This is a genomic window from Pseudomonas sp. NPDC089396 (genome assembly GCF_044749545.1).
GTDB lineage: Bacteria > Pseudomonadota > Gammaproteobacteria > Pseudomonadales > Pseudomonadaceae > Aquipseudomonas.
The window spans coordinates 1-56,345 of the sequence record NZ_JBIVIC010000013.1; the positions used below are offsets into that span (position 1 = coordinate 1).

Here is a 56,345-nt window from a genome sequence, read left to right on the forward strand (position 1 = left end):
AGATCTTTCGCCGGATTCGTTCCCGCTTCAAAAGCTGGAAAAAGCTCTCGGCCACGGCGTTGTCATGGCAGTTTCCTCGGCGACTCATGCTGCTAATCACGTTGTTGGCCTTCAAGAAACTTTGCCAATCTGAGCTACTGAACTGGCTGCCTTGATCTGAGTGAATCATCACTTGCTGCTGTGGCTTGCGTCGCCACACGGCCATCAGCATGGCGTCGATGGCCAGGTCGCTGCACATCCTGGGCTTCATTGACCAACCGATGACTTGGCGAGAGAACAGATCCAGCACAACCGCCAGATACAGCCAACCTTCATACGTACGGATGTAGGTGATGTCGGTCACCCAGACCTTATTCGGCTCACTGACTTTGAACTGCCGCGCGAGATGGTTGGGCGAGGCCACTGTTGGTTTTCCACCGTAAAACCCCGGACGCCGCCGATAGCCAGTTTGCGAACGCAGTCCCTCTACCTGCATCAAACGACCGACTCGATTCCGTCCACAGATCTCTCCTAGCTCTCGTAGGTCATCGTGAATTTTGCGATAGCCATACACGCCTCCGCTTTCTAACCAGGCATGCTTGATCAAGCCAAGCAGGCGTTGATCTTCTTTGGCTCGGGCAGATTGAGGCTCGGCCAGCCAAGCGTAGTAGCCGCTGGGATGCACCTTGAGGGTTTGGCAAAGGCGGCGCACTGGGTAATCCGTCGAGTGCTTCTTGATGAAGGCGTACTTCAGCCGCACTCCTTGGCAAAGTACGCGGCGGCCTTCTTTAAGATGTCTCGCTCCTCCGTCACCCGCTTGAGTTCAGCGCGCAGCTTGCGCAGTTCGGCCTGCTGATCATCGTCTTGCTGACGCTGCTCTTGGGGCTTGCTGTAGATCTTGATCCACGCGTAAAGGCTGTGCACGGACATGCCCAAGCGCTGAGCGACATCAGCGACAGGTTTGCCTTTCTCGGTCACTTGCTTGACCGCTTCGATTTTGAATTCTTCGGGGTAACGCTGACGACTCATGGCACCTCCTGTTTGGGCCTCATTATGAGGCTTGGAGGTGTCTACGAAACCAGGGGCGATTCAGTCTATGAGTAGATTACTGTAGGGCTCATAGCTCCCATCAACAACCTGGTGCCAGGAGTTTACTATATAAGCTCCCAGGTAACCCCCTCTCCAAGCCTCAGTAATAAAGCGTTTTTTCTGCTCATCGCTCCAATCAGGCCTTGATTGCCATTCCACGAAAGGGTGACCCATCGCAAAGCTACTGGCCCACGGATAATCCGCCTGATAGATCAACTCAGATGTCGAATAGTTTTGATAATTTCTAGATAAATGATCTATGTCATGCAGATGCACAGTGGTATGCATCACATTGATCGGCATGGCAATCTGAAAGGCTGATCTGATTTCTGGATCTTGAGGCTGAGAAGAGTTTTTTGATTGCACGGAAGTCACTTTTTCGTTGAGTTAACGATGCGTTGATAGGGTTTCAAGATGACGTGACTTTAGCACATAAAATCAAGAAAAAAACGCGTCGATATTGGTTTCTTGGCAAGTGAGCCGGATTTCGCGTCGTAAATAAACCATCAGTATAGTTTGGCATCAACCGTTAGTATATTTTTCGACGGTGTATGGATGTGCTGTGATCCGCTCGTTCTGAAGCCCTCATGAAATTTTTTTTCATACCCCCCTTGAAATGATTTTTCAAAAACGGAGCTCTATTATTTTGTTAGCAAAAAAAAGCAGAGATCTCTTATTTTGCAGATTTTTGATGCCATTTTGAGATCGTAAATTCTGCTGTTTTAGGTGGATGTTGATAGCTCAGGTCTGCATGCCACCCTTGCCTCGCCCCTTTGCTCGCTACTTCACCTCACGCGCATGCGCGTGAGCGTGGCTTGCTTTTGAGCGCCGTAGGCGCATCGCTTTTTTCAGCGCCGTAGGCGCTGGCTTGATTTTGACCTCAAACAAAAAAGTGCAATTTTTTAAAGAAAGTACGCGGAAAACATACCGTTAAATTATTGGGTTTCTAGTGCTTTGGCGCTTACCCGTAGAGGTCGCGAACATTCGGGGGGTAGCTAATGCTGGTAAAGGCGGCGTCGCTGTATTTGCTTCATACAGATGGTGTGCGGTTGAAAGTTTTTATCGTAGAGTCGGCGCGGGGTGATCCATTGCGGCGATGATCAATCCTCGAGTACCCAGCCCCCCGCAGCTCTCGTTCACCGTTCAGTGGGTTTTCAATTATCTCTATAAAGGTATGCGTCTGGCATACCCATCTGTGTTTGCTAGGGTTTCAGGCCAGTCAGTGAGTATGCTGCTGACACACCCATTTGAAAATGTGTCTCTCGTGCCTTGACGACTGGCTGCGCAAACATTTAGCTTTAATTGACACCAAGGGAGGGATACTCCGGTGGAAGCGTATATTTGAGAGGTTTTTATGATCGCGGCTGATAAATTGACTAAAGAGTTTCTCGATGTGCATGAGACTGCTGACGCGCTTGGTGTGTCAAAAGAAACCTTGAGGTTCTGGCGATATACTAATAAACACGCGACAGAAATTCCTGCGTTAAAGCATGTCTCTCGTCGTATTTATTACCGCACGCAAGATGTTGTGGCTTTTTCCAAAACTATGTATTGCCCGTCTGGTTGCTGAGCGCTACCGAACCGCGAGCATGATGCTCATACAGGCCTTGGCACGATGCTCAGGCTAGCAAGAAGCCCAGATCGATCTGGGTTTTTTTGTGCCTGCAGGGCGGGTTTGGTAGCCGATATGATGGTGGAAAATATTTTAGAAAATATGAGATTTTTCGAGGAGGAGGCGTTTTGGGCTTACGAGAGCTGAGGAAAGCTTACGAGAGCTGAGCTTAATTTTGAGTGCCGGCTACCAAATGGCTACCAAGCTCTCAAAAAGACCAAAGATAATGAAGGATATAGAGGGGAATGGGAAACGCTAGAAGCTTTGTGGTACGTGGCCTATAGCTGTTTAGGTCGCTGCAATGGCATGACAGAAAAGGTGTTGACAGTCAGCAGATTTTAAGTCTGCTGTGTATACCAATTCCACCACACTCGCACGCTTGAAAGGGTCGTGAAGACCGGCGCGCTTCTAGCAGAAGGGCCTGACAATCAAGCGCGCTTTATAACCCATTGTTATAGTTGAGTCAACCGTAGCGCCTATGATCAAAGGAGGGAAGGCGTCACACAGAGGCATAATTGACACCATAGGTGTCATTACGCCACTGTTGCCGCTTCTTTTGGATCCAATGAGTGTGTAGCCATGCCGCCGGCTTCCCGTCCCACTGACACCGGACGTCTCGTTCGCCCCCGCTGGTACTGGCGGGTGCTATTCGCCCATGTCTTGTTGCTGGGAGCCTTTCTTTACATCAGCCTGGCCTCGCTGGGGGGCTACCTGTTGATGCTCGGGTTTGCCGACGAGCACCCACAGCCTCAACGGCTGATGGCCCTGGGTGGCGGCGGGGTGATCGTGCTGGTGTGCCTTTGGCTGCTGAAAGTGGCGATGCCGCGGCGGGTCAGTCCGGTGCTGGTCGAACGTGAGCCTGGCTAAGCCTGCGCCGCACGCGCTGACCTCGGCGTGTATCTTTGGCTAAGCTCATTCTTTCCCTCCTGCTGTGCCTGTGGAGTTTGCATGGTTCCAGCTGACCGCCCCGACCACCCTGTCATGCTTGCCAACAGCTATGAGCGGTTGGTGCAGTCAGTGGTGGACTACGCCATCTACATGCTCGATACCACAGGCCTCGTGGTCTCCTGGAACGCCGGTGCCGAGCGCATCAAGGGCTACCGCGCCGAGGAAGTGGTCGGCAAGCATTTCTCGTTGTTCTTCACCCATGAGGATTGCCTCGATGGTCGCCCCCAGCGCCTGCTCAAGCAAGCCCTCGAACAGGGGGTGGCGCAGGACGAGGGCTGGCGCGTACGCAAGGATGGCACCCGGTTCTGGGCGTTGGCGGCACTGGATGTCATCCGCGATGAGCAAGGTCAGGTCATCGGCCTGGCCAAGGTCACCCGCGACATCACTGACCGGCGCGAATCCGCCTTGCAGCTGGATGCCGTTCGCGCCCAGCTGTTCCAGGCGCAGAAGCTCGAGGCACTGGGGCAGCTGACCGGTGGGCTGGCCCACGACTTCAACAACTTGCTGACCATCATCATCAATTCGGCGCGGATGGCGAAGGAAAGCAAAGACCCGGTGCGCCTGCGACGCCTGATGGAGCACATCCTCGATGCGGGCCAGCGGGGCACCGAGCTGACCAAGCAGCTGCTGACATTCGCCCGTCATCGGCAGCTTGAAGTCACCCAGATCGCTCCCGCCGAACTGCTCGGGGCAACCCGGGGTTTGCTGGAGCATGCATTGCCCCGTGAGATCGTGCTGGAAGAGCACCTGCAGCCTGACTTGCCGCTGATCGAGGTGGATGTCGGGCAACTGCAGATGGTTTTGCTCAACCTGTTGTTCAATGCCCGAGATGCCATCGAAGGCCAGGGTACGATCCGCTTGGCGGTCAGCGCCGTCGAGCTCGCGGGCGAAGTAGAAGGTCTGTGCGGGGCTTACGTGTGCTTCGAGGTGGGCGACAGCGGCCCCGGCATCGAAGTGAAGGTGCTGCCGCGTATCTTCGAACCGTTCTTCACCACCAAACCCTTTGGCAAGGGTACGGGCCTTGGGCTGAGCCAAGCCTACGGCTTTGCCAAGCAAAGCAATGGCGCCATCAATGTCCAAAGCGAAATGGGCAAGGGTACGTGCATGCGCCTGTACCTGCCGGTCTGCCGGCACAATTCGGATGGTCAACTCGACGGGTAGCCACCATGGCACAAGTACTCAAGCGGCTGGTGACGGGGATAGCGGGGCTCGATGCACTGCTCAAGGGCGGTCTGGTTGCGGGTGCTTCCTACATCATTCAAGGGCCACCTGGCGCCGGCAAGACCATTCTCGCCAACCAGTTGGCCTGTGGCCACGTGCGCCAAGGCGGCCGGGTGCTGGTGGCGACTTTGCTCAGCGAGTCCCACGAGCGGCTGTTCCAGTACCTGGCGACCCTGGAGTTCTTCGACCCGGCGTTGGTCGGCGACCAGATCCAGTTCGTCAGCGCCTTCGATACCCTCGAACAGGAGGGGCTGGATGCGGTGGTCAAGCTGCTGCGCCAGGAAATCGCCCGTCAGCAGGCCAGCTTGCTGATCGTCGACGGTGTGCTCAATGCCCGCGTGCGTGCGGAAACCTCGTTGGACACCAAGAAGTTCGTCTCGGAGCTGCAAGGCCATGCGGCCTTTGCCGGGTGCACCTTGTTGCTGCTGACCAGCGCCCGGCTGGATGAGGGCAGCCCCGAACACACCATGGTCGATGGGGTGATCGAACTGGGCGAGCAGTTGATCGGCAGCCGCGCCGTGCGCCATATCCAGCTGCGCAAGACGCGCGGCAGCGGGGCGCTGTCGGGGCGCCACGAATGCTTGATCGACGAGGCCGGGATGCATGTCTATCCGCGTCTGGAAGCGCTCTACAGCCACCCCAGCCAACCAGGTTGCGCGAGCTTGAACCGGGTGACCACAGGCATCGACACACTCGATGAAATGCTTGGTGGCGGATTGGCCCGCAGCTCGACCAGTCTGTTGATGGGCCCTTCGGGGGTCGGCAAGACGTCTTTGGGCCTGGCCTTTCTGAGCGCCTCCAGTGCCGAGGCACCAGGCCTGCATTTCGGCTTTTACGAAACGCCCGATCGATTGCGCCTGAAGGCGACATCGCTGGGTTACGACTTCGCGGATCTGGAGCGACAGGGCGCCTTGCAGCTGTGCTGGCAACCGACCACCGAAGGCTTGCTCGACCAGGTCGGTGCGCGCTTGCTGGAGCAGGTCGATCGATTAGGCAGCAAGCGTGTGTTTATCGATAGCCTCGGGGCGTTCAGTCGCCTTGCGGCGGACCCGGCACGGCTCAATGCCTTCTTCAGGGCACTGACGGGAGAGCTGCGGGCGAGGGATGTCAGCGTCATGCTCACGTGGGAAATGCGCGACATCTTCGGTTCGGAAATCACCGCGCCAGCGCCGGATCTGTCGAGCATCGTCGACAACCTGATGCTCATGCGCTTTGTTGAACTGGACTCGCAACTGCAGCGCATGTTGTCGATCCTCAAGGTGCGCGACAGCCACCATGACCCGGCGCTGCACGCGTTGCATTTCAGCGCGCAGGGCATCAGCCTGCGCAAAGCGTTCGAGGGTGCCTGCGGCGTGCTCTCGGGTACCCCGGTGCCGCAAGGGAGTGGATGACGGGGCCGGCCGATGAATACCATCCTGATCGTCGATGACGAATACCTGATCGCCGATATCCTCGGCTTTGCCCTGGAAGACGAAGGCTTTCTGGTCGAGAAGGCGAGCAACGGGCGCAAGGCCCTGGAAGCGCTCAAGGAGAAGCGCGTGGAGCTGGTCATCACCGACTACATGATGCCCGTGCTCAATGGCGAGGAGCTGGTGTTGGCTATTCGCGAGGAGCTGGCGTTGTGCGACTTGCCAGTGATCCTCATGAGCGGCGCCCAGGCCAGCCAAGGACGTCCGGAGCTGTTCGCCGCGGTATTCGACAAGCCGTTCGACATGGACAAGATGATCGCCAAGGTGCGCGAATTGCTGGATACCTGACGCTCAGGTGATGAGCAATATCAGCCTTTCGGTACGATCAAGCGCGTCCGTGCGACTTGTAGTTGGCAGGTCAGTGCTGGTCGTCGTGCTTCTCGGGTGCTGGGTTGCCAGCCTGGATCCGTTTGAAGATTTCCTCACGGTGCACCTGAACATCCTTAGGTGCATCGATACCAATCCTCACCTGCATCCCTTTGACGCCCAGAATGGTGACTTTGATGTCATCGTTGATGACGATGCTTTCGCCAACCTTACGGGTGAGTATCAGCATGTAGTTCTCCTTGGTGATGTAGAAATCCGCCTGGCCAGTGCCGCAGCGGTGGGAGCCTGTCCCTCTTCCTTCTCATTAAAGACGCTTTCGGCGGATAGTAATTCCCCGAAATAGAAAATCTGTCGTGTGTCTTTAGTCGCAGGTGTCGATTCAGTGAGCTTTTGGTGCCTCGACGAAGGTGCTCGACGGCAAGGATAGGGGGGTTCGGCGCGTATGGGAAATTTCTCTGCATCATCGTTGAGATAGACGCGTTCAATCATTGCCTGAATCCTCCAGGGCTTGCAGAAACAGCAGCAAGGCGACCTCTTCGGGGTCCAGGCCTTTGCGCACTCGCCGGCTGGGCAAAGCTGACAGGCGCCCTTGAGCGTAATGCTCCAGCACCGCGGGATGGATGTAGCAGCGCCGGCATACCGCCGGCGTGTTGCCCAGCCGTGCGGCGACCTCCTTGACGATGTTGCTGACCTGGCGCTTGGCTTCGCTTTCCGGCTCCCAGGCCAGCGGCTTGAGCAGGCTCAGGGCCAGGCTGCTGCCGGCCCAGGTGCGGTAGTCCTTGGCGGTGAAGTCGGCGCCGGTCAGTTGCTGCAGGAACTGGTTGATCTCGCTGGAGCCAATGCTATGGCGCTGACCGTCTTCGTCCAGGTACTGGAACAGGGCTTGCCCTGGCAGTTCCATGCAGCGTTTGAGCAGGTTCGCCAGGCGCCGGTCGCGCAGCGTGACATTGTGCTCCACGCCGCGCTTGCCGCGGAACTGGAACCGAATGGTGCTGCCCTCTACCTTGACGTGGCGATTGCGCAGCGTCGTCAGGCCGTATGACTTGTTGTCGCGCAGGTAGCGCTGGTTGCCGATGCGGATCAGCGTGTGATCCAGCAGGCTGACCACCAGCGCCATGACTTTTTCCCGGTCCAGCCCTGGGCGGGCCAGGTGCAGTTCCAGTTGCGCGCGAAGCTTGGGCAGGGCCTGGGCGAAGGCCAGCATGCGCCCGTACTTGTGCTGGTCGCGCAGTTCGCGCCACTGCGCGTGATAGCGATACTGCTTGCGCCCTCGGGCATCGAGGCCGGTGGCCTGCAGATGGCCTTGCGGGTCGGCGCAGATCCACACATCGGTATAGGCCGGCGGAATCACCAGGGCGGCGATGCGCGCCAGAGTCTCGCTGTCGCGCACACGCTGGCCTTGCGCGTCGAGGTAGATGAAGCGCTCGCGCCAGCGGCGGCGGCTGAGGCCGGGCTGGTTGTCGTCCACGTAATGCAGGCTGGGTGGCAAGGGGCAGTCGAGCATCGGCGGCAAGCCTCGATCAGGTCACTGATCAATGGACAACAGCCGTGCGACCGATGCTCAGCCCAGCAGTGCCACCGACTTTATCTGCGCGTACAAGGCCTGGCCCGGATGCAGGCCAAGTTGGTCGGCCGAGAAGCGCGTGATGCGCGCCAGCAGGGCGTTGCCACCGGCGTCCAGGCTCACCAGCACATGGGCTGGGTTGTCTGCCGGGCGGGCTTCGCGCACCCGTACCGGCAAGCGGTTGAGGATGCTTGAGGTGCTGTCGGCCGCCAGCGCAAGGCTCACGTCGCGGGCCTGGACCTTGACGCGCAGGGTGCTGCCCATGCTGTGGGCCGGATGGGCGATGCGCAGTACAGGCGCGGCGCTGCCGGGCAGGCGCAGGTCGAGCAGGTCGTAGTGCGGGTCGTGTCCGACCACCATCCCCTCGAACACCACGCCGGCGTCCTCGCCTTGGGCCAGCGACAGGTCGAGGCGCGCCAGGGTTTCGCCGATCGGCCCGCTGGCCATCGCCTGACCTTGCTCCAGCAACACCAGGTGGTCGGCCAGCCGCGCCACTTCGTCCTGGGCGTGGCTGACATACACCAGCGGGATGTCCAGCTCGTCGTGCAGGCGTTCCAGATAGGGCAGGATCTCGCGTTTGCGTGGCCCGTCGAGCGCGGCCAAGGGCTCGTCCATCAATAGCAGGCGCGGGCTGCTGAGCAGCGCGCGAGCGATGCCCACGCGCTGCGCCTCGCCCCCGGACAAGGTCGCTGGCCGGCGTTCGAGCAGGTGGCCGATGCCGAGCAGTTGGCAGGCCTGGTCGAGACCGACCTTGCGCTCGCGGGCGGCGATGCGGCGCCAGCCGAATTCCAGGTTGCCGCGCACCGACAGGTGCGGGAACAGGCTGGCTTCCTGGAACACATAGCCCACGGGGCGCAGGTGGGGCGCCTGGAAGTAGCCGCGGGCGCTGTCTTCCCAGACCTCGCCATTGACTTCGATATAGGCCTTGGCCGCCCGTTCCAGCCCGGCCAGGCAGCGCAACACCGAGGTCTTGCCGGAGCCTGAGTGGCCAAACAGTGCGCTGATGCCGCGACCGGGCAGTTGCAGGTCGACATCCAGGGTGAAGTCGTCGCGCGCCAGTTGCAGGCGCGCCACAATGGATCCGCTCATTTCAGCTCCAGCCAGCCTTGCCGCGGCGTCCAGCGTACAGCAGGAGCAGCACCAGGAACGAGAACACCAGCATGGCACCGGCCAGCCAGTGGGCTTGTGAATACTCCATGGCTTCGACGTGATCGAAGATCTGCACCGAAACCACGCGGGTCTTGTCGGGGATATTGCCACCGATCATCAGCACCACCCCGAACTCGCCCACGGTGTGGGCAAAGCCAAGGATGCTGGCCGTGACGAAGCCGGGGCGGGCCAGCGGCAACACCACATGGACGAAGGTGTCCCAGGGGCTGGCGCGCAGCGTCGCGGCCACTTCCAGCGGCCGTTGGCCGATGGCGGTGAAGGCGTTTTGCAAGGGTTGCACCACGAACGGCATGGAATACACCGTCGAGCCAATCACCAGGCCGCTGAAGCTGAATACCACGCTGCCCAGGCCCAGCGCCTGGGTAGCCTGGCCAATCCAGCCATGCGGGCCGAGGGCGAGCAGCAGGTAGAAGCCGATCACCGTCGGCGGCAGCACCAGCGGCAGGGCTACCACCGCGCCCACCGGCCCGCGCAGCCAGGAGCGCGTGCGCGCCAGCCACCAGGCGATGGGCGTGCCGACGAGCAGCAGGATCAGGGTGGTCAGGCTGGCCAGTTTGAGGGTCAGCCAGACCGCGCCCAGGTCACTGGCGTCGAGTGGCATCAGAGCTCATAACCGTAGGATTTGATAACCGCAGCGGCTTTCGGGCCTTTCAGGTAATCCACCAGCGCCTTGGCAGCCGGGTTGTCCTTGCCTTTGTTGAGGATGACCGCGTCCTGGCGAATCGGCTCGTGCATGTCAGCCGGTACGATCCAGGCCGAACCGCTCTCGACCTTGCCGTCCTTGTAGATCTGCGACAGGGCGACGAAGCCCAGTTCGGCGTTGCCGGTGGAGACGAACTGGAAGGCTTGGGTGATGTTCTGGCCTTCGACGATCTTGCCTTTGGTGGCCTCGGTCAGTTTCAGCTTGTCCAGCACCTGGGTGGCGGCCAGGCCGTAGGGCGCGGCTTTGGGGTTGGCGATGGACAGGTGCTGGAAGTCGTTCTTCTTCAATACCTCGCCTTTGCTGTCGACGTAGCCCGGTTTGGGCGACCACAGCGCCAGGGTGCCAATGGCGTAGGTGAAGCGCGAGCCAGGGACGATTTCCTTTTCCTGCTCCAGTTTTGCCGGAGTGCTGTCGTCGGCGGCGAGGAACACTTCGAACGGTGCGCCGTTCTTGATCTGGGCGTAGAACTGCCCGGTAGCGCCATAGGCGGCGACCAGCTTGTGACCGGTGTCTTTCTCGAAGTCCTTGGCAATGGCCTGGATCGGCGCGGTGAAGTTCGCAGCGACCGCGACCTGGACCTCGTCGGCCCAGGCGCTGTTGAGGGTGATCAGGCTGGCAAGGGCAGTGGTGGCCAGGTGGGACAGGCGGATGCGCATGAACAACTCCTAGGGATGGTTATCGTTATGGTGTGAACTATATAGCGATAGGCCATTTGTCGGGAAGGGGTTGAAGAAGAGGGGGCGTGCCGATGACAGCGGCTTGCCGAATCGAGCGCCGCCACAGGCCAGAGGCTTTACCGCTTGAGCAGCGCCAGTGCGTGCTCGGCAATCGCTCGGGTCAGCTGTTCGGCGGACATCGCTTTGCCCAGGCGCAGCGCCTGTCCGGACCAAAGGTTGCTGAAGTCGCTATTGCCTTGCGGGTCGGTGATCGCCCGTAGCGGCATCAGCGCGCCACCGGCCAATGGAAAACTCGGTGCCAGGTCACTCATCGGCCCCAGCTCGCGCATGATGCGGTTGTTGATGCCCCGTGCCGGGCGCCCGGTGAACAGGTTGGTCAGCGCCGTGTCGCTGGCCGGTGCGCTGTCCAGCGCGCGGCGGTGGGCGGCAGAAATCTTGGCTTCCGGGCAGAACAGGTAGGCGGTGCCGAGCTGCACCGCGCTGGCGCCCAGGGCCAGGGCTGCGACCAGGCCGCGATGATCGCCTATGCCGCCTGCAGCGATCACTGGCAGGCGCACTGCATCGGCGATCTGCGGCACCAGCGCGAAGGTGCCGATCTGGCTGGTGATGTCGTCGCTGAGGAACATGCCGCGATGCCCCCCGGCTTCGTAACCCATGGCGATGATCGCATCGCAGCCATGGGCTTCGAGCCAGACCGCTTCTTCCACCGTGGTGGCGCTGGACAGCACCTTGGCGCCCGCTGCCTTGACGCGCTGCAGCAGCGTGGGCTCAGGCAAGCCGAAGTGGAAGCTCACCACTTCCGGGCGCAGCTGCTCCACCAGCTGGCAGCTTTGCTCATCGAAGGGTGCACGGTTGGAGACCGGGGTGGGCGCCTCGAAGTCGGCACCGACTTCCTGGTAGTAAGGCTTGAGCACCTGCTTCCAGCGCGCGGCGCGTTCAGGGTCTGGAGCCGGCGGCTGGTGGCAGAAGAAGTTGAGGTTCAGCGGCCGCCCCGGGCAGGCGGCGCGAAAGGCTTCGATCTCGTCGCGTATCTGCTCGCCGGTGAGCATGGCGCAGGGCAGGGCGCCCAGCCCGCCGGCGTTGGCCACCGCGATCGCCATGGCCGGGCCGCTGGCACCGGCCATGGGCGCTTGCAGCATGGGCAACTCGATGCCCAACAGATCGAGGATACGACGGTCGGGCCAGTTGCTCATGCGGATCTCCTTGCGCGCAGTGGGGGTTACAGGGCCTTGCTGACCTGGATGTCGCTGATCTTGTCGGCGTCCTCGCCGTGGATCTTGCGCAGGGCGTCGAGCGCCTGCTCTTGCGATGCATCGGGCATCACGGCGAAATCCCAGCGGCGCTGGCCGTCGAGCTTGTACTTGATGACGTATTTGGTCTGGGTCATGGCGGGCGTTATCCGAGTTTCGACGAAGAGCGACGGATGATCTTGATCTTGTGGGTCAAGGTTGGCTTGCGCGTTACCGAGATCGGGCGGGTCGTCACGGTGTCGATGGTGATGTTCCAGAAACCGGTGCTGGGCACGGTGATCTTGGCCGGGAAGCGCTCGAAGTGGCCACCGTGATAGGTGTGCCGGCCGCCATTCTTGAAACTGCGGAAGTTGGCGTCGTTCATCAGGCGGATGTTGCAGCGCTGGGAACACTCGATGACGACAATGTCGTCCTCGTTCAAGTGCTCGCGCTGGTGTACGAATTTCATGGGGTGCTCCGCAAAGTCTGGTTCTGCAAAGGCGAACGATACCACGATGTCGCGATTGGCTGGCGCACCGGTTGAACCGCGTGCAGATAAATCTGCCGAAGCCGGGAGCAAAAACGCCTGGCCGTTGTCAGAGCGGATTCTTGACGGCAGAGGTGCGGTAAATGAAGTGGATGGTAGGAGCGTTGACCTTGGCGTTGGGGGGCTGTGTCAGTGTCTCCGAACTGGAACAATCCCACGAAACCCTGGATGTGATCTCCGGCAAGTCGCCGCGCGCGTATGCCGACTGCGTCAAGCAGCACCTGGCAGATAGCCGTGATCCGCTGGTGGAAGAGCCGCGTGACGACGGCTTGCGCCTGATCGTGCCGCAGAAACTCACGGCCGGCAGCGGGCCGGCTGCGCTGGTGGACATCGACAAGCGCGGCAGCGGCAGCAGCATCACGCTGCACGAGCGGTTGAACAATTTCCCGTTGCGCCTGGGTGACGTGCGCACGGCCGCGACCCAATGCATTTCCGGTAGTTGACCTGGGGCAAGTGATGCGCGCTTAGCTGGCCCTTGGTCGGCGCGGGCGTTGTTGCGTATTCCCCTACGGGGCTAATATCCATTTGCTTATGTTTTTTAAGCTTAAGCTTATAACAAAAGAAATGGAGTTTCGTGATGACCCCGATGAGTCGCGTCGTGATCAGCAGCTTGCTGATCCTGGCCTGGCCCGCGGCGCATGCCGCCGATGGCCAGAAGATCTTCACCCAGGGCGGGGCCAACCCCGCTGCCATGGCTTGCCTGGGCTGCCACGGCCCAGACGGCAAAGGTATCGCCGCTGCCGGGTTCCCACGCCTGGCTGGCCTGCCGGCCGGTTACCTGAGCAAGCAATTGCATGACTGGCGCAACGGCACGCGCAAGCAGCCGGTGATGGAGCCGCTGGCCAAGGCCCTGACCGAGGATGAAATCCAGGCGGTCAGCACCTACCTCGCCAGCCTCCCGAGCGACCCCGCGCCGGACGAGCGCCGGCAACAGATCGCCGATAACCCGACCGCACGCTTGGCGCTGTACGGCGACTGGAGCCGGCAGATACCCGGTTGCGTGCAATGCCATGGCCCCGGTGGCAGTGGCGTAGGCGATCACTTTCCGCCCCTGGCCGGACAACCCGCGCCGTACCTGATCGCGCAACTCAATGGCTGGCGCGATGGCAGCCGCAGCAACGACCCCAACCAGCTGATGGTCGGCGTGGCCAAGGCCATGACCGATGCCGAGGTCAAGGCGATTGCCGACTACTTCGCCACGCCCACCCCTGCGGAGGTCAAGCCATGAGAGCGCTGATGCCAACCCTGTTGCTTGCCGCCATCGGCAATGCGTTTGCCTCGCCCATCGCCATGGAAGACCAGTCCCAACTGAAGGTCCCAGGTGCCCAGGCAACCCCGCAATTCGTGCCGCCCGCCGAAAGCGAGCTGCCGGACAACGCCTTCGGCAAGATGGTGCGTGAAGGCCATGCGCTGTTTGTCGATACCCGTCGGTTGATGCCCGAGGCCGTCGGCAACGGCCTCAATTGCAGCAACTGCCACCTCGACCAGGGGCGTCAGGCGCATTCCGCGCCGATGTGGGGCGCGTACCCGATGTATCCGGCGTATCGCAAGAAAAATGACAAGGTCAACACCTATGCCGAGCGCATCCAAGGGTGCTTCCAGTTCAGCATGAACGGCAAGCCGCCGGCGGCGGACAGCCCGCAGATGACCGCGTTGTCGGTCTATGCCTACTGGCTGTCGAGCAAAGCACCCACCGGTGTGGAGATTGCCGGCCGCGGTTATCCCGATGTGCCTCAACCCAAGGGCGGTTACGACTTCAAGCGGGGTCAGCAGGTCTACAACGAGCAATGCGCCATTTGTCACGGCGACAACGGGGAAGGGCAGAAAGTGGCCGATGACTATGTGATGCCACCGTTGTGGGGCAAGGACTCCTATAACTGGGGGGCGGGTATGCACCGCATCAACACGGCGGCGTCGTTCATCAAGTACAACATGCCGCTGGGCAAGCCGGGGAGCTTGAGCGACCAGCAGGCCTGGGACGTGGCCGCCTGGATCAATCGCCATGAGCGGCCCCAGGACCCTCGCCTGGTGGAAGGCTCGATCGAGAAGACCCGGGTGAAGTTTCACGCCAACGACGGCGTCAACCTGTATGGCCAGCAAGTCGAGGGTGTGTTGATCGGGCGTGGAACCGGTAGTTGAGGGGTTGCCGTGCCATCACGCTGAGCAGCGCGGCCCCTGCCAAGGCACGGGCTGCGCCTGCTGGCAACCTCTGCGGGGCGTTAATTTTACGTTCCGCCGGAACTATCTACACTGGGTTGTCTCTATGTTGGCACCGGTCGGCCACAGGCGGGGGCATTGTAAGGTGACTGCCGCCTGATTAGACTGCGCCGAACTCCACAGGCCCAGCCTTTGTTTAAGGACGTATATGATCAAGAAATGCTTGTTCCCGGCAGCCGGTTACGGCACCCGCTTCCTGCCTGCTACCAAAGCCATGCCCAAGGAAATGCTGCCAGTGGTCAACAAGCCACTGATCCAGTATGGCGTGGAAGAGGCGCTGGACGCCGGCCTGAACGAGATCTCCATCGTCACCGGCCGCGGCAAGCGTGCGCTGGAAGACCACTTCGACATTAGCTACGAGCTGGAAAACCAGATCAAGGGCACCGACAAGGAAAAGTACCTGGTCGGCATCCGTCGCCTGCTGAACGAGTGCTCGTTCTCCTACACCCGTCAGACCGAAATGAAAGGCCTGGGCCACGCCATTCTGACGGGGCAGCCGCTGATCGGTGACGAACCGTTCGCCGTGGTGCTGGCAGATGACCTGTGCGTCAACCCGGAAGGCGACGGCGTGCTGACCCAGATGGTCAAGCTGTACAACCAGTTCCGCTGCTCGATCATCGCCATCCAGGAAGTCGATCCGCAGGAAACCAACAAGTACGGCGTCATTGCCGGCGACATGATCCGCGACGACATCTTCCGTGTGACCAACATGGTCGAGAAGCCGGCCCCGGAAGACGCGCCGTCGAACCTGGCGATCATCGGCCGTTACATCCTGACTCCGGATATCTTCGATATCATCAAGAACACCCCGCCGGGCAAAGGTGGCGAGATCCAGATCACCGACGCACTGATGCAGCAAGCACAGAACGGCTGCGTGATTGCCTACAAGTTCAAGGGCAAGCGCTTCGACTGCGGTGGTGCGGAAGGCTACATCGACGCCACCAACTTCTGCTTCGAGAACTACTACAAGACCGGCAAGGCGTACTGATTCGCCACGGCAGGTTGAAAAAGCCACCCCTCGGGGTGGCTTTTTTGTTTGCAGGCGCCAACGGCGGTATGCTGAGCGCCAGCCAAGGAGACTGAATACATGGCCTACGATTTTGATTTGTTCGTGATTGGCGCCGGTTCCGGCGGTGTGCGTGCGGCGCGTTTCGCTGCGGGCTTTGGTGCGAAAGTGGCGGTGGCCGAGAGCCGCTACCTGGGTGGCACTTGCGTCAACGTCGGCTGCGTGCCGAAGAAGCTCTTGGTGTATGGCGCCCATGTTGCCGATGAACTGGAGCAGGCTGCCGGCTTCGGCTGGACCCTCGAAGAAGGGCATTTCGACTGGGGCACGCTGATCGCCAACAAGAACCGCGAGATCGAACGCCTCAATGGCATCTATCGCAACTTGCTGGTCAACAGCGGCGTGACCTTGCTGCAAGGCCATGCGCGTATCACCGGGGCCAACGAAGTGGAGGTGGACGGCCAACGCTACAGCGCCAAGCACATCCTCATCGCCACCGGGGGCTGGCCGCAGGTGCCGGACATTCCGGGCAAGGAGCTGGCCATCACCTCCAACGAGGCCTTCTACCTGAAGGATCTGCCACGTCGGGTACTGGTGGTGGGCGGTGGCTACATCGCGGTCGAGTTCGCCGGCATCTTCCAGGGGCTGGGCGCTGCGACCACCTTGCTGTACCGCGGCGACCTGTTCCTGCGCGGCTTTGACGGCTCGGTTCGCACCCACTTGAAGGAAGAGCTGGAGAAACGCGGCCTGGACCTGCAGTTCAATGCCGACATCCAGCGTATCGACAAGCTCGACGACGGCAGCCTCAAGGCCACCCTCAAGGATGGCCGCGAACTGTTGGCCGACTGCGTGTTCTATGCCACCGGCCGACGACCGATGCTCGACGACCTGGGCCTGGAAAACACCGGTGTGGAGCTGGACGAGCGCGGCTTCATCCGGGTCGACGACCAGTACCAGACCACTGCGCCGTCGATCCTCGCCATTGGCGATGTGATCGGCCGTGTGCAGCTCACCCCGGTAGCCCTGGCCGAAGGCATGGCCGTGGCGCGCCGGTTGTTCAAGCCCGAGCAGTACCGCCCGGTGGACTACCAGAACATCCCCACGGCGGTGTTCAGCCAGCCGCCGATCGGCACCGTGGGCTTGACCGAGGAGCAGGCGTTGCAGGCCGGGCACAAGGTGCAGATCTTCGAAAGCCGCTTCCGCGCGATGAAGCTGACCCTCACCGACATTCAGGAGAAGACCCTGATGAAACTGGTGGTGGATGCCGAGACCGACAAGGTGCTGGGCTGCCACATGGTCGGGCCGGATGCGGGTGAGATCGTCCAGGGCCTGGGCGTGGCCCTCAAGGCCGGTGCGACCAAGCAGCAGTTCGACGAAACCATTGGCGTGCACCCGACGGCGGCGGAAGAGTTCGTCACCATGCGGACCGTTACGCGCTAAACCTCACCGACCCTATCGCCGGCAAGCCGGCTCCCACAGGGATGTGTGAATACCTGTGGGAGCCGGCTTGCCGGCGATGAGGCCCTAAAATCCCCCCGCAATCCTTTGCTCAGCGCAATCCCTTCTATTAATAAACCTCGGTTATAGCCAAAACCAATCGCGAGCATGAGGTTTACCAATGAGCCTTTATGGCGACCAGCGGTTAGGATTCTCTCCATCAACTGTTTCCAACCCCATGAAGGAGCGTCTCTCATGCCTATCATCAACAGCCAAGTCAAACCGTTCAACGCCACCGCCTTCCACAACGGCGAATTCGTTCAGGTAAGCGAAGCCGACCTGAAGGGCAAGTGGTCCGTCGTGTTCTTCTACCCGGCCGACTTCACCTTCGTCTGCCCGACCGAGTTGGGTGACCTTGCTGACAACTACGCCGAATTCCAGAAGCTGGGCGTGGAAATCTACGGTGTGTCGACCGACACCCACTTCACCCACAAAGCCTGGCACGACACCTCGGACACCATCGGCAAGATCAAGTACCCGCTGATCGGTGACCCGACCCACGTCATCTCGCGCAACTTCGACGTGCTGATCGAAGAAGCCGGCCTGGCCGATCGCGGTACCTTCGTGATCAACCCGGAAGGCCAGATCAAGATCGTCGAAATCAACGACGGTGGTGTAGGCCGTGACGCCAGCGAGCTGCTGCGCAAGGTCAAGGCTGCCCAGTACGTGGCTGCCCACCCAGGCGAAGTCTGCCCGGCCAAGTGGAAAGAAGGCGAAGCCACCCTGGCTCCATCGCTGGACCTGGTCGGCAAGATCTAAGACCGTGCGCCAGTCGTGGGCGGTGAGCAGCCGCCAAAGCTGAAGTACTTACCGCCCCGTCAAACGCCCGGGCGACTCTGCCTGGGCGTTTTTGTATCTGAAGTTTGAAAAAAAGGAATCGCCCGTATGTTGGACGCCACGCTTAAATCGCAACTGAAAACCTACCTGGAGCGGGTCACCCAGCCGATCGAGATCGTTGCTTCCCTCGACGACGGCGCGAAGTCCCGCGAATTGCACGACCTGCTGGTGGAAATCGCCGGCCTGTCGAACCTCATTACCCTGCGCGCGGATGGTGATGACGCCCGTCGTCCATCGTTCTCGCTCAATCGCCCTGGGTCTGCCCTTGATGGCAACGGCATCAGCCTGCGCTTTGCCGGTATTCCCATGGGTCATGAATTCACCTCCCTGGTGCTGGCGCTGCTGCAAGTCGGCGGCCACCCGTCCAAGGCCAGCGCCGAAGTGATCGAGCAGATTCAGGCGCTGGAAGGCGAATTCACCTTCGAAACTTACTTCTCACTGTCGTGCCAGAACTGCCCTGACGTGGTCCAGGCGCTGAACCTGATGGCGGTGCTCAACCCCAACGTGCGCCACGTGGCCATCGACGGTGCGCTGTTCCAGGATGAAGTCGAGTCACGCAAGATCATGGCGGTGCCGAGCGTCTACCTGAACGGCGAAGTGTTCGGCCAGGGTCGCATGGGCCTTGAAGAGATTCTCGGCAAGATCGACACCAACGCAGGCGCTCGCCAAGCCGAAAAAATCAACGCCAAGGACGCCTTCGACGTACTGGTGGTCGGCGGTGGTCCCGCTGGCGCCTCGGCAGCCATCTACGCTGCGCGTAAAGGCATCCGTACCGGTGTCGCTGCCGAACGCTTCGGCGGGCAGGTGCTCGATACCCTGGCCATCGAGAACTTCATCTCGGTGCAGGAAACCGAAGGGCCGAAACTGGCCACGGCGCTGGAAGAGCACGTCAAGCAGTACGACGTCGACATCATGAACCTGCAGCGCGGCGAAGTGCTGATTCCGGCCACCGATGGCGGCCTGCATGAAGTACGCCTGGCCGGCGGTGCCTCGCTCAAGGCCAAGACCGTGATCCTGGCTACCGGTGCCCGCTGGCGGGAAATGAACGTGCCGGGCGAGCAGGAGTACCGCGCCCGGGGCGTGGCCTACTGCCCACACTGCGACGGTCCGCTGTTCAAGGGCAAGCGTGTGGCGGTGATCGGCGGCGGCAACTCCGGCGTGGAAGCGGCCATCGACCTGGCCGGTATCGTTGCCCAGGTGACGCTGATCGAGTTCGACAGCCAGCTGCGCGCCGATGCGGTGTTGCAACGCAAGCTGCACAGCCTGCCCAACGTCAAGGTCATCACCAGCGCGCTGACCACCGAAGTGGTTGGCAATGGCGAGAAGGTGACGGGGCTGCGCTACAAGGATCGCACCACTGATGAGGTGCATGAGCTGGCGCTGGAAGGCATCTTCGTGCAGATCGGCCTGCTGCCGAACACTGATTGGCTCAAGGGCACGGTCGAGCTGTCGCCACGCGGCGAGATCATCGTCGATGCCAGGGGCGCGACCAATATCCCTGGCGTGTTTGCTGCGGGTGACGTGACCACGGTGCCGTACAAGCAGATCGTCATTGCCGTGGGCGAGGGTGCCAAGGCATCGCTTGCAGCGTTCGATCATTTGATTCGGACTTCGGCGCCGGCATAAGCCTGCACTGGCCCCATCGCCGGCAAGCCGGCTCCCACAGGTACACCACTGCAGTCGAATTCAGTGGAGTACCTGTGGGAGCCGGCTTGCCGGCGATTGGCCGTTCCAGACTGAGGGTGTCTATGATTACTGAAGACTCACTCAGGAATCTCACCCAATGACCCTGATCAGCCGCGAACCCTGGTGGCTAGTGCCACCCAAGCCCGGGCAGAAGGAACAGGACCTTCACTGGGGCTACCTCGAGATCTACGCCGACGGCCGCACCGTATTCGTCGACCAGCGCCCCAGTGACCGGGAGCTGGCCGCGCGCAAGAGCTGTCGCAACTTCCCCGAGCCGGATCACTGAGCGGCTCAGCCTTCCAGTTCGGCCAGGCGCGCTTCCAGTGCTGCGATGCGTGCTTCCAGGGCCTCGATCCGTTCTTCCGAAACGCTGCTGCCGCTGCTGCGGGCGCCGCCTTCCTGTTGCCGCGCGGCAAGGATCGCCTCGATTTCCGCCGGGTCGCCCAGCGCGTGGGAGTAGCGGTCTTCACGCTGGCCGGCCTGACGCGGCAGGTGCAAGGCCAGGCCGCGCGAAATCAGGCGCTCCAGTTGGTGCTGGATCTGTTCAGTGTCGTCGAAGTCGTGCAGGCGGTTGCTGCGGGTCAGCAGCTCGTTGAGGGTTTGCGGACCGCGCAGGAACATCAAGCCCATGAGCACCAGCTGTGCCGGTACCAGCTCCAGGGCCTTGTCCACCCGCTGTTCCCAGCGGTCGGCACGGCTGCCCATCTGCAGGCGGGTCATCTGCTGGCCTTCGAGGGCGCGAAGGGCCTGGCCAACCTGGCCTTGGCTGAGGTTCATGACGGGCTCGCGGCTGGTTTTCTGGTTGCAGGCCAGGACCAGGGCATTGAGGGTCAGCGGATAGCTTTCCGGGCTGGTGGCTTGCTTTTCGATCAGCGAGCCTAGAATACGGATCTCGGTGCTGCTGAAGCGGCCTTCGCCTGCGGTTTCGTGTTCTGACATGGCCCTGTCTCATTGCTGGGGAAAGGCCACTAGCGTAGGTAAAGCGCTTGGCTTAAGCAATCACTGGCCCTTTCGCCGGCAAGCCGGCTCCCACAGGTACCCCGCTGATCTCAAGGGCAGCGGTGAACCCGTGGGAGCCCGGCTTGCCGGCGAAAGGGCCGCAAAGCGGCCCCAGCTACCTCACGCCCCACGCCGCTCTTCAGCCAGGCAAGCCGCGGCAGTGAACAGCACATCGGTCGAGGAATTCAGCGCCGTTTCCGCCGAATCCTGCAGCACGCCGATGATGAAGCCCACCGCCACCACCTGCATGGCAATCTCGCTGGGAATACCGAACAGGCTGCACGCCAATGGAATCAACAACAGCGAACCGCCGGCCACGCCCGAGGCGCCGCAGGCGCAGATTGCCGCGACCAGGCTGAGCAACACGGCGGTCGGCAGGTCGACCGCAATACCCAGCGTGTGCACCGCCGCCAGGGTCAGCACGGTGATGGTGATTGCCGCGCCGGCCATGTTGATGGTCGCACCCAGCGGAATTGACACCGAGTAGGTGTCTTCGTGCAGGCCCAGGCGCGCCGACAGCGCCAGGTTGACCGGGATGTTGGCGGCCGAGCTGCGGGTGAAGAATGCCGTGATGCCGCTCTCGCGCAGGCACAGCAAGGTCAGCGGGTAGGGGTTGCGGCGAATCTTCCAGAACACGATCAGCGGGTTCATCACCAGCGCCACAAACAGCATGCAGCCGATCAGTACCGCCAGCAGGTGCAGGTAGCCGAGCAGGGCGCTCAGGCCCGACTGGGCGAGGGTGGAGCTGACCAGGCCGAAGATACCCAGGGGCGCGAAGCGGATCACCACGCGCACGATCAGGGTCACGCCGTTGGACAGGTCCTCGACCACGGTACGGGTGGTCTCGCCTGCATGGCGCAGGGCCACGCCCAGGCCGATGGCCCAGGTCAGGATGCCGATGAAGTTGGCCTTGAGCAGGGCATTGATCGGGTTGTCCACGGCGCTCAGCAGCAGGTTCTGCATCACTTCCATGATGCCGCCGGGTGCGCTCAGCGAAGCCTCGCCGGTGCTAAGGACCAGTTGCGAGGGGAACAGCATGCTGGCGACCACGGCCACCACGGCGGCCGAGAAGGTGCCCAGCAGGTAGAGCCAGAGGATCGGCCGAATATGGGTTTCCTGCCCGTGACGGTGGTTGGCGATCGAGGCCATGACCAGGATGAACACCAGCACCGGCGCGACCGCCTTGAGGGCGCTGACGAATACCTTGCCAAGGAAGCCCAGGTCGCGGGCGATGGCCGGTGCCAGCAAGGCCAGGGCGATGCCGGCGACCAGGCCGATGACGATCTGGGTCACCAGGCTGGTACGGTTGAGGAGGCGGAAGACGGGGGTCATGTGCAGCACTGTCTCGGTATCTTTGAAGGGCGCGACTTTACCACAGTCAGTTCCGGCCCTATCGCCGGCAAGCCGGCTCCCACAGGTAGAGCACCGCTTCCAAGACTTGTGGTGTACCTGTGGGAGCCGGCTTGCCGGCGATAGGGCCCACCCAGATCACCAGTGAAACAACTCCCGCCGCGCGCCCTCGGTAATCGCCAGGATCCCAGGATGCTTCACCTTGCGCTCCACCGAAATAGCATAGAACGACTCCAGCACCGCGTCGGTCTGCCCGACCAGTTCGACCCCATACTGCCGGCACACTTCCTCGGCAATCACGCTGGGCGCCACGAAAATCCCGCTGCCGGACTGCCCGAACGCCTGCATCAGGGCGCTGTCGTCGAACTCGCCAATGATCCGTGGTTGCACGTGCTGCTCGCCCAGCCAGCGCAGCAGGCGGCTGCGTACCACGGTTTCCTGGCCAGGAATCAGTAACGGGGCATCCTGCAGGCAGGCGGGGAAGGTGCCGACATGGCGCTGCGCCAATGCCGGGGTGGCGAAAAAGCTCAGGCCGCATTCGCCGAGCTTCTGGCTGTAGCCTTTGATATCCAGGTGGCTGGGCATCGGACTGTCGGAAATCACCAGGTCCAGGCGCTGGATCGCAAGGTCCGCCAGCAAGCGCTCGAGCTTGTCCTCGCGGCAGTTGATGCGCAGCACATCGTCCAGCTCCATGGTCGGCGCCAGCAGGCGGTAGACGATCGACTTGGGCACCACGTCGGCCACCCCGACGCGAAACAGGATCTGCTCCTGCGGGCCGGCCCGCAGCATGGCCTCCAGTTCGCCGCCGATCTGGAACATCTGCTCGGCGTAGACCAAGGCCTGGCGACCGGTTTCGGTCAACTCCAGCTGCCGGCCCACTCGCTGGAACAGCTCAAGGCCATAGGTTTGTTCCAGCAGGCTGATCTGGCCGCTGATGGTCTGCGGGGTCAAATTCAACTGCTCGCTGGCACGGGCAATGCTGCCGGTTTTGGCTACAGCCCAGAAATAGTGGAGCTGACGGTAATTGAGCATGTCATTCCCGATTCGTAAAAACCGAAGTATACACGCTGAAAAAACGAATTTTCCTGATGTATTGCGGGCTCTAGAATGCGATCCCATCAGGCGCGGTGCGCGCCGCAGGGATATCGACAAGCGAGGACTTCATGTTGCAACTCAAATCCATCGGTACACCGCTGGTGCTAGCCTTGGCACTGGTGAGCGTGGCTGGCTGCGACCAGGCCGAGAAATCTGCCCAGCAGATGCTTGACCAGGCGGCCAAGTCGGCCAAGCAGGCCATTGATGACACCAACAAGGCGGCCCAGGAAGCACTGAGCGACGCCATCGGCAGCGAAGGGCAGAAGCCCAAGGACGCCGAGCCGCAAGAAAAGACCCAGGACATCTGATCCAGAACCGTTTGCAGGATTGAAACATGGAATATTTGCTGGAACTCGCCGCAAGCCCTACCGCCTGGGTCGCCCTCGCCACGCTGGTGGCCATGGAAGTGGTACTGGGTATCGATAACCTGATCTTCATCTCGATCCTGACCAACAAGCTGCCCGTGGAGTACCGCTCCAAGGCACGGCGTATCGGTATCAGCATGGCCCTGGTGATGCGCCTGGCACTGCTCAGCACGGTAGCCTGGATCGTGCAGTTGACCGACCCGGTGTTCGAAGTGTTCGGTAACGCCTTCTCCTGGAAGGATGTGATCCTGATCGCCGGTGGTCTGTTCCTGCTGTGGAAGGCGACCAAGGAAATTCACGAAAACGTCGACCCGCACGGTGCCAAGGAGGAGGCCAAGGTGTCGTCCACGGTCACTCTGGGCTTTGCCGCGGCGATCTTCCAGATCCTGCTGCTGGACATCGTGTTCTCGGTCGACAGCATCATCACCGCCGTGGGCATGACCGAGCACCTGCCGATCATGATCATCGCCGTGATCACCGCCGTGATCGTGATGATGGTGGCCGCCGACCCGCTGGCCAACTTCATCAATGACAACCCGACCGTGGTCATGCTGGCCCTGGGCTTCCTGATCATGATCGGCATGACGCTGATCGCCGAAGGTTTCGGTGCCCATGTGCCGAAGGGCTATGTGTATGCGGCGATGGCGTTCTCGACAGTGATCGAAATACTCAACATCCTGGCGCGCCGGGCACGGCTCAAGCGTGAGGCGGCCGAAGGCTGATGCAGGACTCGGGGGCGCGCTGCGCCCCTTTCGCCGGCAAGCCGGCTCCCACAGGTACCCCACTGCATTTGAAATCAGTGGAGTACCTGTGGGAGCCGGCTTGCCGGCGAAGGGCTTTAACGAATTCGAAGCTCAATGCACCCCGGCATGCCGCCGTGCTGCCTGTGGCTTGGTCGGGGCCTGCGGTGGCAGGTGGTGCTGCGAATGACGCCGAACGATACGCATTACACCCCACAGCATGGCGGCTGCGACGCTCAGCCACATACCCACCAGCATGAGGATTGCCATTGTCAGGCTCATGTGTACCTCCTTCTCTCGGGCCAACCCACGGTTCGCCCTCCAGACACAGCCTTAGTCTAGCTTGCCGGCCTGGACGTTCCATTGACCGAACGTCTGCTGCTTGGTCCGATTCGCTACTAGCCCGCTGCGGGCTATACCGGCGCAGCGCGGCGCCCTATGATCCGTAACCAGAGCCGGGCTGCCTGCCTGGCGCAAGAACAAGCGAGCGTTCATGGAGCACCATTCCTTCAAACCCTGGCTCAGCGGCCCACGCCGGCTGCTGTTGGCCTGTCTGGTGGCCGGTAGCCTGGCCGGCTGTGCCAGTACCCCACCGGCCGGGCTCAAAGGCCTGCCGCAACGGGTCGAGATCAGCAGCGTGCCGTTCTACCGCGGTAATGCCAACCACAGCGGTGCCATGGCATTGGCGGCATTGCTCTCGCAGCAGGGCGCGCCAATCACGCCGGGGCTGCTGGACAAGCCATTGAACCTGCCTCAGGGTGCCGAGTCACTGGCTACCGGAATTCCCCGCGTCGCGCGGGAGTACGGCATGGTGGTCTACCCACTCGATCAACGGCTGGATGCCTTGCTGATCCAGGTGGCGGCGGGCAACCCAGTGCTGCTGCGCTACCAGGACGGTACGGTGTTGTGGAGCGAGCCGCGCTATGCGCTGCTGATCGGCTATGACAGCTACAAGCAGCGGGTGCTGCTGCGCTCAGGCATGCATCGGCGGCAGTTGATGGCCTTCGATGACTTTGCCTCGGCTTGGGCGAAGGAGGGGAGTTGGGCCGTGCTGGTGCAGCCGCCACGGCAACTGCCGGCGCAGGTGGACCGCCAGCGCTGGCTGCAGGCTGCCGATGAACTGGCTCGGGCAGGGCAGGAGATTGCGGCGAAGCAGGCGGTGAGCAGCCTGGGTAAGTAGCGGGGGTATTACTGGCCCTATCGCCGGCAAGCCGGCTCCCACAAGAGATGTGGGAGCCGGCTTGCCGGCGATCAGGCCATGGCCTGGATCAGAAGCCCAGACGGTCGCGCAGGCTGTAGTACCAGGCACCGATGGCGCTGAACGGAACACGCAGCATCTGGCCACCCGGGAACGGATAGTGCGGCAGACCGGCGAAGGCGTCGAAACGCTCGGCCTGGCCACGCAGCGCTTCGGCCAGCACCTTGCCCGCCAGGTGGGTGTAGGTCACGCCGTGACCCGAGCAACCCTGCGAGTAGTAGATGTTGTCGCCGATACGGCCTACTTGCGGCAGGCGCGACAGGGTCAGCAGGAAGTTGCCGGTCCAGGCGTAGTCGATCTTGACGTTCTTCAGCTGCGGGAAGGCCTTGAGCATCTTCGGACGAATGATCGCTTCGATGTTGGCCGGGTCGCGGGCACCGTAGACCACGCCACCGCCGAAGATCAGGCGCTTGTCGCTGGTCAGGCGGTAGTAGTCGAGCAGGTAGTTGCAGTCTTCGACACAGTAGTCCTGCGGCAGCAGGGTGCGAGCCAGTTCTTCGCCCAGCGGCTCGGTGGTGATCACCTGGGTGCCGCATGGCATCGACTTGGCGGCCAGTTCAGGCACCAGGTTGCCCAGGTAGGCGTTGCCGGCGACGATGACGAACTTGGCGCGTACCTTGCCCTGCGGGGTGTGCACGACAGGGTTGGCGCCACGCTCGATGCGCACGGCCGGGGTCTGCTCATAGATGATACCGCCCAGCGACTCGACCGCGGCGGCTTCGCCCAGGGCCAGGTTCAGTGGGTGGATGTGGCCGCCGCTCATGTCCAGCATGCCGCCGATGTAGCTGTCGCAGGCGACCACTTCGCGGATGCGCTTCTGGTCCATCAGCTCCAGCTGGGTGTGGCCGAAGCGTTCCCACAGGCGTTTTTGCGATTCCAGGTGGCCCATCTGCTTGCTGGTCAGCGCGGCGAAAACACCGCCGTCCTTCAGGTCGCACTGGATGTTGTACTTGGCCACGCGCTCACGGATGATGCGGCCGCCTTCGAAGGCCATGTGGCCCAGCAGTTGTGCCTCTTTAGGGCCAACGGTGCGTTCGATGACGTCGATGTCACGGCTGTAGCTGTTGACGATCTGGCCACCGTTGCGGCCCGACGCGCCAAAACCGACCTTGGCGGCTTCGACGATGCTCACCTTGAAGCCGTTCTCCAGCAGGAACAGCGCGCTGGAAAGGCCGGTGTAGCCGGCACCGATGATGCACACATCGGTTTCCACCTCACCCTGCAGCGCCGGACGTGGCGGCACCGGGTTAGCCGAGGCGGCGTAGTAGGACTGGGGGTAGGGGGTATTGGACATGCTCGAGAAACCTCGTGTTTTATATTTTTAACGAATGTACCGATGCTATCAATAATAATAAACACCCGCTAGTCGTCCCGTTAAAAATCCTTTACTGGGTGCTTGCCATGGCTTCCTTATAAAGAGTTTAAGATTCAGTGAGTTAGCGCGAAAAAAAGTGTTGACAGCGGTTTGATAATCCGTAGAATGCGCACCACACGACAGGCACATAGCTCAGTTGGTTAGAGCACCACCTTGACATGGTGGGGGTCGTTGGTTCGAGTCCAATTGTGCCTACCAAACAAAAGCCCCGGTTCTCCGGGCACGAGAAGGGCGACCCGCAAGGGTCGCCCTTTTTGTTTTCAATTTTCCCCTCCTTCAGACCGCCCACCTGCTCACGTCGACGTGCGGTCGCGTGAGAGGCGCGGCGATTTCTCACATTCAGCGATTAGCGCTCGGTGACCGGGCGCTGGAGCGTGGCAGCCTGGGGGCGGATGACCATCAGGATGATCACCGCTGCGAGCAGGTACAGGCCCATCACCAGGTACATGCTGTGGTCGGTATCCCCGCTGGCGGTGTTGAGGGCGCTGGTGAGCGAAGGGCTGACGGCTCCGCCGATATTGCCGATGCTGCTCACCAGCGCGATACCGACCGCCAGGGAGGCCTTGGGCAGGTATTCGGACACCATTGTGAAGAAGATCGGTGGCACCGCGGCGATTCCCAGCACCGTCAGGCACAGGCCTGCCAGCGAAATGCCCAGTTGCCCTTGTGCCAGGATCAGCACGGCCAGGCCACTGGCCGCCGTCAATGCGCCAGCGGTGAAGTGCCAGCGCCGTTCGCGGTTGCGGTCGGAGCTGCGGCAGATCAGGACGATGCCCAGCATTGCGCAAAGCTGCGGCAGCGATGCGTAAAGGCCAATGTGAAACAGGTCCGAGACGCCCCAGCTCCTGATCAAGGTCGGTGTCCAGAAGACGATGGCGTAGGTGCCCGCCACCATCAGCAGATAGGCCAGGGAGAGCATCCAGACCTTGGGGTCGCGCAACAGGTCGAGCAGCGAGCCGTGATCGGCCTTGGTGGCAGACTGGCGTTCGGCATCGAACAAGCCCCGCAGTCGCGCTTTTTCCTGCTCGCTGAGCCAGGCGGCGTGCTCGGGGCGATCCACCAGGCAGAACCAGGCAAGCAGGCCCAGAAGCGGTGCGGGCAAGCCCTGCACCAGAAACAGCCACTGCCAGCCATGCCAGTCATTGAGCCCATCGAAGAACTTCATGATCCCACCCGACAAAGGGCCTGCAATCATGCTCGCAGCAATGGCACCGAGCATGAAGATGGCGATCATCCGGGCACGCCTGGCGGGCGGGTACCAGTAGGTGAGGTAAAGCAGCACACCCGGCATGAAGCCGGCTTCGAACGCCCCCAGCAGAAAGCGCAGCACGTAGAACTGGGTGGGTGACTGCACGAGCATCATCAGCATGGCCACCGTCCCCCAGCAGACCATGATGCGCAGCAGTGTCCGACGCACCCCGATCCTTTCCAGCATGAGGTTGCTGGGGATCTCGAACAGCAGATAGCCGATGAAGAAGATGCCCGCGCCCAATGCATAAACGGCGTCGCTGAACTCTAGGGTCTGTTTCATCTGCAACTGGGCATAGCCCACGTTGATCCGGTCGAGAAAGGCCACGACGTAGGCCGCCAGCAGCAGCGGCATGATGCGCCAACTGATCTTGAGGTACATCCGGTTGTCGTTCGGGGACGCTGTCTGGGTCATGCCGGGCTCCTGATTGTGCTTGTTGTTTTAAGGGCCAGCCGCGGTCTATCGGGCACAAGCGCGAGGCACTTGCCCGTCCGCACCTTGCCTGGGCGGGTTGATGCTGCAGGTCGAAACGGTGGGCGTCCCCTCCCCAAACGGAGGGGACGAGGAAGGTGCATGGGGTGGCATCCCGGGGCGGCGGCGCCAACCCCTCCCGTTAGTAGAGGCGAGGGTCAGGTATCCGCGTGTCTACCTTGCCAACTGCAATCAACTGCAATTGCCGGCACGGCAACAGGAGGAGTGGATGAAAGTAATGACAGCGGTTAAACGCGTGGTCGATTTCAACGTCAAGGTGCGCGTAAAGGCCGATAACTCCGGCGTCGACCTTGCCAATGTGAAAATGGCCCTCAACCCTTTCTGCGAAATTGCCGTTGAGGAGGCCGTACGGCTGAAGGAGCAAGGCATTGCCACTGAGGTGGTGGTAGTGAGCGTCGGCCCAGCCGGCGTCCAGGAGCAGCTGCGTACCGCGCTGGCCCTGGGGGCTGATCGCGCCATCCTGGTCGAAGCCGCCGATGAGCTGAACGCCCTGGCCGTGGCCAAGGCGCTCAAGGCTGTTGTCGATAAAGAGCAGCCGCAACTGGTCATCCTCGGCAAGCAGGCCATCGACAGTGACAACAACCAGACCGGCCAGATGCTGGCCGCGCTGACCGGCTTCGCCCAAGGCACCTTCGCCTCCAAGGTCATCGTTGCCGGCGACACGCTGAACGTCACCCGTGAAATCGATGGCGGCCTGCAGACCGTCGCGCTGAACCTGCCGGCGATCGTCACCACCGACCTGCGCCTGAACGAGCCACGCTACGCGTCGCTGCCGAACATCATGAAGGCCAAGAAGAAGCCGCTGGAGACTGTGACGGCAGACGCGTTGGGGGTATCGCTCGCTTCCACCAACAAGACCGTGAAAGTCGAAGCGCCGGCTGCACGCAGCGCGGGTATCAAGGTCAAGTCGGTGGCCGAACTGGTCGAGAAACTGAAGAACGAAGCAAAGGTGATCTGAATGACTGTCCTGGTTGTCGCTGACCTTCTACAAGGTCCTGAAGTCGGTGCCGTAGCCCTGGCCACCCTGAACACTGTCGCCGCGGCCGCCAAGATCGGCGGTGAGATTCACCTGCTGGTCGCCGGCCAGAATGTCGCGGGCATCGCCGAGTCCGCCGCCAGGATCGCTGGCGTTGCCAAGGTGCTGGTCGCGGACAATGCGGCCTACGCCCACGCCCTGCCAGAGAATGTCGCCCCCCTGGTGACTGCCCTGGTTTCCCAGAGCGGGGAAAAGGGCTACAGCCATGTGCTGGCCCCGGCTACCAGCAATGGCAAGAACATCCTGCCGCGCGTTGCCGCGCTATTGGACGTCGACCAGATCTCCGAGATCATCTCGGTCGAGTCCGCCGACACCTTCACGCGCCCGATCTATGCCGGCAACGCCATCGCCACGGTGCAGTCCAGTGCTGCGGTCAAGGTCATCACCGTGCGTGCCACTGGATTCGATGCCGTGGCCGGCGAAGGCGGTTCGGCGGTGGTCGAAGCGATCGGCTCGGTATTCGACGCGGGCAAGTCGCGCTTCATCGGCGAGGCGCTGGCCAAGTCCGATCGCCCTGAACTGACCGCTGCCAGGATCGTCGTCTCCGGCGGGCGTGGCATGGGCAACGGTGACAACTTCAAGCACCTGTATAGCCTGGCCGACAAGCTCGATGCCGCTGTCGGTGCGTCCCGCGCCGCCGTCGACGCAGGCTTCGTGCCCAACGACATGCAGGTCGGCCAGACCGGCAAGATCGTTGCGCCGCAGCTGTACATCGCCGTCGGTATCTCCGGCGCGATCCAGCACCTGGCCGGGATGAAGGACTCCAAGGTGATCGTCGCGATCAACAAGGACGAGGAGGCGCCGATCTTCCAGGTGGCCGACTACGGCCTGGTGGCTGATCTGTTCGAAGCCGTGCCGGAACTGGCGAGCCAGATCTAAGCGAACGCCTGACCTGTCCTGGCGCGGTAGCGCGCCAGGCAGGCTCCGTCATGGCGTGACCAGGCCTGTCTCCAGCGCCTGGCGCAAATGGGCAGGCAGCGACAAAGGGCGGCGCGTCGAGCGGTCGACATAGACGTGCACGAAGTGGCCCTGTGCAGAGGCCTCCTGGCGGTCGTTGGCGAACAAGCCGACTTCGTAGGTCACGCTGGAGGTGCCCAGGTGTGTCACCCGTAGGCCGGCACGCACCAGGTCCGGGAAGGCAATGGACGAGAAGTAGCTGCAGCGGGTTTCCACCACCAGGCCGATCGTCGGGCTCTGGACGAAGTCCAGCAGCTCGTTTTCCAGCAGCCAGCCATTCACGACGGTGTCGAACCAGCTGTAGTAGACGACGTTGTTAACGTGCGCGTAGACATCGTTATCCATCCAGCGGGTGGTGATGTCGCGAAAGTAACGGTACGCGCTGCGCTCGCTCGGTAAAGCTCTGCCCATGGATTCAGGCCTCCTGTTGGGTGGGGATGGGTGCGTATCACTTTTGCTGGATGTCTGCGCACGCTCGCTCGCGACGGTCCTCCGGCCAGAGGACCTTGATGGCGTCTCCATCGAGTCGGTAGGTGTGGCAAGTGTCGACCAGTGGGGACCGTGGCAGTGGCCGACCACTGGCCAGGCGTGCGCGCAGCGGGTTGTACTTGCGCGCCAGGGCGAAGTTCGCCTGATAGGCCGTGGTGGCCATGGGGCCGAACATTTCCGTCAGGTGGGTGCAGCCGTGGATGCCGCCTACCTTGGCCTTTACCTTGGGCAGGAACCCTGGCCCGATGCGCAGCTGCTCCAACGCCTGGTAGGCCGATGCGATTTCCTGGCAGTACGGCGTGGGGCCGGCGAGGGTGCGTGCCTGGACATGCTGGATGACCAGGTCGCGGTCGAGGGTCAGGGTGATCTGCATGTGATGGATGTCGTCGCCGGCGTGGGCGGCGCGAAACAGCAGGTCAGTGTCCTCGGGGGTGATATCGCGCATTTCACCCTCCACCTCGAGCATGCCGTCATCGCGAAGGTAGGCTGTACAGGTGACATGGCGGGTATGGAGTAGCGTGCGAGGCTGGCTCATGGCGGATGTCCCGTGCAAAGAATCAGGACTCGCAGCTTAGAGTGGGGGGCGGTCTGAAGCCGCCCCCCACTTCGGGAGGGTAACGGGTTCAGTCGATCAGTTTGTGGTTGCGGGCCCAGACCATGGCGTCATAGCGGCTGGAAACGCCGAGCTTGGCGAAGATGTTGCGCAGGTTCCACTTCACCGTTTCCAGGGTAATGTCCAGGGTATGGGCAATGCGTTTGCTCGACATGGCCTGGGCGACCAGGCTGAGGATTTCCAACTCACGCGGGGTCAGCACTGGCTGGCGGTCGGGCGTTGCCGTGCGGCGCGGTCGGGGTGAGACGGCCGTGGGTGAGCAGGGGTCGGTGAGCTTGCCGAGCAACATCTCCACGTACTCGCGCAGGGGCGCTTCCAAGGTGGGCTGCTGGGCCAGGCGCGAGAGCAGCGCCAGGGTCAGGCCACCTTCGTCCAGCAGGGTTCGCACCAGGCCGAACTCCCGTGCGGTGTCGAGGGTGCGGGTGAGCAGCTGCTGGGCTTCTTCATGGCGCTTGAGTGCCTCCAGAAGGTCGGCGCTCAACAGGCCGGCGAGTATGCCGAGGCGGCCCCGGTCGAAGTGTTCGGCGAAGCTGCGTACGGCCTGCAGCGCTTCCAGGGCTCGCTCGGGGTCTTCATTGCGCAGCACCCGCGCGCGTGCCAGTGCCGCAATCGCCGGCAACTCTGCACGGGCACCGTGCTCGCGGCGATGGGTCTGTACCAGTTCCTCCAGCGCAGCCAGCAGTTCGGCGGTGCGGCTACGGTTGCCCTTGATCAACAGGACCCTGATCTGCTCGCCCAGTAGGTGGGCCACCGGGCGGATTTGCCCCAGGCAACGTAGATGTGCGATCTGTTGCTGAATGAAGGCCAATGCGGCGTCGGGCCCTTTCTGCAGCAGGTCGAGGCGGCAACGGATGAGGTTGGTGCGGGTGATGACATCCGGGACCGATGAATGCAGCAAGCCGAAGCGATTGGCGATCATCTCCCGGGCGTCGTCGATACGGTCTTGCTCATAGAACGCGTCGGTGAGGATACCGGCGCACAGGTTGGCGCAAATCGAGCGATGGCCACCCTCGCGGGTCGAGCGCTCAAGCAGTTCGCAGCCCAGTCGCTCGGCTTCGCGCACATCCCCGGCCAGCATGTAGGCGGTCACCTGGGCGGACTCTGCCACCAGTGCCATGTCGTTGCTGCGGTCTTGCGGGGGGATAGGGTGAGTGTCGAACAGGCGCCGGGCATCGGCGTAGCGCCCCGCCATGGAGTACGCGACGGTCAGGGCGGCCAGCAATACATAGCGCAGGAAGGGGTTTTCCATCGGCGCATCACGCACCGGCTCCAGCAGCTGCACGGCGCGCTCGGTGTCATCGTCCTGCACGGCGATGGCGCCGCGGATCAGTGGCAGACCATTGGCCAGCTCCGGGTACGCCTTGAGGTCGACGGCTTCCAGCTCGCTCAACCAGGCTCTGGCCCGCGCCGGGCGCGAAGTGAGGGACACCGTCAGGCAGGCCAGGAACAACAGGCGGTGATGACGGAACAACACCTCTTCGGGCAACCGTTCGAGCAGGCGCAGGGTCGGTGCGAGGTAGTCCAGGTTCCAGGTGGTTGGCGCGGAACGTTCGATCACCTGGGTCGCAAATTCGATATCTTCACCGAGGCTGGCGTGACGCACGGCTTCGCTCAGGCAGTTGTGGTTGGCGAACCAACGGGCGCCTTTGCGATGCAGCTCGCGTACCTTTTCGCTGCCCTGGCGTGCCAGGCGATTGGCGAGGAATTCGCTGAACAACGGATGGAAGCGGTACCAGGCCAGCCGGTCATCGGCGTCCACCGGGTAGACCAGCAGGTTCTCGTCCTCCATGCGCTTGACCAGCTCGGCCGCGTCGGCGTTGCCTGTCACGGCCATGGCCATCGAGGCGTTGAAGCGGCGAAAGACCGAAAGCGCTTCGGTGAACGTCACAAGCTCCGCTGGCAGGTGCGCCACCACCTCTTCGCTCAGATAGGTCTGCAGGTCACTGGAGCGCCAGACCAGGTCGTGGAGAATGGTGCGGGTTTCAGGGCGGTTCTTGAGCATGATGACGATCAGTTGCAGGCACGATGGCCAGCCGCTGGTGAGGTCCTGGATCAGGCTCAGTTCGTCAGGGTTGACCTTGTTGGGGCCCAGGTTCTCTTCGATGAAGGTGCGCGTTTCGGCGAGGTCGAAGGGCAGCTCCACGCTCTCGATCTCGGTCACCTGGTCCATGACCCTGAGCCGTGACAGGCTCAGCGGCGGGTTGACCCGCGAGGCGAGCACCAGGTGCAGGTTGCCGGGGCAATGATCGAGCAGTTTCTGGATCAGCCTATGGGCCAGCGGTGCCTCGACTTGATGGTAATCATCGAGGATCAGATAGAGTTCCTTTGCCTGCATCGCAGCGCCATCGACGATGGCCGCCACGGTAGCGTCCATGGCACTGGCGTTGCTGTCGTCGCGCAACAGGCTGATGCCCACTTCGATGTTCAGGCGCCGCAGGCCTTCGAGCAGCGCCGCGCAGAAGGCGGCGTAGCCTTTTTCGTCCGGCGTCAGGGAAACCCAGGCGACTTCCGCACCTGCCTTCAGCCGGGCATGACGCCACTGGGCCAGCAGGGTGGTCTTGCCATAGCCTGCGGCGCCCGTGATCAGCGCCAGCCGGCAGTGATGCATCCGGCCGAGCTGCACCAGCAGATTATTGCGGGGTACATGCTTGGTGCCGATGCGGGGGGGCGAAAACTTGGTGGAAACCAAGTGTCTAGCGCTATTTATTGTCAATTTATTATCCGCGGTAGCCATTTCGAACGACGGCTCAGGTCGCCGGCGACGCTAGCTAATCTTGCCCACCCCCGTCAAGCAGGTACGTTCGTGCCTGTTTCTCCGCCTGTCGGCGAGCCGCATCCATCCGCTGCCGGTCGCCTCCCCCCGCAAAGGGAGGGACGGACGATCGGTCTTGTTTCCTAAGATCCCCGAACATTTTCAATGGACGCTAAACGGGGAACCCTCATGAATCTGAAAGACAAAGTCGTCGTCGTTACCGGCGCGGCGTCGGGACTTGGGCTTGCCACGTGCCGGGCACTGAGCGACGCGGGGGCGCGGGTGGTGGGGCTGGACCTTGACCAGGCGCGCCTCGACACGGCCCTGGGCAGCGAGATCCTGGGCATCGCCGTCGACGTCGCCAATGAGGCCAGCGTGAAAGCCGGCATCGACCAGGTGATGGAGCGCTTCGGTGCACTCCACGTGGCGGTCAATTGCGCGGGGATCCTCGGGCCGAGCAAAACCCTCTCCAAAGGACAGTTGTTCCCCTCCGACCTGTGGCACCGCGTATTGGCCGTCAACCTCACCGGCACCTTCAACGTGATCCGTCACGCCGCCCTGGCGATGACCGCCAACGAACCGGAAGAGTCCGGGGAGCGGGGCGTCATCGTCAACACCGCATCCGGTGCCGCGCGGGAAGGGCAGATGGGACAGGCCGCCTACAGCGCCAGCAAGGCCGGGGTCATCGGCATGACGCTGCCCATCGCACGGGATCTGGCCGAGCACGGCATCCGGGTGCTCAGCCTGGCACCGGGGCTGTTCGAGTCGGGCATGTCGGCAGGCATGCCGGCCAAAGTGTCCGAAAGCATCGTCAACAGCCTGCTGTTTCCCCGGCGCATGGGGCAGCCGCAGGAGTTCGCCGCGCTGGTCCGTCACGTGGTGGAAAACCCTTATCTCAATGCCCTGACCCTGGACATCCAGTGCGGCATGCGTTGATCGGCGGCCGATATCCCGCAAAGGGGTAGGGGGGCTCCCCCTTCAAGAAGGGGGGGGAGAACACACGGGGGCTGCTGGCACCCTTTGGCCACTTGATCACTGATTGAGGTGCTGCGAACCAGGTGGAGGTCGGCACCGGGTTCTGGTTCAACCGAGGTGGAGAGACACCCAGATGAATAACAAGAATAAATTGAGTCACTGTCGTCCAGCCAACACCCATGCACTGCGCGCCACAGCACTCAGCTTGTGCGCGATCGCCTGCGGCGGCGCCAATGCCGTCGAGATCGACACCGGCAACAGCGACATCCAGCTGCGCTGGGACAACACCTTGCGCTACAACCTCGGCATGCGCACCGAAGGCCAGGATGCGGCGATCATCGCCAACCCGAACAACGACGATGGCGACCGCAACTTCGACAAGCACCGCCTGGTCAACAACCGTGTCGACATCCTCACCGAGTCCGACATCATCTACAAAGGCAAGTACGGTGCCCGTGCCAGCGCCGCATTGTGGTATGACGCGGCGTATGCCGGCGGCCTGGACAACGACAGCGTCGCCACGTCCAACCATTTGTCGTCCTCCGGTACGCCGGCACTGGGCCTGAGTCGCTACGCCGATCGCTATTACCAGGGGCCATCCGGTGAATGGATGGACGCTTTCGTCTTTGGCGAATACGACCTTGGCAGCATGCCCCTCAAGGCGCGTCTGGGCCGGCACACGGTGAACTGGGGCGAGTCCCTGCTGGGCGCCGGCGCCATCCACGGTATCGCCTACGGCCAGGCACCGCTGGACCAGGGCAAGGCCCTGGCCCTGCCAGGGATCGAGGCCAAGGAGCTGTACCTGCCGCGCAACCAGCTGTCCCTGCAGTTGCAGGCCACTCCGGAGCTCTCTTTCGCCGCCCAGTACTTCTTCGAATGGCGCCCCTCGCGTCTGCCGGAAGCCGGGACCTACCTCGGGCTCGCCGACATCTACCAGCAGGGCGGTGAATCCTTCATCCTCAGCCCGACACTGCGCGCTATCCATGGCGATGATATCGAGCCGAAGGAGTCTGGCGACTGGGGCGTCATGGCGCGCTGGAGCCCTGAGTGGCTGGATGGAACCCTGGGCTTCTATGTGCGCCAGTTCTCCGACACCTTGCCGCAGGTCATCCTGCTGGCCAATGCACGCCCGCAGTACTTCCTCAACTATGCCGATGACATCGACATGTACGGCATCAGCCTGTCGAAACAGATCGCCGGCATCAGCGTGGGTGCAGACCTCAACTATCGCCACAACATGCCACTGGTCAGCTCCGCTGCGCGGGTGAGGACGGCGGCGCAGTTGCCGGACGATGGCGATGTGCTCGGCGCCCGCGGCGACACCCTGCATGGCGTGCTGAACGCCATTGGCACGGTCAGCCCCACCGCGTTGTTCGACAGCGCCAGCTGGTCTGCCGAACTCACCTGGAGCCGCTGGGTGTCGGTCAACTCCGACCCGCTCAACCTGTTCAAGGGGGCATCTGCCTACAAGGCTGTCCCAAGCAATATCGACGAAGTCTCCCGCGATGCCTATGGCATGGCCGTCAACTTCACGCCGGTCTGGTACCAGGTCTTCCCGGGCGGCGACCTGTCGATGCCGCTGAGCTACTCGCAGGGCCTGTCGGGTAACTCCGCGGTGTCCTCCGGTGGCAACAAGGACGCGGGCAGCTACGCGGTCGGCATCGCGCTGGACCTCTACAGCCGCTATCGCTTCGACCTCAAGTACGTCGACTATTTTGGCGACTACTCGACCTCCGCCAACGGCGCAGCCCTGACGCCCAGCGGCAGCCAGGCGCTGCTGGAGGATCGCGGTGCCGTGTATTTCACCTTCAAGACCACGCTCTGAGCGGTGACCACCGCCGTTACCGGTCTGTGAAGGGGAACCCCGGTTCACCGGGGCTCCCGCTATCAAAGTGCGCCACGGCGCTACGGATGCGAGGAAAGCAAGGTGTTCAGAAAAATCGTTCGGCCGCAACTGGCGTTGCTGCTCGCGCTACTGGCGGGGCAGGCGTTGGCACAGGAAGGCTTCATTGCACCCATGGATACACCGGCGATGCCCAGTGCGCTGGCACTCGATGCACCGCTCACTGCCCTGGCGCGGGCTGGAACGCGACTGATCGCTGCCGGCCAGCGCGGGCACGTGCTGTATTCCGACGACGGCCAGGCCTGGTCCCAGGCCCAGGTACCGTCCAGCTCGGACCTCACCGCGTTGTCCTTCCCCAGTGCCAACCAGGGTTGGGCCGTCGGGCATGAGGGGGTGGTGCTGCACAGCCGCGATGGTGGACAGACCTGGAGCAAGCAGCTCGATGGCCGGCAGATCGCCACGCTGCTGATGCGTCACTACGGCAACCCCGCCAATCCTGACGATCCCCAGGCCCAGCGGCTGAAGCAGGACGCGGAATTGTTCGCAGCCCAAGGCGCCGACAAACCCCTGCTCGATGTCTGGTTCGAGGACGAGCGCAACGGCTTCGTCATCGGTGCGTTCAACCTCATCCTGCGTACCGAGGACGGCGGCAAGAGTTGGCTACCGTGGCTCGATCGCGTCGACAACCCCAGGTCCATGCACCTCTATAGCCTGCGCCCTGCGCGGGGCACGTTGTTCATGGTCGGTGAGCAGGGCCTGGTGCTGGCGCTGGACCGCGTCAGCCAGCGCTTCGAGCGCCGGGCGCTGCCCTACGAGGGCACGCTGTTCGGCGTGCTGGGGGACGCGGGCCTGGTGCTGGTTTACGGCCTGCGGGGCAACGTCTGGCGCAGCCTCGACGGCGGCACCCGCTGGAGCAAGGTCGACACCGGTATCGACGCGGGTATCACCGGGGGAACCGTCACCGACGACGGCAGCCTTGTTCTGGTCAGCCAGGCCGGCCAGGTGCTGCGCTCCACCGACCGTGGGGCAAGCTTTCGCCGGGTCAAGGTCGATCGTCTGGCACCCAACTTTGCGGTAGCGCCCACCTCTGGCGGGGCAGTAGCCCTGGCCGGCCTGGGTGGCGTGCGCGTGCAAGACCTGCAATGGAACAAGAACCTGGGAGAGCCGTGATGGGTGCCAACAACCTCAGTGAAAAACTGCGGGTCATCAGTGACGTGAACGCGTTCGACCCGAAGTCAGGCAGCCTCCTGGAGCGGCTGATCTTCAACAACCGGCTGCTGGTGGTCCTGCTCTGCGGCGTGATCACGCTGCTGCTGGGCTGGGACGCCACCCGTCTGACGCTCAATGCCGCCTTCGAGAAGACCATTGCGCACAACCAGCCTTACATCCGCAATTTCCTGGACAACCGTGACGAACTCAAAGGCCTGGGCAACGCGGTGCGCGTGGTGGTGGAGAACCGCTCGGGGGACATCTTCGACCCGGCCTACCTGCAAGCCCTCAAGCAGATCAACGATGAACTGTTCCTGACGCCCGGTGTGGACCGTGCCAACGTCAAGTCGCTGTGGATGCCGGTGGTACGCTGGAACGAGGTCACCGAGGAAGGCTTCACCGGTGGGCCGGTGATGCCCGACCACTACAGCGGCTCCCAGGACAGCATCGACCAGCTGCGCCGCAACATCGGCCGTGCTCAGCTGCTCGGCAGCCTGGTGGGCAACGACTACCGTTCCAGCATGATTTTCGTGCCGCTGCTGGACAAGGACAGCAGCACCGGGCAGCCGCTGGACTACTGGGCACTGTCCAAGCACCTGGAAAGCCTGCGTGCGCAATACGCCGGGCCGCAGGGCAGCGCAGACCTTGAAATCCGCATCGTCGGCTTCTCCAAGGTAGTGGGCGACCTGCTCGACGGTCTGAGCCTGATGATTCTCTACTTCAGTGTCGCCGCTGCGATTGCCGCGCTGATCATCTACGCCTGGACCCGATGCGTGCGCAGCACCGTGCTGGTGCTCGCGTGCTCCTGCATCGCCGTGCTCTGGCAACTGGGCCTGATCGCGCGTCTGGGTTATGCACTGGACCCGTACTCGATCCTGGTGCCCTTCCTGGTGTTCGCCATCGGCGTGTCCCATGGCGCGCAGAAGATGAACGGCATCCTCCAGGACGTTGCCCGTGGCACCCACCGTCTGGTCGCGGCCCGGTACACCTTCCGCCGTCTGTTCCTGGCCGGGGTCACCGCCCTGGTGGCCGACGTGGTGGGTTTTGGCGTGCTGATGCTGATCGATATCCCGGTGATCCAGGACCTGGCTGTCACGGCTTCCATTGGCGTGGCACTGCTGGTCATCACCAACCTGATCCTGTTGCCGGTGATGTTGTCCTATACCGGTGTCAGCCACCGCGCAGCCGAGCGCAGCTTGCGCGCCGAGCAACGCAAGGCCGGTGGCGTCTGGCGCGTGCTGGAGCGGTTCACCGAGCGCCGCTGGGCGACGCTGCTGCTGGTGGGGTCGGCGCTGCTCACGGTGGTCGGCTTCGTCGTCAGCACGCACCTGAAGATCGGTGATCTGGATGCCGGCGCCTCCGAACTGCGACCGAACTCGCGCTACAACCTGGACAACGCCTACATCACCCGCCAGTACTCGCTGTCCAACGATCAGTTTGCGGTCATCGTCAAGACCAAGCCCGAAGGTTGCCTGGAGTACCAGACCCTGGTCGAGGCCGATCGCCTGGGCTGGGCCCTGAAGCAGGTGCCGGGGGTGCAGACCACGGTGTCCCTGGCCGACGCCGTACGCAAGATCACAGCGGGCTCCTACGAAGGCAGTCCGAAATGGATGTCGATTCCGCCGAACCAGGACGTCCTGAACTATGCCGCGCGTACCGCCAGCACCAGCAATCCGGAGCTGTTCAACACCGAATGCTCGGTGATGCCCGTGGTCGCCTACCTGACCGACCACAAAGCCGAAACCCTGGAGCGGGTGGTGAAGGCGGCAGAGGATTTTGCCAGCGCCCACAGTACCCCGGACCGTCAGTTCCTGTTGGCCGCCGGCAGCGCCGGGATCGAGGCGGCCACCAACATCGTGGTGAAAAAGGCCAACTTCACCATGCTCCTGTATGTCTACGCGGCCGTCATCGTGCTGTGCTTCATCACCTTCCGCAGTTGGCGCGCGGTGGTCGTGGCCGTGGTGCCGCTGGTGATCACCTCGGTGCTGTGCGAGGCGCTGATGGTGGTACTGGGCATCGGGGTCAAGGTCGCCACCTTGCCGGTGATTGCCCTGGGGGTGGGCATCGGCGTCGACTATGCGCTGTACCTGCTGAGCATCCAGCTCGCCCGCCAGCGCGCGGGCGACTCCCTGGGCGAGGCCTACCGCCATGCCTTGCGCTTTACCGGCAAGGTGGTGGCGCTGGTGGGGGTGACCCTGGCCGCCGGGGTGATCACCTGGGCGTTCTCGCCGATCAAGTTCCAGGCTGACATGGGCATCCTCCTGACCTTCATGTTCCTCTGGAACATGCTCGGTGCCCTGGTGCTGATCCCGGCGCTGTCGCACTTTTTGCTGCGCGATGTCGGTGCAGCCGGCAGCCCTGTGCCGGCCACCGTGACGACGGCGCAACCCTCCACTTCCCTTGAACCCAAGAGCCCGACCGCGCATTGCGTATGAGGCCGGGCCGGTGTGTACCTGATAGATAAGGAAAGCGTGATGAGCGATACCCATGCAGTGTTTCTCAATGAGCAGCAAGTCCTGATCCGCGATTCGGCGCGCAAGGTTGCCGCTGAAGTGGTGGCGCCGACAGCGGCCGAGCGCGACCGAACGGGTGCCTGGCCGCGCGCCGAGCTGGAATCCGTGGCGGCCCTGGGCTTCCTGGGCATGCTGATTCCAGAGCAGTACGGCGGCGCGGGGGCCAGCTTTGTCGACTATTGCCTGGCCATCGAGGCATTCGCGGCCGCCGACGCAGGCTTCGCCACCTTGATCCATGTGCACAATTCGGTGGGTATGACCGTCGCGCGCCTGGGAACCGAGGCGCATAAGCGCAAGTACCTGCCTGACCTTGCCAGTGGCAAGCGTATCGGTGCCTTCCTGCTTTCCGAGCCTCATGCCGGCTCGGACACGGCGGCCTTTCGTACCCACGCCCGGCGTGAGGGCGATCACTACGTCATCAATGGCAGCAAACAGTTCATTTCCAATGGCAGTGAAGCCGGCCTGGGCCTGGTGCTGGCGGTGACCGACAAAGCGGCGGGCAAGAAGGGCTGCAGCCTGTTGATGGTCGATCCGACCGTGGACCCCGGGTACGTGGTCGCCCGGGTGGAGCACAAGATGGGCCAGTGCTCGGCGCATGTGGCGCAGATCCAGCTGGAGCAGTGCCGCGTGCCGGTCGATCAGCTGCTGGGCGAGGAGGGGGCAGGCTATCGCAACGTGATGGGCTCGCTGTCCGAGGGGCGGGTGGCGATCGCCGCGGTCGCCACCGGCACCGCCCGCGCCGCACTGGAAGCAGCGGTCGGCTACGCCAAGGAGCGCGAAGCCTACGGCGCGCCGATCATCAACCTGCAAGGCGTGGCGTTCGACCTGGCCGACATGGCCACCGAGCTGGAAGTCGCCCAGCAGTTCATGCTCCATGCCGCGCGTCTATGCGAAGCCGGTGTTCCCTGCGCCAAGGAAGCCTCCATGGCCAAGCTGTTCGCCAGCGAGATGGCCGAGAACGTGTGCTCCGGTGCGTTGCAGATCCATGGAGGTTATGGCTACCTCAATGACTTCCCGGTGGAGCGTTACTGCCGCGATGTTCGCGTGACCAAGATCTACGAAGGGACCAGCCACATCCAGAAGCTGATCATCGCCCGCAGCCTCTGACACTGAAGGAACTTCCGATGCAAACCTCTGTTGTTGTCATGCTCGCCGCACTCTCCCTGGTCACGGTCCAGGCCATGGCCAAGGGGCCTGAAACCGCTGACGCTGCCAAGGCCGCCAGCCTTGATACCACCAACGCCAACCAGGCGGTGCTCAAGCAACTGCCCTTCGCGCAGCGCAGCGAGTATGACGCCGCTCGCCGCGGCCTGGTGGCGGCCTTCGAAGGCGAGGTGCTCAACGCGCAGGGCACGGTGGTCTGGAACACCCACCAGTACGATTTCCTCAGGCAGGACCAGGCGCCAGACTCGGTCAACCCGAGTCTGTGGCGAATGGCCCAGCTCAATGCCAACGCAGGCCTGTACCAGGTGGCAGAAGGGCTTTACCAGGTGCGCGGCCTGGACCTGGCGAACATGACGATCATCGAAGGCAAGGACGGGCTGGTCATCATCGACCCCTTGTTCGCCACCGAGACCGCCAAGGCAGCGTTGACGCTGTATTACCAGCACCGTCCACGCAAGCCGGTGGTGGCGGTCATCTACTCCCACAGCCACCTCGACCACTTCGGTGGCGTGCGCGGGGTGGTCGACGAGGCCGATGTGAAGGCCGGCAAGGTGCGGATCTACGCACCGGACGGTTTCATGGAGCATGCGATCAGCGAGAACGTCCTGGCCGGTACGGCGATGCTTCGCCGTGGCACCTACCAAGGCGGCAGCACCCTGCCGCGCGGCGAGCGCGGGCAACTGGACGCGGGCTTGGGCAAAGGTGTGCCAGTCGGCGGCACCATCAGCCTGATTGCCCCGACCGACCTGATCACCAAGCCGCTGGAGACCCACGACATTGCCGGGGTGCAGGTCGAGTTCCAACTGACGCCAGGCACCGAGGCACCCTCGGAGATGAACCTCTACCTGCCCCAGTTCAAGGCACTGGGCATGGCGGAGAATGCCGTGATGATGATGCACAACATCCTCACCCCGCGCGGTGCAGAGGTGCGTGACGCCAAGGCCTGGTCGCGCTTTCTCGACGACAGCCTGGTGCGCTACGGCGACAAGTCCGAGGTGATGTTCGTCCAGCACAGCTGGCCCACCTGGGGGGCGAACGACATCCGAACGCTGCTGGCCGACCAGCGCGACATGTATGCGTACATCAACGACCGTACCCTGCACCTGCTGAACCAGGGCCTGACGCCTGCGGAGATCGCCGATGCCGTCAAGCGCCTGCCCGGCGACCTTGACCAGAAGTGGTATACCCGCGGCTACTACGGCACCCTGAGCTTCAACACCCGCGCCGTCTACCAGCGCTACCTGGGCTTCTACGATGGCAACCCGGCGAACCTCGATCCGCTGACCCCTGAGCAGGCGGGCAAGCAGTACGTGCAGGCACTGGGTGGCGCGGACAAGGTCTTGCAGCTGATGCAAACGGCGATGCAGCAGGGTGATTACCGTTGGGCCGTGCAACTGGGGAATCACCTGGTGTTCGCCGAACCCGACAACCAGGCCGCCCGCCATGCCCAGGCCGATGCCCTGGAGCAATTGGGCTACCGTAGCGAGTCGGCGACCTGGCGCAACATGTACCTGGTTGGCGCGATGGAATTGCGCAACGGTGCGCCCGCCCCGTCGAACAGGGCCGTTGCCGATCTGGTTCGCGCCGCCACCCCCGCCATGTTCCTCGACCTGCTGGCCGTGCGACTGGATTCGGACAAGGCCCAGGGGCACGACATGACCCTGGACTGGAACTTCGATGACCTTGAGCAGCGCTTTGCGCTGACCCTGCGCAACGGCGTGCTCACCTACCGCGAGAACAGCAGCCATGCCAAGCCGGACGTCCAAGTGCAGATGAGCAAAGCGGTACTGGACCGCATCAACCTGCGTGAACTCGACTTCGCCACGGCGATCAAGCAAGGCGACATCAAGCTGCAGGGCGATGCCTCCCGCTTCACGGCACTGCTCGGCATGCTCGGCAGCTTCGTGCCGAACTTCAATATCGTCACCCCGTGAGGATCCGCGTGTAATGGGCCATCGCAGCGAGGTGCCGCTTCACCACGAGGGCAGGGTCGCGAAGCCCTCGCTCGACCACGCCGTGCGGGACAATGTCCTGCATGTGGCGTTGCCTGCCAGGCCCCGCAAGCAGCCCAGGCAGGCGCGCTCGGTCGCATTGGTCGACGCGCTCAAGAAAGCCGGCCGCGACATCCTCGAGCGGGAGGGGCGGGAGGCGTTGACGATCTACCACCTCAGCGACCGCTCGGGCGTGGCGACCAGTTCCATCTACGAATACTTCCCCACTATCGACGCTCTGGTCGCCGCCATCTTCGACGACTATCGCGCAACGGCCCGGTTGGAGGTGATTGCCAACATCCGCGCGCTACCCGCCTCGGCCACGCTCTACGACGGCATCGAGATGGTCCTGGTGACAGGGCTGGCGGCCTTGCACCGCTGGCTGCAACTCGATTCGCAACTGAGCATCAAGACGGCCTTCTATGGCGAGTTGGTGCGCCTTGAGGTCGTCAAGCCGGAGCATTTCTGGACGGCCATGGTGATTCCGGCACTGGTGGAGCGCTTCAGTGACGAAGTGCTGGTCGCAGACCGCGAGAAGGCCGGCTATCTGGCTTACCAGGCCGTGACCGCCTTGCCACGGGCGTTGGTGATCGACCGCCCGCACTACCTGCTCGATCGCGACACGGTGCGTTTGCTCGCGCGCATGCTGCATGCGCTGCTGACCACCAAAGAGCCGGAGTAACGTGCTTGCTAAGGGCCGCTGATTAATGAAAAGTGCTTTTAAATCAGCTAGTTGTGATCTGTAGTGAAGGGGTGGAACTCGGAAATGATTTTGCCCTTTCTACCCCTACACTGGCCTTGCCAAGAAGGTTGTCCAGCCCCGGACAACCGGCGTTTCGCGCGATGGGCGAAACGGGTAAGAGCCAGGAGCTTCCCTGCACATGACAAGAACAATCGAAGACAAGGTCGAGCTGCTGCTCACCGATCCCGTGGCGTTGGTCGAGCACTCCTGCCAGCGCTGGAACCAGTTGCCGCGCGAAGACATCGACGCCTTGCAGCTCGCCGCTGCCCAACGGCGTTTTGCCCAGATGCGTGACAGTATCCCGGTACTCAAGAAGCTCGCCGATGCCGAAAGCGTCGAGAAGATCGAGCGGATCGAAGACCTGGTGCCGCTGCTGTTCGAGCACACGGTGTTCAAGTCCTATCCGCCGTCGTTGCTGGAGAAGAACAACTTCGCGGCGATCAACCGGTGGCTGTGCAAGCTGGTCACCGCCGAGACTGCCCAAGCCATCGAGGCGGCCGATGTCAGCGGCTGCCAAGGCCTGGACGAATGGTTCGAAACCATGGACGAGGCGGTGCCGCAACTGTGCATCAGCCATACCTCCGGGACCTCTGGCACCTTGTCGTTCCTGCCGCTGAGCAACCGCGAGTTCGAAAAGGCGGTGCAGGTCCGAAGGCTGTATGCCTGGCGCATGGAAGGCCCGCAATCACCCGTGCCGGACATGCATTCGGTGTACCCCTACTACCGCAAAGGCTACCTCAGCCACATGCGCGGCAACCTGGCGATCATGAAGGCCGTGCTGCCAAGCCTGGACCATTTCCACCCGGCCTATCCCGCCACGCTGTCCAGCGATGTGCTGCACCTGGGCGCCAAAGTGCGCGCGGCCCATGCCAAGGGCACCTTGGACCGCCTGGTGATCAGCCCCGAACTGATGGCCAAGAAAAAAGACTTCGACCAGTTGCAGGCCGACATGCCCAGCTACCTGGCTGACTTCTTCGCCGACATGACCGCCCGCCTCAAGGGCAAGGTGGTCTACATCGGCGGCACCTGGAACCTGTTGCACAACATGGCCAAGGCGGGGCTGGAGCGGGGGCTGGAAGGGGTGTTCCACCCCGATTCGTTCATTGCCACCACCGGTGGCGCCAAGGGCGTGGTTCAGCCTGAGGGCTGGCGCGAGGAGGTGCTGCGCTTCACCGGTGCGCGAAAGATCTTCGAAACCTATGCCATGTCGGAAACGCCCAGCGGTTCGCATGCGCTCTGCGAGCACGGCCACTACCACTTCGCGCACACCGCAATTCCCTTCGTGCTCGACCCGCAAAGCGGTGAGCCGTTGCCGCGCAGTGGCCGCCAGACAGGGCGGGCAGCGTTCTTCGACCTGGGCGCCGACCTGCGCTGGGGCGGCTTCATCACAGGCGACGAAATCACCGTCGAATGGGACAAGCCCTGCGCCTGTGGCCGGCCGAGTCGCTATGTGGCGGAGCCGATCCAGCGCTACAGCGACAAGCACGGAGGCGACGACAAGATCACCTGCGCCGCCTCCGAACAATCCCATCGCGAGGCGATGGACTTCCTCAATACCCTGGAGCTTTGAGCCATGTCCCATCCAATCGCACCCATGATCCTGCGCGGCGAAGTCATCACCGACAACCTGATCGAAGTCGGTGGCCGGGGCGGCGACCTGACATTCCGCACACCCGATGCCAACCGCTACATCGACCGCTTGCCGTTGGGCAACCCGACGAAGCTGGCCGACCTGTACCGGCTGAGTTTCGACGATATCCTCGACTATGCCGTTGCCCTCGGTGAGCGCCTGACACTCGACAAGAACCCCTACCTGCAGGAGGCCTGCGAGCTCTCCTACCTGACCGCGCCAACCACCCCGACCATCGTCAAGGCCTCCTACATGGGCCTGCAGAACCTGCTGCGGCGGGACGTGATCAGCGAGATGGTGGAAAGTTCGGTGGGCATCAAGTACCTCGAGGGCTGGGTCAAGCAGCCGTTGCTCGATGGCACCGAGCTGGAAGTGCGCTGCTTTGGCGCGCGCACCTTGCACATCGTCGCCGGCAATGCCGTGGCGCTGTCGTTGTGGACCATCATCCGCAACATGGTGCTGCGCAGCGACGCCATTATCAAAGCCCCCTCCAACGACCCGTTCACCGCGGTGGCCATCGCCCGCACCATGGTCGACATGGCGCCTGACCATCCGCTCACGCGCCACCTCAGCGTCGCCTACTGGAAAGGCGGTGACCAGGCGTTCGAGGAGCGCCTGTACCAGCCGCAGAACCTGGAGAAGATCGTCGCGTGGGGCGGTTTTGCCTCCATCAAGCATGTCACCCGTTACATTCAGCCGGGCCTCGAACTGATCTCCCTGGACCCCAAGCGCAGTGCAAGCATCATCGGCCAGGGCGTTTTCGACAGCGAGGCGAACATGCGCGAGGCGGCGGTGCGCCTGGCTTCGGATATCGGGGCGATCAACCAGAAGGGGTGTGTCTGCGCCCGTACCGTCTATGTGCAGTCGGGTACTGACGAACAGGGTCTGGAGAAGCTGAACACCTTCGGTCGCTACGTGTACGACGCGATGCTGGGCTTGCCCAACAGCCTCAGCACCGCACCCAAGCGCTACGACCAGAACCTCAAGGCGCATGTCGATGCGCTGCGCCTGGATGACGAGTGGTACAAGGTCATCGGCGGTCAGTCCGGCGAGGGCGCGATCATCTGTTCCCAACTGCCCGAGGCAGTACCGTTCTCGACGCTGCTCGACGACCGCACGGCCAACCTGGTGCCGGTCGACTGCCTCGACGACATGCTCGACGCCGTCGATGCCTACACCCAGACCGTGGGCGTGTACCCGGAAAGCATCAAGGACGAGCTCAAGGATGTGCTGCCGCTCCATGGCGCCCAGCGCATCGTTTCACTCGGTTATGCAGCGGCCATGAAGTTCGCAGCGCCCCAGGATGCCATCGAGCCGCTGCGGCGCATGGGCAAATGGGTCTCGAACCAGATTGCCTCACCAGAAACCACGCCAGCCCCCTGGTTGCGCCCATCGATCTGAACCAAAGGAGTGAGCGGCATGACCGATTGCCTCTGCTACGGCGCCACCGAAGCCCGCGCCGACCTGACCCCGCTGCGCATCGCACGCCGCGCCCTGCGCGATGACGATGTGGCCATCACCATCGCCTATTGCGGGGTTTGCCATACCGATATGCATTTTGCCCACAACGACTGGGGCAGCACCGTGTTTCCCTGCGTGCCCGGACACGAGATCGTCGGCCATGTGTCGGCGGTGGGAAGTGCCGTGAGCCGCTACAAGGTGGGGGACCGTGTGGCCGTGGGTTGCCTGGTCGACAGCTGCCAGCACTGCGCGGCCTGCGAAGACGGCCAGGAGCCGCACTGCCAGCACGGCACCACCCCCACGTACAACGGCCGCGACCGGGTGACGGGCGACATCACCCATGGCGGTTACGCGCAGCACATCGTCGTGCGCGAGCGGTTCGTGTTGCGCGTGCCCGAAGCATTGGACATGCGCTACGCCGGGCCGCTGCTGTGCGCCGGCATTACCGTCTGGTCGCCCTTGCGCCAGTATCAGGTGGGGCAGGGCAGCCGGGTCGCGGTGGTTGGTCTCGGGGGCCTTGGGCACATGGCCGTCAAGCTGGCGGTCGCCCTGGGCGCGCAGGTCACGGTGATCACCACCTCGCCGGGCAAGGCCGACGATGCACGTGCGCTGGGCGCCCACCAGGTGCTGCTGTCCAACGATGCGCAGGCGATGGCCGCAGCGGCCAACGGTTTCGACCTGATCCTCGACACCATTCCGCGTACGCACAACGTCAACCCCTACCTGATGCTCCTGGGGCGCAACGGCACGCTGGTGCTGGTGGGGGCCCTGGAACCCCTGGAGCCGATCCATGGTGCGCTGCTGGCGCGCAACAACCGCGCGATTGCCGGCTCGTTGATCGGCGGCCTGGAGCAGACCCAGGCGCTGCTGGCGTTCTGCGCGGAGCATGAGGTGTTGCCGGACTGCGAGATGATTGGCATCCAGGACATCAACCAGGCATTCGAACGCATGACGCGCAATGACGTGAAGTATCGCTTCGTGATCGACATGGCCTCGCTCGGTTAGGCCACCTTGCTTCGGCGCATGCCCCCCGAATGGGAGGGGGGGCAAGCCGCCGGGGCGGCATAACCTTTCGGATGGTAAATCCGAACGGAGAACAACAACGATGCGTTTACCTCTTTTCACACTGACCGGCAGTGCCCTTGCACTCTCTGCCGCCGTACTTGCCTGGCAGGTGCCCTCTGCCCGCGCAGCCACCACCGAGGCACCGCTCCAGGCCACGTCCATCGCCGATCAGGACATCAGCGATGCGTACATCTACCTGCTTGGGCGACTGCTGATCCTGCGTCAGTTGCAGCTCGATCAGCAGCAGGGGATGGGCTGGAACCAACTGGTGCACCGCAAGCCCGGCGCCGTGGAGTGGCCCAACCCCAACCTGGATGTGGTCTATTCCGAGGGCTGGGTGGCGCTGGACGAAGGCAGTTGCACCCTGGTCCATGTGCCGCCCATCAAGGCGCGCTACTACACCGTGCAGTTCCTCAATGGCTGGGGCGAGACGCTTGCCAACATCAACGAACGAAACTTCCCGGACCATCCCAACGGCGATTTTGCGGTGTGCCTCAAAGGCGCCAGCGTAGCCTTGCCGGCAGGCGTGCAGCGCCTCGACCTGCCGGCTCGCACCGCGCGCGTGCTCTCGCGTGTGGAGCTGGGTAGCGACTGGAAAGAGGCCGAGGCGCTGCAGCAGCAGTTCTCGATGAAAGCAATGGGTACGCCGAGCGTGCCGACCGTGCCGGCCACGCCGCTGTTCGATCCACGGCAGTTGCCGGGTGTGGAAGCCTTCGAAGTCGCTCAGGTTGCCCTGCAGGAGCCCGATCTGAACCCTGGCATGGAAGGGGTGCAAGCCAAGGTCCGCACCCTCGCCAGCCGGCTGGCGGATCCGACCGAGCGCGCCCGCATCGACCAGGTGATTCGGACACGGGCATTCGCCGACCTGGCCAAGGCCGGGCCGAAAATTGGCCCAGGCACCCTCGTGAACGGTTGGGTGCGCCCCGCCGTGGCGGGTAACTACGGGAGTGACTACCTGACCCGCACCCTGGTCAACTACGGCGGTATCTGGGGTAACACCCGACCGGAGGTGAACTACTACCGCGCCGCAGTGGACGCGCAGGGTGCAACGCTGTCCGGCGAGCGGACCTACACGCTGACCTTCACTGCCGATCAACTGCCAGACAAACAGGTCGAGTACTACTGGTCGGTGACGGCGACGGACGCGAAGACCTTCCGCGTGCTGCCCAACCCGCTCGATCGCTTCGTGCTCAACAGCCATTCTCCGCTGCAATACGGCAAGGACGGCTCGCTGACGTTGTACTTCGGGCCGCAAAAGCCCAAGGACGCACCCCAGGGCAACTGGCTGCCAACCGTTGCCGGTGTGCAATACCGCTTGCTGCTGCGCTACTACGGCGCCAAGGACAAGGTCTCGAGCGGTACCTACTTCCCGCCGGCGTTGAGCGCGCAGGCCGATGTCGCGCCGCCCCGGTCCGTGCCCGTCACGCTCGATACCTTCATTCGTGCCGAAACCGACCGCTACTTCAGCGCTACGGTCATGCGCGGCGGGCTGGGCAAGTTCGGCCATATGCGCGAGCTGATGCCGGTGGATCGCCAGTCGGTGGTGCGGGCGAACCGCGACACGCTGTATTCCACCGCTGTCTTCGACCTGGATGCCGGCCCCGTGACCGTGACGCTGCCCGATGCCGATCGGCGTTACATGTCCCTCACCGCCATCAATGAAAACCACGAAGTGCTCGGCATGAAATACGGCGCCGGTACTTACCGCTTCGACCGCAAAACGGCCGGAACGCGCTATGTACTGATCGGCGTGCGCACGCTGGTGGACCCTGCCAGTCCCACCGATGTCAGCAAGGCCTGGGCCCTGCAGGATGGCATCGGCGCGAGCCAGCCCGCCGGGCCGGGGCAGTTCGAGGTGCCTGCCTGGGACAAGCCCAGCCAGGACGCCCTGAGGGCCGCCTTGCGGGTGCTGGGCCAGGGCGTGCCGGATTCGCGCGGCATGTTTGGCAGGGAGGCAAAGGTCGATCCGGTGCGCCATCTGGTCGGCAGTGCCATCGCCTGGGGCGGTAACCCGGAGAAGGACGCGTTCTACCAGATCGTCACCCCCGTGCGTAACGACGGTGCCACTCCCTATCGGCTGACGGTCGGCAAAGTGCCGGTGGGGGCTTTCTGGTCTGTCAGTGTCTACAACGCGCAGGGGTACTTCGTACCCAACGCCTTGCAGGCCTACAGCCTCAACAGCCTGACGGCGAAGCAGGGCGAGGACGGCAGCATCGACATACGCTTTGGCGGCTGCACGGCGCAGGTCGCCAACTGCCTGCCGATCATGCAGGGCTGGAACTACATGGTGCGCTACTACCTGCCCGACTCCAGCATTGTCGAGGGACGCTGGAAACTGCCAGAGGCGCAACCCGCCTCCTGAGCCGTCATCCGTTCACTGCCTGTGTGCCCCTCGGCCCGGTGCCGAGGGGCATGGTGATCAGAACCAGCGATCCTGCATGTCGAAACAGAGGCGGTTGCCTGCAATCAGCAAGTTGGCCTGCGCCTGGACCGCCGCCAGTTCCCAGTCCATGAAGTAGCGTGCCGCCTGCAGTTTGCCCTGGTAGAAGTCCGCTTCACTGCCCTGTGCCCCGGCCTCCAGCGCCTGGTTGGCGACCAGTGCCATGCGTAGCCAGAGCCAGCCCACCAGCACGCGACCGAACAGGTCGAGGTAGGCGGTGGCGTTGCTGAGGCCGAGGCTTGGGTCGGCAGCGACCTGGTCCTGCAGGCTTTCACTGGCCGCCTGCAACGGGGCGAGGGCGGCGGCGAGGGCATCGGCGAGCGCCGCACAGCCTTCATTGCGCCGGCCGTCGGCCAGTGTGCTGCGCACCTGGTCGAGGAACAGCCGGTAGCCGGCGCCCGCGTGCTGTTGCAGCTTGCGGCCTAGCAGGTCAAGGCCGTGGATACCTTCCGTGCCCTCGTGGATAGGGTTCAGGCGGTTGTCGCGATAGTTCTGCTCTTGCGGGTACTCGCGGATGTAGCCGGAACCCCCGAGTACCTGGATGCCGATGTCGGAGGCGATCACGCCGTAGCGCGACGGGTAGGACTTGACCATGGGGATCAGCAGGTCCAGCAGTTCGCCAGCGTTGCGCCGTGCGGTCTCATCCGGCGCTGTATGGCTGTCCTCGAACAGGCTGCTGGCGTACAGGCACAGCGCCAGGCTGCCTTCGGCGTAGACCTTCTGCTGAAGCAGCATGCGCCGCACGTCGGCGTGCTCGACGATGCGCACCTGGGGGGACAACGGGTCCTTGCTGCCCGGCAGGCGGCCCTGGGGGCGTTCGCGGGCATAGGCCAAGGCCTGGACAAAGCTCTTGTAGGCCAGCGCCGAGGCGCCGAGGGCCACGCCGATGCGCGCTTCGTTCATCATCTGGAACATGTAGCCCAGGCCCTTGTTGGCCTCGCCGACCAGATAGCCGACGGCGCCTTCGCGCTCGCCGAAGTTGAGCACGGTGGAGGACGTGTTGCGGTAGCCCAGCTTGTGCAGCAGGCCGGCCAGGGCCACGTCGTTGCGCGGCCCCAGGCTGCCGTCGGCGTTGACCAGGAACTTGGGCACCAGGAACAGCGAAATACCCTTCACCCCAGCCGGTGCACCTTCAAGGCGTGCCAGCACCAGGTGCACGATGTTGTCGGTCAGGGAGTGGTCGCCACCGGAAATGAACATTTTCTGGCCGAACAGGCGGTAGCTACCGTCTGCAGCGGGGCGTGCGCTGGTGCGCAGGTCGCCAAGGGCCGAGCCCTGCCCAGGTTCGGTGAGGGCCATGGTGCCGCTGAAGCGGCCATCGAGCATGGGGGGCAGGAAGCGCTGGCGCAGGGCATCGCAGGCGAAACTCTTGACCAGGTTGGCGGCACCGATGGTCAGGAAGCAGTAGGCCACCGAGGCGATATTGGCCGCATTGAAGTAGGCCATGCTGGCGCGCAGCACGACTTCCGGCAATTGCAGTCCACCGTCGTCGGCGTCGTGGTGCGCGGCCAGGAACCCGGCCTGGGCGAAGGCATCCCAGGCCACCTTGGTTTCGGGAATCAGGTTGACCTGCTGGCCATCGAAACTGGGTTCATGGGTATCGCCCTTGTGATTGTGCGGGGCGAAACAGTTGGCAGCGAGGGTACGAGCGGTGTGCAAGGTGGCGTCGAAGACGGCGCGGTCGTGCTCGGCGTAGCGAGGGCGATCGAGCAGCGACGCGGTATCGAGGAGTTCGTAGAGCTGGAAGTTCAGTTCACGTTCGTTGAGCAATTGAGAGGTCATGGCAAGGCTCGCAGGCGAAGGTCGAACGCCTAGTAGACCTGCTGTCGTGTGTGGCGGCGTCCTCCCTTAACGGGGGGGAGGGCGGGGGCAACCGGGCCTGCGGACCCGCACCGTCGCTGGTACCGATCCGCGGACCCTGTGGCTTCAGGACACGCGTCGCGTCTTGTCCTGCCAGTACTTCTCCCGCACCTGGCGGCGCAACACTTTGCCGACCACGCTCACGGGCAGGGCGTCGACGAACAGGATCGACTTGGGCACCTTGAAGCGGCCCAGGCAGCCCTTGGCGTACTCGATCAAGGCATCGGCACTGACCTGCTGGTCCGCCTTGAGCACCACCTCGGCATGCAGCGCTTCGCCCCATTCATCATGGGGGACACCCACCACGGCCGAATTGGACACGGCGGGATGGGCGTTGAGGGCAGCCTCCACTTCGACCGCGTAGACGTTGAAGCCGCCGGTGATGATCATGTCCTTCTTGCGGTCGACCAGGTGCAGAAAGCCCTTCTCATCGAGGTAGCAAAGGTCGCCGGACTTCCAGAAACCGTCGACGAATTCGGCTGCGCTGGCCTCGGGGTTCTTGAAGTACCCGGAGACGGTGCCACGGGAGCGAACCCAGAGCTCACCGGTCTCACCCGGTGCCACGGGGTTGCCCTGGTCGTCGACGATGACGACCTCGGCCCCCGCGGCGATGCGCCCGGCGCTGCCAATCTGCTGGTCGCTGGCATCGAGGTGGTCGGCCTTGCCGAGCATGGCCACGGCATGCAGGCATTCGGTCGCACCATAGATCTGCATGAAGATATTGCCGAAGCGCGCCTGGGCCTGGCGCAACTTGGCCGGGCTCATGGGCGCGGCGCCGTAGGCCAGGGTGCGTAGCGACGACAGGTCATGGTCGCTGGCCGCCGGCAGTTCCAGCAATCGATAGATCATGGTCGGCACCAGCAACGTCATGGTGATGCGCTCGGCCGCGATGTTGCGGCACAACTGCGTCAGGTCCGGCACGTTCTGGGTCACGGTGCAGCCACCCCGGAACAGCGTGGGCAACAGGCCCAGCCCGGAGCCATGGCTGATGGGTGCCATGTGCAGGAAGCGGGTGTCCGGCTGGTAGGGTTGCTCGCTCTCCATGTACATGGAGTCGCGCAGGGCCAGCCAGTTGTCCAGGGTGTAGGGCACGCATTTGCTGGCGCCGGTGGTGCCACCGGTAAAGCGGTAGGACACGACGTCGACCTGGGTTTCGTGGACCGTGCCAGGGGTGGCGTCACTCACGCCTTCGAGCAGGTCCCAGAAGTACAGCAAGCCCTCGCGGGGCTGCTCCGGCCGGTCCATGCAGACCACCTGGATGCCTTGCGCCTGGAGCATGTCGAAGTAGCGCGCCAGCAGCGCGTTTTCGAGGATCACCACCTTGGGACGGATCAGTGCGATCTGGCCACGGTGTTCCTCAAGGGCGTCGCGGAAATTGGTATAGGCGCCAGCGGCCTCGCATTTCATGGCGGTCCAGGCGTGCAGCAGCGACAGGCTGTCGTTGTCGAGGATGCACAGGTAGACATCACCGCGCACCAGGCCCAGACGCTCACGAAACATGTTGGCGATGCGATTGGTGAGCGCATGCAGTTCGCGGAAGCTGTAGCGCCGCTGGCGCTCGATATTGACCAGCGCCTCGCGGTCGGCGAAACGGACAGCGAGATTACCCATCGTGCGGGCGAAGTTCATTCTTGTCATTATTGTCGTCCCTCCTGTTGCCCGGGCAGCCACCAGGGCCCGAGCGAAACCCGAAACCCCGCAAGCCAGCGACTTGCGGGGGGACATGAGTGCCGCGAATCGAGGCGTGTCAGAGGCCTTTGAGGCCTTTCATCGCCGTTTCGATGAACAGCTGCACTTGCTGGTTGGCATCGGTACGTGGGCTGGTGTTGCTCCAGTCGGTGATGCGGTCCATTTGCGCGAGGATGGCTTCCGGCGTCAGGTCGGCACCGCCGATGAACACTGGCGTGGTCTCTTCCATGCGCAGGGCCGAGAAGACCCCGGCACCGGCGCTGAGCACCAGCTTGGTCGGTGCCTCTTCGCTGACCAGCAGCAAGGCACCCGGGCTGACTTGCTCGGGACGGCTGGCGGCGAGCAGCTCGGCCGACATCACGTCTTCGGTCATGCGGGTGGCGGCCATCGGGGCCAGGGTGTTGACGCGAATGTTGTTCCGTACGCCTTCGATCGCCAGCATGTTCATCAGGCCCAGCACCGCCATCTTCGCCGCGCCATAGTTGGCCTGGCCGAAGTTGCCGAAGATCCCGGCGGCGGAGGTGGTCATCAGGATGCGGCCGTAGTTCTGCTCGCGCATCAGGTCCCACACCGCCTTGGTGCAGTGGATCGAGCCCATCAGGTGGACGTTGATCACGGCCTGGATATCGGTCATGTCCATCTTGCTGAAGGACTTGTCACGCAGGATGCCCGCATTGTTGATCAGGATGTCGACGCGCCCGAAGGCCTCGACGGTCTGCTTGACCAAGGCCTGGACCTGCTCGTAGTCGGCCACGTTGGCGCCGTTGGCGATGGCGGTGCCGCCGGCCTGACGGATCTCCTCGACCACGGCCTGGGCGGCTTCGGTGGAGCTGCCTGAGCCATCGCGGCTGCCACCGAAGTCGTTGATCACGACCTTGGCGCCGCGAGCGGCCAGTTGCAGGGCATGGACGCGGCCCAGGCCGTTGCCTGCGCCGGTAATGATGGCAACGCGGTCATCGAAGCGAATAGTCATGGTTTGAGTCCTCTTGAGAAAGTGTAATAGGTGGAGAACGGCGGGGGAACTGCGTGGGTTCCCCCGGTTGCCGTTCTCCAAAACAGATCAGGCCCGGGCAAAGATGCCGACGTGTTCGGTGGCTTCTTCCACGCGCCAGAGGCCGCCGCCATTGCCTTGCAGGGCGATGCGCGCGCCTTCGACCTGGCGCTTGCCGCAGTTGCCACGCAACTGCTCGACCAGTTCGAAGATCTGGCCGATGCCCG

General features: G+C 63.0%; 51 protein-coding genes, 1 tRNA gene and 1 pseudogene (1 of these 53 running past the window's edge). 30 read left to right on the forward strand and 23 right to left on the reverse strand.

The window, feature by feature from the left end; translation table 11 throughout:
- Positions 1-1,008: pseudogene (locus ACIPZB_RS21220) on the reverse strand (IS3 family transposase); the annotation flags it as partial.
- A 60-nt stretch (positions 1,009-1,068) separates the two neighbouring features.
- Complete coding sequence (locus ACIPZB_RS21225) at positions 1,069-1,434, reverse strand: hypothetical protein (protein WP_400642500.1); 366 nt, start codon at positions 1,432-1,434, stop codon at positions 1,069-1,071.
- Between the two features lie 988 nt (positions 1,435-2,422).
- On the opposite strand from ACIPZB_RS21225, the gene ACIPZB_RS21230 reads away from it, so the two are divergent.
- From ACIPZB_RS21230 to ACIPZB_RS21250, 5 genes are all read left to right on the forward strand, one after another.
- Positions 2,423-2,638 (forward strand): helix-turn-helix domain-containing protein, encoded by a 216-nt coding sequence (locus ACIPZB_RS21230; protein ID WP_081315102.1) that lies wholly within the window; start codon positions 2,423-2,425, stop codon positions 2,636-2,638.
- Positions 2,639-3,259: 621 nt separating this feature from the next.
- The gene (locus tag ACIPZB_RS21235; protein WP_400642501.1) at positions 3,260-3,547 is read left to right on the forward strand and encodes a hypothetical protein; all 288 of its coding nucleotides are present in this window, start codon (positions 3,260-3,262) and stop codon (positions 3,545-3,547) included.
- Positions 3,548-3,628: 81 nt separating this feature from the next.
- On the forward strand, positions 3,629-4,789 hold the full coding sequence (locus ACIPZB_RS21240) for a nitrogen regulation protein NR(II) (protein WP_400642502.1): 1,161 nt from the start codon (positions 3,629-3,631) through the stop codon (positions 4,787-4,789).
- A gap of 5 nt (positions 4,790-4,794) precedes the next feature.
- Positions 4,795-6,240 carry an ATPase domain-containing protein gene (locus ACIPZB_RS21245; RefSeq protein ID WP_400642503.1) on the forward strand — a complete coding sequence of 482 codons (1,446 nt, stop codon included), beginning with the start codon at positions 4,795-4,797 and terminating at the stop codon, positions 6,238-6,240.
- 12 nt (positions 6,241-6,252) lie between these two features.
- Positions 6,253-6,606, forward strand: a complete 354-nt coding sequence (locus ACIPZB_RS21250; protein WP_400642504.1) for a response regulator — start codon at positions 6,253-6,255, stop codon at positions 6,604-6,606.
- 70 nt (positions 6,607-6,676) lie between these two features.
- Here the strand turns inward: ACIPZB_RS21250 and csrA are convergent, their stop codons facing one another.
- From csrA to ACIPZB_RS21290, 8 genes are all read right to left on the reverse strand, one after another.
- Positions 6,677-6,874 (reverse strand): carbon storage regulator CsrA, encoded by a 198-nt coding sequence (gene csrA / locus ACIPZB_RS21255; protein ID WP_008089330.1) that lies wholly within the window; start codon positions 6,872-6,874, stop codon positions 6,677-6,679.
- A 252-nt stretch (positions 6,875-7,126) separates the two neighbouring features.
- Positions 7,127-8,149, reverse strand: a complete 1,023-nt coding sequence (locus ACIPZB_RS21260; RefSeq protein WP_400642505.1) for a DNA topoisomerase IB — start codon at positions 8,147-8,149, stop codon at positions 7,127-7,129.
- Between the two features lie 57 nt (positions 8,150-8,206).
- Complete coding sequence (modC, locus tag ACIPZB_RS21265) at positions 8,207-9,298, reverse strand: molybdenum ABC transporter ATP-binding protein (RefSeq protein WP_400642506.1); 1,092 nt, start codon at positions 9,296-9,298, stop codon at positions 8,207-8,209.
- 1 nt (position 9,299) lies between these two features.
- Complete coding sequence (gene modB, locus ACIPZB_RS21270; RefSeq protein WP_008089326.1) at positions 9,300-9,980, reverse strand: molybdate ABC transporter permease subunit; 681 nt, start codon at positions 9,978-9,980, stop codon at positions 9,300-9,302.
- Positions 9,980-10,738, reverse strand: coding sequence for a molybdate ABC transporter substrate-binding protein (gene modA / locus ACIPZB_RS21275; protein WP_400642507.1), 759 nt, complete (start codon positions 10,736-10,738; stop codon positions 9,980-9,982). The genes modB and modA overlap by 1 nt, the downstream gene beginning before the upstream one ends.
- Positions 10,739-10,875: 137 nt before the next feature.
- Complete coding sequence (locus ACIPZB_RS21280) at positions 10,876-11,952, reverse strand: NAD(P)H-dependent flavin oxidoreductase (RefSeq protein ID WP_400642508.1); 1,077 nt, start codon at positions 11,950-11,952, stop codon at positions 10,876-10,878.
- A 26-nt stretch (positions 11,953-11,978) separates the two neighbouring features.
- Complete coding sequence (locus ACIPZB_RS21285; protein ID WP_008090280.1) at positions 11,979-12,146, reverse strand: hypothetical protein; 168 nt, start codon at positions 12,144-12,146, stop codon at positions 11,979-11,981.
- 8 nt (positions 12,147-12,154) lie between these two features.
- Positions 12,155-12,457 carry a DUF1883 domain-containing protein gene (locus ACIPZB_RS21290; protein WP_008090281.1) on the reverse strand — a complete coding sequence of 101 codons (303 nt, stop codon included), beginning with the start codon at positions 12,455-12,457 and terminating at the stop codon, positions 12,155-12,157.
- Between the two features lie 161 nt (positions 12,458-12,618).
- On the opposite strand from ACIPZB_RS21290, the gene ACIPZB_RS21295 reads away from it, so the two are divergent.
- The 8 genes from ACIPZB_RS21295 (at position 12,619) to ACIPZB_RS21330 (ending at position 20,061) form a co-directional block, all read left to right on the forward strand.
- On the forward strand, positions 12,619-12,978 hold the full coding sequence (locus ACIPZB_RS21295) for a hypothetical protein (protein ID WP_400642509.1): 360 nt from the start codon (positions 12,619-12,621) through the stop codon (positions 12,976-12,978).
- 134 nt (positions 12,979-13,112) lie between these two features.
- A complete protein-coding gene (locus ACIPZB_RS21300) occupies positions 13,113-13,763 on the forward strand; it encodes a c-type cytochrome (protein ID WP_400642510.1) in 651 nt (216 codons plus the stop codon).
- Entirely contained in the window at positions 13,760-14,674 is a 915-nt protein-coding gene (locus ACIPZB_RS21305) for a c-type cytochrome (protein WP_400642511.1), read from the forward strand. Before ACIPZB_RS21300 ends, ACIPZB_RS21305 begins: the two co-directional genes overlap by 4 nt.
- A gap of 226 nt (positions 14,675-14,900) precedes the next feature.
- The gene (gene galU, locus ACIPZB_RS21310) at positions 14,901-15,740 is read left to right on the forward strand and encodes a UTP--glucose-1-phosphate uridylyltransferase GalU (protein WP_400642512.1); all 840 of its coding nucleotides are present in this window, start codon (positions 14,901-14,903) and stop codon (positions 15,738-15,740) included.
- A gap of 99 nt (positions 15,741-15,839) precedes the next feature.
- Positions 15,840-17,195, forward strand: coding sequence for a glutathione-disulfide reductase (gene gorA / locus ACIPZB_RS21315; protein WP_400642513.1), 1,356 nt, complete (start codon positions 15,840-15,842; stop codon positions 17,193-17,195).
- A 252-nt stretch (positions 17,196-17,447) separates the two neighbouring features.
- Positions 17,448-18,011, forward strand: a complete 564-nt coding sequence (gene ahpC, locus ACIPZB_RS21320) for an alkyl hydroperoxide reductase subunit C (protein ID WP_008090543.1) — start codon at positions 17,448-17,450, stop codon at positions 18,009-18,011.
- Between the two features lie 126 nt (positions 18,012-18,137).
- The gene (gene ahpF / locus ACIPZB_RS21325) at positions 18,138-19,715 is read left to right on the forward strand and encodes an alkyl hydroperoxide reductase subunit F (RefSeq protein ID WP_400642514.1); all 1,578 of its coding nucleotides are present in this window, start codon (positions 18,138-18,140) and stop codon (positions 19,713-19,715) included.
- A gap of 157 nt (positions 19,716-19,872) precedes the next feature.
- Complete coding sequence (locus ACIPZB_RS21330; protein ID WP_400642515.1) at positions 19,873-20,061, forward strand: hypothetical protein; 189 nt, start codon at positions 19,873-19,875, stop codon at positions 20,059-20,061.
- 5 nt (positions 20,062-20,066) lie between these two features.
- Here ACIPZB_RS21330 and ACIPZB_RS21335 read toward each other — a convergent pair whose 3' ends face one another.
- From ACIPZB_RS21335 to nhaR, 3 genes are all read right to left on the reverse strand, one after another.
- Positions 20,067-20,714, reverse strand: coding sequence for a YceH family protein (locus ACIPZB_RS21335; protein WP_400642516.1), 648 nt, complete (start codon positions 20,712-20,714; stop codon positions 20,067-20,069).
- A 180-nt stretch (positions 20,715-20,894) separates the two neighbouring features.
- On the reverse strand, positions 20,895-22,106 hold the full coding sequence (sstT, locus tag ACIPZB_RS21340; protein WP_400642517.1) for a serine/threonine transporter SstT: 1,212 nt from the start codon (positions 22,104-22,106) through the stop codon (positions 20,895-20,897).
- A gap of 156 nt (positions 22,107-22,262) precedes the next feature.
- Entirely contained in the window at positions 22,263-23,156 is an 894-nt protein-coding gene (gene nhaR, locus ACIPZB_RS21345) for a transcriptional activator NhaR (RefSeq protein ID WP_400642518.1), read from the reverse strand.
- A gap of 131 nt (positions 23,157-23,287) precedes the next feature.
- Between nhaR and ACIPZB_RS21350 the strand changes: the two genes are divergently transcribed.
- Entirely contained in the window at positions 23,288-23,527 is a 240-nt protein-coding gene (locus ACIPZB_RS21350) for a hypothetical protein (RefSeq protein ID WP_400642519.1), read from the forward strand.
- Between the two features lie 26 nt (positions 23,528-23,553).
- Positions 23,554-24,306, forward strand: coding sequence for a TerC family protein (locus ACIPZB_RS21355; RefSeq protein ID WP_016391529.1), 753 nt, complete (start codon positions 23,554-23,556; stop codon positions 24,304-24,306).
- Positions 24,307-24,438: 132 nt separating this feature from the next.
- Here ACIPZB_RS21355 and ACIPZB_RS21360 read toward each other — a convergent pair whose 3' ends face one another.
- On the reverse strand, positions 24,439-24,606 hold the full coding sequence (locus ACIPZB_RS21360) for a hypothetical protein (RefSeq protein WP_400642520.1): 168 nt from the start codon (positions 24,604-24,606) through the stop codon (positions 24,439-24,441).
- A 211-nt stretch (positions 24,607-24,817) separates the two neighbouring features.
- Between ACIPZB_RS21360 and ACIPZB_RS21365 the strand changes: the two genes are divergently transcribed.
- The gene (locus tag ACIPZB_RS21365; RefSeq protein WP_400642521.1) at positions 24,818-25,504 is read left to right on the forward strand and encodes a peptidase C39 family protein; all 687 of its coding nucleotides are present in this window, start codon (positions 24,818-24,820) and stop codon (positions 25,502-25,504) included.
- A gap of 88 nt (positions 25,505-25,592) precedes the next feature.
- Here the strand turns inward: ACIPZB_RS21365 and ACIPZB_RS21370 are convergent, their stop codons facing one another.
- A complete protein-coding gene (locus ACIPZB_RS21370) occupies positions 25,593-26,876 on the reverse strand; it encodes an NAD(P)/FAD-dependent oxidoreductase (protein ID WP_400642522.1) in 1,284 nt (427 codons plus the stop codon).
- Between the two features lie 202 nt (positions 26,877-27,078).
- On the opposite strand from ACIPZB_RS21370, the gene ACIPZB_RS21375 reads away from it, so the two are divergent.
- Positions 27,079-27,155, forward strand: a tRNA-Val gene (locus ACIPZB_RS21375).
- Between the two features lie 148 nt (positions 27,156-27,303).
- Here the strand turns inward: ACIPZB_RS21375 and ACIPZB_RS21380 are convergent.
- Entirely contained in the window at positions 27,304-28,620 is a 1,317-nt protein-coding gene (locus tag ACIPZB_RS21380; protein ID WP_400642523.1) for an MFS transporter, read from the reverse strand.
- Between the two features lie 286 nt (positions 28,621-28,906).
- Here ACIPZB_RS21380 and ACIPZB_RS21385 point away from each other — a divergent pair, with 286 nt between their 5' ends.
- A complete protein-coding gene (locus tag ACIPZB_RS21385; RefSeq protein ID WP_400642524.1) occupies positions 28,907-29,656 on the forward strand; it encodes an electron transfer flavoprotein subunit beta/FixA family protein in 750 nt (249 codons plus the stop codon).
- Positions 29,657-30,613: an electron transfer flavoprotein subunit alpha/FixB family protein gene (locus ACIPZB_RS21390; RefSeq protein ID WP_400642525.1), complete on the forward strand. Its 957-nt coding sequence runs from the start codon at positions 29,657-29,659 to the stop codon at positions 30,611-30,613.
- Between the two features lie 48 nt (positions 30,614-30,661).
- Here the strand turns inward: ACIPZB_RS21390 and ACIPZB_RS21395 are convergent, their stop codons facing one another.
- The 3 genes from ACIPZB_RS21395 to ACIPZB_RS21405 all read right to left on the reverse strand — a co-directional run bounded on the left by ACIPZB_RS21395 (position 30,662) and on the right by ACIPZB_RS21405 (position 34,401).
- Positions 30,662-31,102 carry an acyl-CoA thioesterase gene (locus tag ACIPZB_RS21395; protein WP_400642526.1) on the reverse strand — a complete coding sequence of 147 codons (441 nt, stop codon included), beginning with the start codon at positions 31,100-31,102 and terminating at the stop codon, positions 30,662-30,664.
- Between the two features lie 37 nt (positions 31,103-31,139).
- The gene (locus ACIPZB_RS21400; RefSeq protein ID WP_400642527.1) at positions 31,140-31,715 is read right to left on the reverse strand and encodes a DUF2889 domain-containing protein; all 576 of its coding nucleotides are present in this window, start codon (positions 31,713-31,715) and stop codon (positions 31,140-31,142) included.
- Between the two features lie 88 nt (positions 31,716-31,803).
- The gene (locus tag ACIPZB_RS21405; RefSeq protein ID WP_400642528.1) at positions 31,804-34,401 is read right to left on the reverse strand and encodes a LuxR C-terminal-related transcriptional regulator; all 2,598 of its coding nucleotides are present in this window, start codon (positions 34,399-34,401) and stop codon (positions 31,804-31,806) included.
- A 333-nt stretch (positions 34,402-34,734) separates the two neighbouring features.
- Here ACIPZB_RS21405 and ACIPZB_RS21410 point away from each other — a divergent pair, with 333 nt between their 5' ends.
- From ACIPZB_RS21410 to ACIPZB_RS21460, 11 genes are all read left to right on the forward strand, one after another.
- Positions 34,735-35,481, forward strand: coding sequence for an SDR family NAD(P)-dependent oxidoreductase (locus tag ACIPZB_RS21410; protein ID WP_400642529.1), 747 nt, complete (start codon positions 34,735-34,737; stop codon positions 35,479-35,481).
- A 172-nt stretch (positions 35,482-35,653) separates the two neighbouring features.
- Positions 35,654-37,345 carry a DUF1302 domain-containing protein gene (locus ACIPZB_RS21415; RefSeq protein ID WP_400642530.1) on the forward strand — a complete coding sequence of 564 codons (1,692 nt, stop codon included), beginning with the start codon at positions 35,654-35,656 and terminating at the stop codon, positions 37,343-37,345.
- A 102-nt stretch (positions 37,346-37,447) separates the two neighbouring features.
- Positions 37,448-38,533, forward strand: a complete 1,086-nt coding sequence (locus tag ACIPZB_RS21420) for a WD40/YVTN/BNR-like repeat-containing protein (RefSeq protein WP_400642531.1) — start codon at positions 37,448-37,450, stop codon at positions 38,531-38,533.
- The gene (locus ACIPZB_RS21425; protein WP_400642532.1) at positions 38,533-41,007 is read left to right on the forward strand and encodes an RND family transporter; all 2,475 of its coding nucleotides are present in this window, start codon (positions 38,533-38,535) and stop codon (positions 41,005-41,007) included. The genes ACIPZB_RS21420 and ACIPZB_RS21425 overlap by 1 nt, the downstream gene beginning before the upstream one ends.
- A 39-nt stretch (positions 41,008-41,046) precedes the next feature.
- Positions 41,047-42,192, forward strand: coding sequence for an acyl-CoA dehydrogenase family protein (locus ACIPZB_RS21430; protein WP_400642533.1), 1,146 nt, complete (start codon positions 41,047-41,049; stop codon positions 42,190-42,192).
- A gap of 38 nt (positions 42,193-42,230) precedes the next feature.
- The gene (locus ACIPZB_RS21435) at positions 42,231-44,183 is read left to right on the forward strand and encodes an alkyl/aryl-sulfatase (protein WP_400642634.1); all 1,953 of its coding nucleotides are present in this window, start codon (positions 42,231-42,233) and stop codon (positions 44,181-44,183) included.
- An 82-nt stretch (positions 44,184-44,265) separates the two neighbouring features.
- Entirely contained in the window at positions 44,266-44,922 is a 657-nt protein-coding gene (locus ACIPZB_RS21440) for a TetR/AcrR family transcriptional regulator (RefSeq protein WP_400642534.1), read from the forward strand.
- 199 nt (positions 44,923-45,121) lie between these two features.
- A complete protein-coding gene (locus tag ACIPZB_RS21445) occupies positions 45,122-46,552 on the forward strand; it encodes a hypothetical protein (RefSeq protein ID WP_400642535.1) in 1,431 nt (476 codons plus the stop codon).
- A 3-nt stretch (positions 46,553-46,555) separates the two neighbouring features.
- Positions 46,556-48,013, forward strand: a complete 1,458-nt coding sequence (locus ACIPZB_RS21450) for an acyl-CoA reductase (protein ID WP_400642536.1) — start codon at positions 46,556-46,558, stop codon at positions 48,011-48,013.
- Positions 48,014-48,031: 18 nt separating this feature from the next.
- The gene (locus tag ACIPZB_RS21455) at positions 48,032-49,078 is read left to right on the forward strand and encodes an NAD(P)-dependent alcohol dehydrogenase (RefSeq protein ID WP_400642537.1); all 1,047 of its coding nucleotides are present in this window, start codon (positions 48,032-48,034) and stop codon (positions 49,076-49,078) included.
- A gap of 100 nt (positions 49,079-49,178) precedes the next feature.
- Positions 49,179-51,500, forward strand: a complete 2,322-nt coding sequence (locus ACIPZB_RS21460) for a DUF1214 domain-containing protein (RefSeq protein ID WP_400642538.1) — start codon at positions 49,179-49,181, stop codon at positions 51,498-51,500.
- 57 nt (positions 51,501-51,557) lie between these two features.
- On the opposite strand, the gene ACIPZB_RS21465 is transcribed toward ACIPZB_RS21460, so the two are convergent.
- The 4 genes from ACIPZB_RS21465 to ACIPZB_RS21480 form a co-directional block, all read right to left on the reverse strand.
- Complete coding sequence (locus ACIPZB_RS21465) at positions 51,558-53,360, reverse strand: acyl-CoA dehydrogenase (RefSeq protein ID WP_400642539.1); 1,803 nt, start codon at positions 53,358-53,360, stop codon at positions 51,558-51,560.
- Positions 53,361-53,504: 144 nt separating this feature from the next.
- Positions 53,505-55,076 carry a class I adenylate-forming enzyme family protein gene (locus ACIPZB_RS21470; RefSeq protein WP_400642540.1) on the reverse strand — a complete coding sequence of 524 codons (1,572 nt, stop codon included), beginning with the start codon at positions 55,074-55,076 and terminating at the stop codon, positions 53,505-53,507.
- 109 nt (positions 55,077-55,185) lie between these two features.
- Positions 55,186-56,100 carry an SDR family NAD(P)-dependent oxidoreductase gene (locus ACIPZB_RS21475; RefSeq protein ID WP_400642541.1) on the reverse strand — a complete coding sequence of 305 codons (915 nt, stop codon included), beginning with the start codon at positions 56,098-56,100 and terminating at the stop codon, positions 55,186-55,188.
- A gap of 87 nt (positions 56,101-56,187) precedes the next feature.
- On the reverse strand, positions 56,188-56,345 hold the 3' end of the coding sequence (locus ACIPZB_RS21480; RefSeq protein ID WP_400642542.1) for a thiolase family protein. It continues 1,087 nt past the right edge of the window; only the last 158 of its 1,245 coding nucleotides appear in the window; the start codon falls outside the window, past its right edge; its stop codon occupies positions 56,188-56,190.

Excerpts from the sequence above, each read along its gene's own strand:
- ACIPZB_RS21230 (WP_081315102.1), top strand. The coding sequence starts at position 2,423 with ATGATCGCGGCTGATAAATTGACTAAAGAGTTTCTCGATGTGCATGAG.
- ACIPZB_RS21235 (WP_400642501.1), top strand. The coding sequence starts at position 3,260 with ATGCCGCCGGCTTCCCGTCCCACTGACACCGGACGTCTCGTTCGCCCC.
- ACIPZB_RS21240 (WP_400642502.1), top strand. The coding sequence starts at position 3,629 with ATGGTTCCAGCTGACCGCCCCGACCACCCTGTCATGCTTGCCAACAGC.
- ACIPZB_RS21245 (WP_400642503.1), top strand. The coding sequence starts at position 4,795 with ATGGCACAAGTACTCAAGCGGCTGGTGACGGGGATAGCGGGGCTCGAT.
- ACIPZB_RS21250 (WP_400642504.1), top strand. The coding sequence starts at position 6,253 with ATGAATACCATCCTGATCGTCGATGACGAATACCTGATCGCCGATATC.
- csrA (WP_008089330.1), bottom strand. The coding sequence starts at position 6,874 with ATGCTGATACTCACCCGTAAGGTTGGCGAAAGCATCGTCATCAACGAT.
- ACIPZB_RS21260 (WP_400642505.1), bottom strand. The coding sequence starts at position 8,149 with ATGCTCGACTGCCCCTTGCCACCCAGCCTGCATTACGTGGACGACAAC.
- modC (WP_400642506.1), bottom strand. The coding sequence starts at position 9,298 with ATGAGCGGATCCATTGTGGCGCGCCTGCAACTGGCGCGCGACGACTTC.
- modB (WP_008089326.1), bottom strand. The coding sequence starts at position 9,980 with ATGCCACTCGACGCCAGTGACCTGGGCGCGGTCTGGCTGACCCTCAAA.
- modA (WP_400642507.1), bottom strand. The coding sequence starts at position 10,738 with ATGCGCATCCGCCTGTCCCACCTGGCCACCACTGCCCTTGCCAGCCTG.
- ACIPZB_RS21280 (WP_400642508.1), bottom strand. The coding sequence starts at position 11,952 with ATGAGCAACTGGCCCGACCGTCGTATCCTCGATCTGTTGGGCATCGAG.
- ACIPZB_RS21285 (WP_008090280.1), bottom strand. The coding sequence starts at position 12,146 with ATGACCCAGACCAAATACGTCATCAAGTACAAGCTCGACGGCCAGCGC.
- ACIPZB_RS21290 (WP_008090281.1), bottom strand. The coding sequence starts at position 12,457 with ATGAAATTCGTACACCAGCGCGAGCACTTGAACGAGGACGACATTGTC.
- ACIPZB_RS21295 (WP_400642509.1), top strand. The coding sequence starts at position 12,619 with ATGAAGTGGATGGTAGGAGCGTTGACCTTGGCGTTGGGGGGCTGTGTC.
- ACIPZB_RS21300 (WP_400642510.1), top strand. The coding sequence starts at position 13,113 with ATGACCCCGATGAGTCGCGTCGTGATCAGCAGCTTGCTGATCCTGGCC.
- ACIPZB_RS21305 (WP_400642511.1), top strand. The coding sequence starts at position 13,760 with ATGAGAGCGCTGATGCCAACCCTGTTGCTTGCCGCCATCGGCAATGCG.
- galU (WP_400642512.1), top strand. The coding sequence starts at position 14,901 with ATGATCAAGAAATGCTTGTTCCCGGCAGCCGGTTACGGCACCCGCTTC.
- gorA (WP_400642513.1), top strand. The coding sequence starts at position 15,840 with ATGGCCTACGATTTTGATTTGTTCGTGATTGGCGCCGGTTCCGGCGGT.
- ahpC (WP_008090543.1), top strand. The coding sequence starts at position 17,448 with ATGCCTATCATCAACAGCCAAGTCAAACCGTTCAACGCCACCGCCTTC.
- ahpF (WP_400642514.1), top strand. The coding sequence starts at position 18,138 with ATGTTGGACGCCACGCTTAAATCGCAACTGAAAACCTACCTGGAGCGG.
- ACIPZB_RS21330 (WP_400642515.1), top strand. The coding sequence starts at position 19,873 with ATGACCCTGATCAGCCGCGAACCCTGGTGGCTAGTGCCACCCAAGCCC.
- ACIPZB_RS21335 (WP_400642516.1), bottom strand. The coding sequence starts at position 20,714 with ATGTCAGAACACGAAACCGCAGGCGAAGGCCGCTTCAGCAGCACCGAG.
- sstT (WP_400642517.1), bottom strand. The coding sequence starts at position 22,106 with ATGACCCCCGTCTTCCGCCTCCTCAACCGTACCAGCCTGGTGACCCAG.
- nhaR (WP_400642518.1), bottom strand. The coding sequence starts at position 23,156 with ATGCTCAATTACCGTCAGCTCCACTATTTCTGGGCTGTAGCCAAAACC.
- ACIPZB_RS21350 (WP_400642519.1), top strand. The coding sequence starts at position 23,288 with ATGTTGCAACTCAAATCCATCGGTACACCGCTGGTGCTAGCCTTGGCA.
- ACIPZB_RS21355 (WP_016391529.1), top strand. The coding sequence starts at position 23,554 with ATGGAATATTTGCTGGAACTCGCCGCAAGCCCTACCGCCTGGGTCGCC.
- ACIPZB_RS21360 (WP_400642520.1), bottom strand. The coding sequence starts at position 24,606 with ATGAGCCTGACAATGGCAATCCTCATGCTGGTGGGTATGTGGCTGAGC.
- ACIPZB_RS21365 (WP_400642521.1), top strand. The coding sequence starts at position 24,818 with ATGGAGCACCATTCCTTCAAACCCTGGCTCAGCGGCCCACGCCGGCTG.
- ACIPZB_RS21370 (WP_400642522.1), bottom strand. The coding sequence starts at position 26,876 with ATGTCCAATACCCCCTACCCCCAGTCCTACTACGCCGCCTCGGCTAAC.
- ACIPZB_RS21380 (WP_400642523.1), bottom strand. The coding sequence starts at position 28,620 with ATGACCCAGACAGCGTCCCCGAACGACAACCGGATGTACCTCAAGATC.
- ACIPZB_RS21385 (WP_400642524.1), top strand. The coding sequence starts at position 28,907 with ATGAAAGTAATGACAGCGGTTAAACGCGTGGTCGATTTCAACGTCAAG.
- ACIPZB_RS21390 (WP_400642525.1), top strand. The coding sequence starts at position 29,657 with ATGACTGTCCTGGTTGTCGCTGACCTTCTACAAGGTCCTGAAGTCGGT.
- ACIPZB_RS21395 (WP_400642526.1), bottom strand. The coding sequence starts at position 31,102 with ATGGGCAGAGCTTTACCGAGCGAGCGCAGCGCGTACCGTTACTTTCGC.
- ACIPZB_RS21400 (WP_400642527.1), bottom strand. The coding sequence starts at position 31,715 with ATGAGCCAGCCTCGCACGCTACTCCATACCCGCCATGTCACCTGTACA.
- ACIPZB_RS21405 (WP_400642528.1), bottom strand. The coding sequence starts at position 34,401 with ATGCATCACTGCCGGCTGGCGCTGATCACGGGCGCCGCAGGCTATGGC.
- ACIPZB_RS21410 (WP_400642529.1), top strand. The coding sequence starts at position 34,735 with ATGAATCTGAAAGACAAAGTCGTCGTCGTTACCGGCGCGGCGTCGGGA.
- ACIPZB_RS21415 (WP_400642530.1), top strand. The coding sequence starts at position 35,654 with ATGAATAACAAGAATAAATTGAGTCACTGTCGTCCAGCCAACACCCAT.
- ACIPZB_RS21425 (WP_400642532.1), top strand. The coding sequence starts at position 38,533 with ATGGGTGCCAACAACCTCAGTGAAAAACTGCGGGTCATCAGTGACGTG.
- ACIPZB_RS21430 (WP_400642533.1), top strand. The coding sequence starts at position 41,047 with ATGAGCGATACCCATGCAGTGTTTCTCAATGAGCAGCAAGTCCTGATC.
- ACIPZB_RS21435 (WP_400642634.1), top strand. The coding sequence starts at position 42,231 with ATGCTCGCCGCACTCTCCCTGGTCACGGTCCAGGCCATGGCCAAGGGG.
- ACIPZB_RS21445 (WP_400642535.1), top strand. The coding sequence starts at position 45,122 with ATGACAAGAACAATCGAAGACAAGGTCGAGCTGCTGCTCACCGATCCC.
- ACIPZB_RS21450 (WP_400642536.1), top strand. The coding sequence starts at position 46,556 with ATGTCCCATCCAATCGCACCCATGATCCTGCGCGGCGAAGTCATCACC.
- ACIPZB_RS21455 (WP_400642537.1), top strand. The coding sequence starts at position 48,032 with ATGACCGATTGCCTCTGCTACGGCGCCACCGAAGCCCGCGCCGACCTG.
- ACIPZB_RS21460 (WP_400642538.1), top strand. The coding sequence starts at position 49,179 with ATGCGTTTACCTCTTTTCACACTGACCGGCAGTGCCCTTGCACTCTCT.
- ACIPZB_RS21465 (WP_400642539.1), bottom strand. The coding sequence starts at position 53,360 with ATGACCTCTCAATTGCTCAACGAACGTGAACTGAACTTCCAGCTCTAC.
- ACIPZB_RS21470 (WP_400642540.1), bottom strand. The coding sequence starts at position 55,076 with ATGACAAGAATGAACTTCGCCCGCACGATGGGTAATCTCGCTGTCCGT.
- ACIPZB_RS21475 (WP_400642541.1), bottom strand. The coding sequence starts at position 56,100 with ATGACTATTCGCTTCGATGACCGCGTTGCCATCATTACCGGCGCAGGC.